Raw genomic sequence first — 57671 nt, forward strand, 5'->3', positions numbered from 1 at the left:
CTCCTTGCGGGAGAGGGGGCTTTTGCGACACCCTCCCTTGAGGGTTGGGAGTGATGGGGTGAAAACCAATAAACTATTATTTTATTTACCCTCATCCTAACCTTCTCCTTTATGCCCCGCGGGTGCGGCGGGAGAAGGGACTGATAGGCTTTGACGACAAACTCATCCATGCGGGACTGACGGCACCCCGGCGAATAAGGCGGTCCCGGAGCGAGGCATGACTTGCGGAATAATCAAGGCCGCTTAGTCGTGTGCGGCCGGATTTTCGGTGTTTTCCGCCGGTTGCTGGCCGGTGGCGGGTTGCGCCGGCACTTCGGGCTCATCGTTCTGATCGACCGCCTGATTGATACCTTCGGTAATCAGTTTCAACAAGGCGTTGGCGGCGGGGCTGGACAGATTTTTGCCTTGCTCGTCCTGCACGGTGACTTCGCTGGTTTGCGGTCCAAGCCCCCGCACGCTGATGCGGTATTCCTGTTCCCGGCTCGGATCGTCGCCGAACAGAAAATTGAATTCGTCCCAGATGCTTTCGTCCTTGACCTGAACCGCGTCCGGATCGTATTTGACGTAAAAATAGCCTTTGTCGATATTGCGCTCGACGATCTCGACTTTTTTCCGGGTCAAAGCCCGGCCCACCATGCGGGTCGCCGGCATCTTGGCTTGATCGATTTGCAAACTGCTGGCGCCGGCCGGCGCCGAGGCCTCGGTTTGCGCTTCGGCGTTGGTCTCGGCGGCTGCGGGTTCGGACGGCTCTGTTTTGCTTGCGCCAACGCCATGGTTATCCGGACGGTCTTGCGCGACATCGGCCTCCGCGCCGGTTTCCGGATTGGCCGCGGCGGATGCGGAAACCGGGCCGGCTTCGTCGGCCGATGCCGCGGGTTCAGCCGTGGCCACGCGCTCCAAGCCCTTGTTTTTCAGGTCGTCGGGAATGATCAATTCCGGAATTTCCGAGGTGAATTGATAATCCCTCTCCTTGTCGGGAAACCAGCTCTTGATGGTGCCGCAGGCCGAAAGTCCGCACAGGATCAAACCGCCGGCCATCCCGCGCTGCATGCTGTTTTTATTCATGGTTACAAAACGCCGGCTTGCTGCATGGCGGCGCGGACCGGCGGGACGCAGTCTTCGCTCAACCAAGTCAAAGGCAGGCGGATGCCCTTACCCATCAGGCCCATTTCCGCCACCGCCCATTTCACCGGAATCGGATTCGATTGAATAAACAGGCTGTCGTGCAAGCCGGCCAATTTGGCATCCAAGGCCTCGGCGCTCGCCCGGTCGCCGCGCAAGGCGGCGGCCAGCATCTCGCGCAGCAAGCGCGGTGCCACGTTACCCGTTACCGTGATACTGCCGTTACCGCCCAACAGGCAAAATTCCAGGCTGCTGGCGTCGTCGCCGGTATACAAGGCGAAATCGTCACCGGTCAGCGCGCGAATTTGCCGGACCCGCTCCAGTTTGCCGGTGGCTTCCTTGACGCCGACGATATTACGAATGCGGGACAGGCGGCCGACGGTTTCCGGCAACAAGTCGCAGCCGGTTCTGCCGGGAACGTTGTATAGAATCTGCGGAATATCCACCGCCTCGGCCACGGCTTTATAATGCCGGTACAAGCCTTCCTGAGTCGGTTTGTTGTAATACGGCGTCACCAGCAAACAGGCATCGGCGCCGGCCTGCTTGGCGCGCTGGGTCAGGCGTATCGCTTCGCGGGTGCAATTGGCGCCGGTCCCGGCAATCACAGGCATGCGGCCGGCCACGTAATCGACCACCGTTTTGATGGCTTGGCAATGTTCGTCTTCGTCCAAGGTGGCCGATTCGCCGGTGGTGCCCACCGCGACCAGCGCATCCGTACCTTGCTCGACATGAAACTCCACCAACTTTTTCAGACTCACGTTGTCCACCGCGCCGTCTTCAGTCATCGGGGTTACCAGAGCAACGATACTACCTTGAATCATGCACATCTCTCGTCAAAATTTTTCCAAAAACAGCGGCCATTATAACAAGCTCACCGGTAAAACCCAGCGCGTTATATCCGGCTTGCCGGCCGGCGGTCTCAGGGGATGCGGTCCGAAACGGCATGCCCCATGCTTTTACGCACAAACCAGCCGTAGTAGAGGGCGTAGGCCACCAGAAACACTAGATAGCCCGACCATAAAATATCCGAAACGAAATGGCCTCCCGCCGTCATGCGGGTAAATCCCATGGTCCAGGCCAAGGCCAGCGTCAGCACGAAATACAGCACCTTATGATTTTGCGACAAAAAATACAGCACAAAAAAACCGTATCCAACCGAACAATGTCCGCAGACAAAGGATTTGTCCGGTGTCCGGCCCAATTTCAGCGGCGGCACATAAACGTACTGGCCACCGAACTGCTCGATGTGTACCGGTCTCGGCCGGCCCCAATGATCCTTGACGATCAGATTGACCAGCAAGCCCGGCCCGATTGCAATCACTAGCAGGATGTACAGCGCCCTTCTGCGAAAGCGCCGGGTAAAACTGTGAAAATGGCCGCTGACAAATACCGTCAGGGCCGACAACCCGGCAATTACCGTGAACGGAAAAGCGTAGTCGTAAAGCACCTTCAACAGGCCCCAATGTTGATACGGCCAATCGGCCAGCGCATGCCCGGGATGATAAAAAAGCGCGGCCAGCCGCATGTCCAGATCGGTCAGCCAAAACAGCAAGGTCGTGAAAGCAGCCAGCGACAGTAATACCGCCAATTCGGTCCTGGCTCTTCTGATGGTTTGATGCGGCATGTCACTCCTTGTTGAAAGCCAAGCGGGCCGGCTCCGGCCACGCTGTCAGATTTTCGCCCAGGTAAATATAATAAGGCGAAGCGGGTTTATTGGGATTGGCCACTTGCGCAACGAAACGAAAGCGGACGAAGGCATCCTTCAGAGCTTGCGGCAAGGTGTCTTCCGGCCTTTCGCCGACTATGAAGGCATTTTTGCCGATATATCGTTCCGGCCCCGGCCATACTTCGTACTGGCTCATGATCAGGCCGGATTCTTCATAACGGTAAACTTGCGGGTGGTCCGGCAGATAAAAACCCAGCTGGCTGGCCAGATAGCGGTGCCCCAGGGCCACGATAAACGTATCGCTAAGCCTCCCTGGCTGGGCGCTCAATCGTTCGTTGTGCACGCTGACGGCCAGTTCCCGCCAGCTTTCGAAGCGTTTGGTCGGATCCCAGGCCGTGCCCTTCAGAGCAGACACTTGCAGCAGCAGTGGCAGCACATAGGTCATGCCCACCAACATAAAGCCGAAACCCAAGGCAAATTTAACGGTTTTCCGCCAGGCACCCACCGCCCAACGGCCGGCCAGCAAAATCAATCCGCTGAAATAAAACGGCATGGGCCAATTGCCCTGGACTTTTTGCAGCAAACTCAACAGCAGGACAGCCAGCAACAGCAGCGGCCCCATCAGCCATAAAAACCGTTGTTCCGCATCGAGACGCCTGAAACCCCAGGCATCGCGCAAACCGGTCCATATCACTAACAAGCAGATCACGGGCGACAGCAGCAACAGCTGGTACAGCATGAAGTCGCGCGCATGACTGAAATGCCGGCCCAGATCGGCGGCCCGATCCGAACCGAAATGCCCCTTGCTATGGCCGAACATGACCCAGTCATGCTGTTGGTTCCACCACAAAATGGGCGCGGCGGCCAACACCATGGGCAGCAAATACAACCAATATTGGCGCTTTAAACAATGTCGGCGCGACGGGTCGCCGGCCAAAAACACCAGCAGCAGAATCGGCAGGGCGATAGCCGCCTGCTTGCTCAACAAGGCGGCGGCGCTGGCGCAACCCGCCCACAACCAGGCGCGCGCATCGCCATCGAACAAGGCCCGGCGCAAATAATACAAGGCCATGATCCAGAAGCAATACAGGGGCGGATCGATGGTCATCAAAAAATTCGCCAGCACGTTGATAGGCGTGGCCAGCATCAGCAACAAAGCCATGGCTGCGGCGCGGGCGCCGTAAAATGCCTTGGCCGTGGCATGAAAATAAGCCAGAAACACCGTCCCCAACACCAGCGTGGGCAAGCGCACCACGGCCGTATAGTCGCCGAACAACCAGGTGGCAATGCCTATCAACCAAGCCACCATGGGCGGCTTGCTGTAATAACACCAATCCGGCCGCCGCGACCAGTCCCAGTAGTAACTTTCGTCGCCGATCAGGTTCAAATCGCTGCCGAACAGGAAGCCGCCGCGCAACAGCAACAGCGCAAGCAACACGATAAACAGATGGCCATCGACCCAGCGCAAGATTCTTTCCAACATATCGGCGCTACTCCAGTTTTTCCAGATATTGCAACTGCAATTGCACGGCGCGTTGCCCGCGATATTCGTTGACATCCAGCTTGTATACCGCCTTGACCTTGCGGCAACCCAGCCACAGCTCCGGCTTGTCGGCAAAAAAAGCGATGGCGTCGATCAACAGACTGCTGAAAGGCAGCTTCAACACGAACTTCAGGTGCTGCCTGCCGACGACCCGGCATTGATAGACATCGAATACCCCGTCGAAGGCCGGCTCCGGAAAGGCCTGCCCCCAAATAGCGGCCTGCTGTAGCTGTTCGGCGAATGCCAGTGTTAGATGCCCTGGGTCCAGTTGACCGTCCGACCAGGCTTTTTGCTCCAGATCGACCTGCGTCAATCGGGCGGCCACCGCATCGGCGAACAACAAGGCAAAATGCGGATAATCGTGCAGTTTGATCGTCAAGCCGGCCGCCATGGCATGACCGCCGAACTTGCTCAACAATTGCGGGTGGCCGGCGGCAATATCGCTCAGCACGTCGCGGATGTGCACGCCATTGATGGAACGGGCCGAGCCTTTCAGTTCGCCGTTTTCCGCCGGCGCGAAGGCAATCACCGGCCGATGCAATCTGTCCTTGATCCGCGAAGCCAGGATGCCGATGACGCCCTGGTGCCAGTTGGCATCGTACAAACACACGCCCGCCGGCACATGCTGTTCGTCCAGCGCCTTCATGTCCGCCAGCAAGGCCATGGCCTCGTTTTTCATTTGGCCCTCGACCTCCTTTCTGTCCTGATTCAGGGCGTCGAGTTGCGCGGCAATCTCTTTCGCCAAATCGGCGTCCGTAGTCAGCAGGCATTGGATACCCAGGGACATATCGTCCATGCGTCCGGCGGCATTCAAGCGCGGCGCAATGGCAAAGCCCAAATCGGCGGCGTGGATATTGGCTAGCTGGCGGCCGGAAATTTCCGCCAGGGCTTTGATGCCGCATTGGCATTGTCCCGAGCGTATACGCAACAAGCCCTGATGCACCAAAACCCGGTTGACGTGATCCAACGCCACCACATCGGCCACCGTACCCAGCGCCACGTAATCGAGCAATTGCGCCAGATTGGGTTCCGCCAATCCGTTCTTTTCGAACCAATGCAGCTCCCGCAACCGTATCCTTAAGGCCATCAACACATAAAACATCACCCCCACCCCGGCGATATTGCCGCTGGGAAATTTGTCTTCCGGCAAATTGGGATTGACGATGGCATCGGCGGCGGGCAATTCATGGCCGGGCAAATGATGATCGGTAATCAGCACCGCCATGCCGGCGGCCTTGGCGGCCTTGACGCCTTCGATGCTGGAAATGCCGTTATCCACGGTCAGGATGATATCGGGACGCTGCTGCTTGACCAGTTCGACGATTTCCGGCGTCAGACCGTAACCGTATTCGAAGCGGTTGGGCACCACGAAATTCAGATTCCGCATCCCCAGCAAGGCCAGCCCCTTGATGGCCAGCGCGCAACTAGTGGCGCCGTCGGCGTCGAAATCGGCCACCACCGTCAAGGCTTTTTGCTGTTGCAGCGCGCCGATCAAGTGTTCCACCATGCCCTGCATGCCGCTCAATAGCCAGGGCGAAGGCAATTTGGCCAGAGAGCGCTCGAGTTCGTCCGCTTGCCGTATGCCCCGGCTGGCGAAAATACGCTGCAAAACCGGATCCAAATCGCCCAGCTGGACTGCTCCAGACAATTGCGGCCGTTGCGCTATAACTTTTTTAACGCCTTGCAGATACATATCGGGCTATAAAAAAGCCGGCAACCGCCGGCTTTGAAATCGTCATTCCGTTAATTACATATTATCCAGAATGGCTTTTTTGACCGCATCCAAGGTGGCTTCTATGGTCACCGGATGGGCGTCCCGGCATTGGCTGATGGCGATGTCCGGGTCCTTGATGCCGTTGCCGGTCAGGGTGCAGACGATGCGGCTGCCCTCGGGAATCTTGCCGCTGCCTATATCCTGCAGGGCGCCGGCCAGAGAAGTCGCCGAAGCCGGTTCGCAGAATACGCCTTCGTATTGCGACAGCATTTTTTGCGCCGCCAGAATTTGCTGGTCGGTTTGCGAATCGAACCAGCCGCCGGACTCCCGTTGCGCCTTCCAGGCCAGATCCCAGGATTGCGGATGGCCGATGCGAATGGCGGTGGCCACGGTCTCCGGATGATCGATCATTTTACCGGCCACGAACGGCGCCGCGCCGGCGGCCTGATAACCGCACATGACGGGGCGCGTGGCGGCCACGGCCGGCAACCCCGGCTGGTCTTGCGCGTATTCGGTGTAGCCCATCCAGTAGGCGGAAATGTTGCCGGCGTTGCCGACCGGCAAACAGTGATAATCCGGCGCCCCGCCCAGCTCGTCTATGATTTCGAAGGCGGCGGTTTTCTGCCCTTGCAGGCGGAACGGATTGATGGAATTGACGATGGCAACCGGCGCATGGTCGGCAATTTGCTTGACGATATTCATGCCGGCATCGAAATTGCCGTTGATCTGAATGATTTGCGCGCCGTACATCAGGGTTTGCGCCAATTTTCCCAAGGCGATCTTGCCTTCCGGGATCAACACGAAGGCCTTGATGCCGGCGCGCACCGCATAGGCGGCGGCCGAGGCCGAGGTGTTACCGGTCGAGGCGCAGATTATGGCTCGACTGCCCTCTTCCACCGCCTTGGTGACCGCCATGGTCATGCCGCGGTCCTTGAAGGATCCGGTTGGGTTCAGGCCCTCGAATTTGACGAAAATCTCCACATCCTTACCGATCAGGCGCGGAATGTTCTCCAGTCGGATCAGCGGAGTATTGCCTTCGCATAGGCTGATCAAGCGGGTGTCGGCGGATACCGGCAGACGGTTGCGGTAGCGTTCGATGAGTCCGGTGTAACGTTGTTGTGTTGCCATTTATTATCCTAAAGTTTCCAGGCGAATGCGGGCGACCTTGCCGGTGACGGTTGCCAAGGCCTCGATTTCGGCCATCGCCGCGTTCATTTCTTTTTCCAGGGTCTGCTGCGTCAGCATGATGATGGGCACCGATGATTCGCCGGCCGGCGGCTCTTTCTGAATCAGCGCTTCAATGCTGATTTGATGCGCGGCCAGAATGCGAGTCACATCGGCCAGCACGCCGGGCTTGTCTTCGGCGGTCAGGCGCAGGTAATAAGCAGTGTGGATATCGTCGGCGGGCAATACCGGCGTATCGACCAGTGCATTGGCCTGAAAAGCCAGATGCGGCACGCGGTTTTCCGGGTCGCTGGTCATGGCCCGCACCACATCCACCAGATCGGCCACCACGGCGGAAGCAGTGGGCTCGGCGCCGGCGCCGGCGCCGTAATAAAGCGTCGGCCCCACCGCATCGCCGCATACCAGCACCGCATTCATGACGCCGTCGACATTGGCGATCAAGCGGCGCTTAGGGATCAGGGTCGGATGCACGCGCAGTTCGATACCGGTGTCGGTCTTGCGGGCGATACCCAGGTTTTTGATCCGATAGCCCAGCGCTTCGGCGTATTCGACATCCAGGCGGGTAATGTTGGTGATGCCCTCGGTGAAGACCTTGTCGAACTGCAGCGGAATGCCGAAGGCAATCGAGGCCAGTATGGTCAGTTTGTGGCCGGCGTCTATGCCTTCCACGTCGAACGTGGGGTCGGCTTCGGCATAACCAAGGGCTTGCGCCTCTTTTAATACCTCATCGAAATCGCGACCCTTGTCGCGCATCTCGGTGAGAATGAAATTGCCTGTACCGTTGATGATGCCGGCCAGCCATTTGATGCGGTTGCCGCTCAAACCTTCGCGAATGGCTTTGATGATGGGGATGCCGCCGGCCACCGCCGCCTCGAACATCACCATGACGCCCTTGCGGCTGGCTTCGGCGAAAATCTCGTTGCCGTGCAGGGCAATCAAGGCCTTGTTGGCGGTCACTACGTGCTTGCCGTTGGCAATCGCGGTCATCACCAGCTGTTTGGCCAAGTCATAACCGCCGATCAGTTCCACCACCACGTCGATCTCGGGATCGTTGACGATTTCAAACGGATCGGCCGTCAATGCCATGCCTTGGGTGTCGCAAATGCGCGGTTGAGTCAGATGCCGCGCGGAGGCCCGGCTGACCAGGATTTCCCGCCCGGCCCGGCGGGCGATTTCCTCGGCATTCCTTTTCAGTACGTTGACGGTGCCGCCGCCGACGGTTCCCAATCCTAAAACCCCAACTTTTACCGGCTTCAAACCCGACTCCTAGCGCTAAAACAAAAATGCGCGCAATTATACAACGTTGTCTTTCTTCAGCATATTACGGATACTGCGCAAGGCCTGCCGGGTTCTGTGCTCGTTTTCGATCAGGCTGAAGCGGATATGATCGTCGCCGTGCTGGCCGAAACCGATACCCGGCGACACCGCCACCTTGGCGTCGATAATCAACTTTTTGGCGAATTCGATGGAGCCCATTTCCCGATAGGCCGCCGGAATCTTGGCCCAGACAAACATGGTGGCCCTGGGTTTTTCCACATGCCAGCCCATGGCGTTCAGGCCGTCGCACAGCACGTCACGTCTGGCCTTGTACATGTCGCAAATTTCCTTGACGCAATCCTGCGGGCCTTCCAGCGCGGTAATCGCCGCCACCTGTATCGGCGTAAAGGTACCGTAATCCATGTAGGATTTGATGCGGGTCAAGGCGGCCACCAAGGTCGGATTGCCGCACATGAATCCCACTCGCCAACCCGGCATGTTATAACTTTTGGACAAGGAGAAAAATTCGACAGCGATGTCCTTGGCGCCTTCCACCTGCAGGATGGACGGTGCCACGTAGCCGTCGAACACGATGTCGGCGTAGGCAATATCGTGGACGATCCAGATATTGTGTTCCTTGCAGATCGCCACTACTTTCTCGAAGAAATCCAGCTCCACGCATTGGCAGGTTGGATTACCGGGAAAGTTCAGAATCAGCATCTTCGGCTTGGGCCAACATTCGGCGATGCCTTTCTGCAATTCTTCAAAAAAGTCGGTGCCGGGCGTCAAGGGCACATGGCGAATATCCGCGCCGGCAATCACCACGCCGTAGGGATGAATCGGATAGGCCGGGTTAGGCACCAATACCACGTCACCCGGACCCAAGGTCGCCAGCGCCAGATGCGACAGGCCTTCCTTAGAGCCGATGGTGACGATGGCTTCGCTGTTAAAATCCAGATCGACGTCGAAACGGTTTTTATACCAACTGCAAATCGCCTTGCGCAAGCGAGGTATGCCCTTGGAAACCGAATAGCGGTGAGTGTCGTCGCGTTGCGCCACTTCCAGCATCTTGTCGAGAATATGCTTGGGAGTCGGCTGATCGGGATTGCCCATGCCGAAATCGATCACGTCCTCACCCTCGGCTCGCGCCTTGGCTTTCAGCTCATTGACGATGTTGAATACATAAGGCGGGAGGCGGCTGATACGGTGAAATTCTTCCATTAATGACTCTTGGGACTCGGGATTGAAGACGACTTACAAGAAAGCCGGCTAAGGTACTGTTGTTATTGGTGGTTGTCAATTTGAACGGCGGGATGGAGGCGCCGTGGCTTGCGCCTCCGCCAACCCGCAATCTCAAGCAAACGGGCTTTCCAGCACGATGGTTTCGTTACGGTCGGGACCGGTGGACAAAATGCTGACCTTGACGCCGACCAGTTCCTCGATGCGGGCGATATAAGCTCGGGCATTGTCCGGCAAACGGTCGAATTCGGTAATGCCGGCCGTGGTGCCCGACCAACCCGGCAGTTCTTCTATCACCGCTTCGCAGGCCTCGTATCGATCCGCGCCCAAGGGGGCGGTTTCGGTGATTTTGCCATCGATTTTATATGCCGTGCAGATGCCGATTTTATCCAAGCCGTCGAGCACATCCAGCTTGGTCAGACAGATGCCGCTCAAACTGTTCAACAAGGCCGACTTGCGCATGGATACCGCATCGAACCAGCCGCAGCGGCGTTTACGTCCGGTGGTGGCGCCGAACTCGTGACCCTTAACGCCCAAATGTTCGCCGTAACTGTCGAACAATTCGGTCGGAAAAGGCCCGTTGCCGACCCGGGTGGAATAAGCCTTGGTGATGCCCAACACGTAATCGATGGCCAAGGGCCCTACCCCGGCGCCGGTGGCCGCGCCACCCGCCGTGGTATTTGACGAGGTGACATAGGGATAGGTACCGTGATCGATATCCAGCAACGCGCCTTGCGCGCCCTCGAACAGGATGTTGCTTCCTTGCTGCTGGAAAGCCGACAACTCTTCGCCCACATCGGTCAACATGGGCTTGATCGATTCGCCCAGCTCCAGGGTTTTCCGCAAAATTGTCTCGTAATCCACCGGCTGGGCATGGTAATAATTCACCAGCATGAAGTTGTGATATTCGACCAATTCCTTCAAACGCTTGGCGAATTCCTCGCTATTCAACAAATCGCCGGCCCGCAAGCCGCGTCTGGCCACTTTGTCTTCATAAGCGGGGCCGATGCCGCGACCGGTGGTACCGATGGCTTTATCGCCGCGGGCCTTCTCCCGCGCCTGATCGATAGCCACGTGTACCGGCAATATCAGAGCGCAGGCTTCGCTGATTTTCAGCCGGTTCCTGACCGGCACGCCGGAATTTTCCAGAATGGCGATTTCCTTCAGCAAGGCTTCCGGACACAACACCACGCCGTTACCTATCATGCATTGCACGCCTTCGCGTAATACGCCCGACGGAATCAGATGCAATACGGTTTTTTCGCCGTTGATGACCAAGGTATGGCCGGCGTTATGGCCGCCCTGAAACCGCACCACGGCGGCGGCTTGTTCGGTCAATAAATCGACCAGTTTGCCCTTACCTTCGTCACCCCATTGCGTGCCGATGACAACTACATTTTTTCCCATAGCTTTTCCAATCTAAAATAAATTCTTTTTACCCGCGCGGCCCGGCGGAATGATCGGCCAAGGGCTTGATCACCCATTGCCTATCGTTTTTTTCCAGCACGGCGGAACAACCCATCTCCGCCGCCGTCCCCTGCTGACCGGGCAGTTGTTGTACCACCCGGCTGCCGGTCGCGCGCAAATCCCGAATGACTTGCGACAAATCGCTGTCGTCCAAGGCTGGCGCGAACACGGTTTGTCGAGCCGTATCGACAGCGCCATCGAATAAGGACGCCAATACTTTCAAATCCGCGCTGAACCCGGTAGCCGGACGGGCGCGGCCGAACACCGCGCCGATATTGTCGTAACGGCCGCCGCGGGCAATCTCCCTGCCCACGGTGGGCACGAAAGCCGCAAACACCATGCCGGTGTGGTAATGATAACCGCGCAATTCGGCCAGATCGAAACTGACGGTCAGGGCCGGGTAATCCCGTTGCAATTTGCCGGCGATGCTTTGCAAATCGCTCAGCGCGGCGCTAATCACTGGGTTGCCGACAGCCAAAATACCGGCCGCCGTAGCTAGGACTTCCACCCCGCCGTTCAATTTAGGCAAGGCATTGAAAATCGCCTTGAACTGTTCCGGCATGGCAAATTGATCCACCCATTCGGCAAGCTCGGTCCTGGCCTTGCGTTGCAGGATATCGAACAACTCGGCTTCTTGCCGCTGGTTCAGGCCGGCTTGCTCGACCAAGGCGCGGTAGATGCCCACATGCCCCATGTCCAGATGCACGTTTTGCACCCCGCTGATGGCCAGCATCTCCAGCATCAGCCTTATCACTTCATAATCGCTTTCTATCCCGGCATGACCATAGAGTTCGGCACCGATCTGCATCGGGCTGCGGGTTTTTTCCAGCGGATCGCCCACGGTATGCAGTGTGGTACCGGCATAGCAAAGCCGGGTCGGCCATTCGTGCTTGAGGTTGTGCGCATCCATGCGCGCCACTTGCGGCGTCATGTCCGCCCGCACACCCAGCATCTCGCCGCTCAACTGATCGGTCAATTTGAAGGTTTGCAAATCCAGATCGTGCCCCGAGCCGGTCAGCAGCGAATCCAGATAATCCACGAAAGGCGGTATGACCAGTTGGTAGCCCCAGCAATCGAACGTATCCAGCAAGTTGCGTCTCAGGCCTTCCAGGCGCGCCGCCTGCTCCGGCAATATTTCCGTGATACCTTCCGGCAACAACCAGGAGTCTTTTTTTTGCATTTTCTTAGTCCCAATCGCAGAAAACGCCCCACTAAGCGGAGCGTTTTCTGCCGCATTACACAATGATGAATCTTATTTTTGGTGCTTGAAGAATTTGAAGAAATCCGAATCGGGTTCCAATACCATGATGTTGCCGGATTTGCCCAGACTCTGTCTGTAGGCAATCATGCTGCGGTAAAAGGCATAGAAATCCTGGTCTTCGCCGTAAGCCTTGGCAAAAATATCGGCGGCCTGGGCATCGCCCTCACCGCGCAAGACCTCGGAATCCCGATAAGCATTCGCCAGAATGATTTCGCGCTGCTTGTCGGCATCCGCCCGGATGCGTTCGGCCGCTTCCGAACCTTGCGAACGGAATTCGCGCGCAACCCTGGCCCGCTCGGCCTCCATGCGTTGATAAACGGAACTGCTGACTTCATTGGGCAGGTCGATACGCTTGACCTGTACATCGACGATGTTGATACCCAATTTCAGGGCATGCGGCGATACGTTGGTAATCAGGGTTTCCCGAATGGCGCTACGGTCGGTAGACACCAGCTGCTTGATTTCGCGCTTGCTGAATTCGCTTCTGAAAGAATCCTTGATGATTTGATCCAGCCGGATATTGGCTTGACCGACATCGCCGCCCACGGAGGTGTAAAAGGTCTTGACATCGGCTATGCGCCATTTAACGAACGAATCGACGATGACATTCTTCTTTTCCGCGGTCAGGAATCGCTCGGGCGTCGCATCCATGGTCAGGATGCGGGCATCGAACTTCTTCACATTGTTGATTAAGGGAATTTTGAAATGAATTCCGGGCTTGAAATCCACGGCGACAATTTCGCCCAACTGAAACTTGATGGCCCGCTCGGTTTCGGTCACCGTAAATATCGACATTGACAGCACTACGATCAGCGCGCCTACCGCAACGACAATTTTATTCCCCATCTTAGCGTCCTCTCACATCGCGCTCGCGGGCCGAAGCACGCACGTCGCTTTTTATCTCTCTGACCGGAGACGATACCACCGGCGCCGATTCGTGACTGACGGGAGCGGCAACCGCTTCCTCGACCGATCGGTTGGTCATTTTGTCCAATGGCAGGTACATGATGTTGTTACCGCCCTTGACGTCCACCAACACATTGTTGGAACGTCCCAACACGGATTCCATGGATTCGATGTACATGCGCTGTTTGGTGACGGCCGGGGCTTTTTTATATTCGACCATCAATTGCGAGAAGCGGCTGACATCACCCGTTGCCTCGGCGATGACCTTGACCTTGTAACCTTCCGACTCCTGCACGATACGCGATGCGGCACCCCTGGCTTTCGGCACCACATCGTTGGCGTAGGCCTCGGCTTCGTTGATCAGGCGTTGTTTGTCTTCGCGCGCGCGGATGGCGTCTTCGAACGCCCCCTGCACCTGCTCCGGAGGCTGAGCATCCTGCAGATTGACACTGGTGACCAAAATACCGGCCTTGTATGCATCCATGACGGCTTGAATTTCTGATTTGATCGCCTGCACGATTTCGCTACGACCTTCGGTCAACACGAAGTCCATGTTGCTGGCACCGATCACGCCGCGCTGGACACTTTCGGTAACCTGCTTAAGAGTGGAGTTGGGATCCAGTACATTGAAGGCGTAATCCTTGGCGTCCTTGACCTGATACTGCACGGCCAGCCGCACATCGACGATATTTTCGTCCTTGGTCAGCATCATGGCTTCCTTGGGCACGGAACCCATGGCTTGGCCGCTACCGGAGCGATACCCCACCTCTATGAAGCGTTGTTGCTCGACGTTGATCACTTGCACCTGTTCGATGGGAGCGGGAATATGCCAATTCAGGCCGGGATTGGTGGTTTCGACAAAAGCGCCGAAGCGAGTCACAACCCCGCGCGTGCCTTCGTCAACGGTGTATAGCCCGCTAAGACCCCATAATACGACCACACCGGCGCCGATATAGGCCAAACCCTTCATCGCGGAGCCGTCGGAACCGCCGCCACCGGAACGGCCACCGAAAATGCCGCCCAGTTTGTCCTGCAAAGAGCGAATCACTTCGTCCAGATCGGGTGGACTGTTTTGATTGTTACGACCACTCCAGGGGTCATTTTTATCACCACCGGGTTCATTCCAAGACATACCAAACACTCCAATTGGATTGTAAACTTTAATTTTTGTCGAACGACTGAAAACTACCTTGATTTTTCAGCAACGCAAAGGTCGATATTCTATAGCAATTTCAAAAATACCGGGGAACTAACTGGGCCTTGACCTCGCCAGCCGGCACGGCTACAGCACTTCCTCGACTCTGATATCCTTGAGCAGACCAAGATTTTTTTTATCGATTTCAATGGTCAATTCGCAATCGCCCTGGTCGTTGACGGTTTCATCGATGAATCGCACCATGCCGAACCATTTGGCTTTGATCCCGGCCTGACTGGCGGGCAGAAAACATTTTCTGATGATTTTGCCGCCGGCAAAAAACATGCACAAGGCCTGTTGCAGCAAATCGAGGCCCGCGCCGGTTTGAGCGGAAATCCAGACATTCACCGGCATGCCCCGGTCGTCGTAATCGATATGCGGCAGCACGCCATCCAGCAAATCGATTTTATTGAATACGCGCAATTGCGGAATTTTACCGGCCTCTATATCGTCCAGCACCTGATTGACCTGAAAAATGGTGTCGTCCCGGTCTTCCGCGTGAGCATCGATCACATGCAATAACAGGTCGGCTTCACTGGCTTCCTGTAAAGTGGAGCGAAACGCGGCGATCAGTTCATGCGGCAAATGCCGGATAAAACCCACCGTATCCGCCAACACCACTTCCCCGCCCTGGCCCAGAGGCAGGTTTCGCAAGGTCGGATCCAGCGTGGCAAACAGTTGATCCGCCGCGTAAATGTCGGCGCCGGTCAGGCTGTTGAATAAGGTTGACTTGCCGGCATTGGTATAACCCACCAACGACACGGTTGGAACTTCGGCTTTTTTACGCTTGCCGCGTCCCTGGTGCCGCTGCTTTTGCACTTTTTCCAACCGCTGCTGAATTTGCTTGATCCGCACCGCCAGCAGACGTCTGTCGGTTTCCAATTGGGTTTCGCCGGGTCCGCGCAAACCGATACCGCCCTTTTGCCGCTCCAAGTGGGTCCAGCCGCGAATCAAGCGGGTAGACAGGTGCTTAAGTTGCGCCAATTCGACCTGCAACTTACCTTCGAAGCTTTGGGCGCGCTGGGCAAAAATATCCAAAATCAGACCGTTTCTATCCACCACCCGCACTTCCAGGGCTTTTTCCAGATTGCGCTCCTGGCTGGGAGACAGCGGATGGTTGACGATAACAATGTCCGCTTGCTGTTCAACGACAACGGTTTTGATTTCATCCAGCTTGCCCTTGCCGACAAAATATTTCGGGTCGGGCTTGTGCCGGCTGCCGGTCACGACATGAATGGGCTGCGCGCCCGCAGATTTGGTCAGTTCTTTCAGCTCGTCGAGGTCTTCCTGCCCGACTTGCAAATTCAGGTGGACGAGAACCGCCCGTTCACCCGCATCGGGACGTTCAAACAAACAAAAACCTCTTAAGTTTCATCAGCGGCATCGGCATCGCGATGCATGTTGACATTCTTGCTGGGAACGATAGTGGAAATGGCGTGCTTATAAACCATCTGATTGACGGTATTTTTCAGCATCACCACATATTGATCGAACGAATCGACCCGGCCTTGCAGCTTGATACCGTTGACCAAAAAAATCGACACAGGCGTATGCTCTTTTCTCAGGGCATTCAAAAAACTATCCTGCAAATTTTGTGCTTTCGACATCCTCTTTCTCCTTATTATTGTTCAGGCTGCGGCTATACATTACCTGCTAAACCTGTTGATTTCAACACACTATCACCGGGGCCAATCCCCGCACTGTAAATCTGAGTTGGGGCGCGGCAAAATAATTCAAGCGCGGGCGGGTTTTTAAGGCAATTTTGCTTAATGCCGCCTAAATGCCACCCTTGGCATCCTCTCGAACCCCGGAGGCCCGCGCCGCAATCACGAAGCACGGACCACGGAGATAAAGCCGCGACCCGTTCAGCCGATTTTTTTGTACTTGATACGACGCGGATTATCGGCATCGGTTCCCAAGCGGCGATGCCTGTCTTCTTCGTAATCGGCATAATTGCCCTCGAACCAGACCACTTCACTGTCGCCTTCAAAAGCCAGAATATGCGTGGCAATCCTGTCCAGAAACCAGCGGTCATGCGAGATCACCACCGCGCAGCCGGGGAAGGCCAACAAGGCTTCTTCCAGTGCCCGCAAGGTTTCGACGTCCAGGTCGTTGGTCGGTTCGTCCAGCAACAATACGTTGCCGCCGCTTTTCAACAATTTGGCCAGATGCACCCGATTGCGCTCGCCGCCGGACAATTCGCCGATGCGCTTTTGCTGATCGGCGCCCTTAAAATTGAAGCGGCCCAGATAGGCCCGTGACGGGGTTTCGTATTTACCCACCGTGATCACATCCAAACCATCCGAGACTTCCTCCCAAACGGTTTTGTTGTTATCCATGTCGTCGCGCAGCTGGTCGACATAAGCCAGTTGCACGGTCTGACCGATGGTGATCTGCCCCGAATCCGGTTTCTCAAATCCCGCCATCATGCGGAACAAGGTGGTTTTACCGGCCCCGTTCGGGCCGATAATGCCAACGATACCGCCAGGCGGCAGTTTGAAGCTGAGATTGTTGATCAACAAACGCTCGCCGAAACCCTTGCTGATAGTATCGGCTTCGATAGCCACATCGCCGAGCCGCGGTCCGGGCGGAATATATATTTCCTGAGTCTCGTTGCGTTTTTGTACTTCAACCGACGACAGCTCTTCGAAGCGGGCCAGACGGGCCTTGCTTTTGGCGTGCCGGCCCTTGGGATTGGAACGCACCCACTCCAATTCGGCCTTCATGGCTTTTTGGCGGGAAGACTCCTGCTTCTCCTCCAACTCCAGGCGTTTTTCCTTTTGCTCCAACCAGGAAGAATAATTACCTTCCCACGGAATGCCCATGCCGCGATCCAGCTCCAGAATCCAGCCGGCCACGTTGTCGAGGAAATACCTGTCGTGCGTCACGGCAACCACGGTGCCGGTGTAATCGTGCAGGAAGCGCTCCAGCCAGGCCACCGATTCGGCGTCCAGATGGTTGGTCGGCTCGTCCAGCAGCAACATATCGGGTTTGGACAGCAACAAGCGGCATAAAGCCACCCGCCGCTTCTCGCCGCCGGACAGTTTGGTGACGTCGGCATCCCAATCCGGCAAACGCAAGGCATCGGCGGCAATTTCCAGTGTGCGATCCAGATTGTGTCCGTCACAGGCATTGATAATATCTTCCAGCTTGGCCTGTTCGGCGGCCAGTTTGTCGAAATCCGCGTCCGGATCGGCATAAGCGGCATATACCGCGTCGAGTTGCGCCAGCGCGTCCTTTATGGGCTGCACGGCCTCTTCTATATTGCCTCGCACGGTTTTATTAGGATCGAGTTGCGGCTCCTGCGGCAAATAACCGATGTTGATGCCTTTTAACGGAATTGCCTCGCCTTCAATTTCCTTATCGACCCCGGCCATGATACGCAGCAGCGTGGATTTACCCGAGCCGTTCAAACCCAACACGCCTATTTTGGCGCCGGGGAAAAACGATAGGGAAATGTCTTTAAGAATGTATTTCTTGGGCGGCACGATCTTGCCGACCCGGTTCATCGAAAATATGTATTGCGCCATTGGTTTTCGGTTTAAAGAAAATAAACTCGCATTATACCGCGCTGCCGCAAAATTCAAGGCCGCATTTTTAGCGCAGTCCATTGAAGCCGCGGAACTTGGCCTTCATCCCCTCGCGTAAAAACCCAATAGGCTTTGCAATTGTTTTGAACGACTCATAAAGCATCGATACGAACCGCCAAGGCTTGTCACGGTTTACCGACAACCCCGGCGCGGTAACAGATAACGGCAAAAAAAGTTTGACCGTCGTCAATATTTCACCAGAAGCCGGCTTTTAATCAAACCGAAAATTAGGAAAAAGCGGCTTTTTGGTTTAAGTTGGAGTCGACATCGATAACTTCGGGAGCAGTGTCATGAAAGCTGAAATATTCCGCCCGTTCAAAACCGCCGGTCTGGTCTTGGCCAACGCCGCGCAAGGTTTTGTATCGCCCCTTCGATGTCTGTGCTTTTGTAGCCGCGGCTCCAAAACCGTCATCCTTGGCATGGAACCCAGGCAGCTCAGATATTTGCTCAACACCTCCCTAATTCTGTTGTTTGCCTTGCTGCACGCCGCCGACGGCATCATCACTTATTTCGGTCTCAAGTTTAACTACGCGGCGGAAGCCAACCCGGTGCTGCTGTTTTTCGCCAGCACCATGGGCTTGGGCTTGTCGATTTTCGCCCTCAAACTGTTGTGCATGGAATTCATCGCCGTGGTTTATTTCGCCCGGCGCAATATCGGCAGTTGCTGGGGCACGGCTACTTTATTCAGCGCCGACGCCTTTTACAGCTGGGTAGTCAGTAACAATGTGCTGCTGGTGCTCGGCACCTGAACACACAGTTGTAAGGCTACGCGCTCGCGTCCCGAGATTCGCGGGGGCATAATGACGCCACCATGCCCTCGCAGAACCATTTTCCACTCCCGGCCGGAACACCGATCGATATTCATTGCCATCGGTATCGCGCCGGCGGCGGTCTGCAAATCTTGAGCCTGGATACGCACGAACTGCTTCACTCCCGCAATCAAAATCCAATAGAGTGCATTCCCGACGACTGTTATTTCAGCCTGGGCATACACCCCTGGTTTATAGACCGCCAGGACATGGAAACCGCTTGCAAAACCCTGGATGCCCTTCAACACCATCCCCAACTGCTGGCGTTCGGCGAATGCGGCCTGGATAAGTGCATAGCGACGCCCATGGTTAGGCAAATCCAACTATTCAGCCGCCAGCTCGAACTGGCCGAGCGCATCGGCAAGCCGGTCATCATCCACTGCGTAAGGGCTCATGCCGAACTATTGCAGCTAAAAAAAAGCATTTCGCCCAGCCAAGCCTGGATCCTGCATGGCTTCAGCGGCAAACCCGCGTTGGCCGCGCAACTGATAGAACACGGCTGTTACTTGTCGTTCGGCAAAGCCTTGCTGCAAAGCGACGCACGGGTACAGCAAACCTTAGTCAGCGTACCCATCGAGCGGCTTTTTTTGGAAACCGACGCGGCAGACGCGTCTATTGAGACAATCCATGCCGCCGCGGCTACAATACGCAGCCTTGACCCCGCGGATTTGTGCCGACAAATCCATCGTAACTTTTTAAGCGTGTTTCTCGATGACTGATTTAAGCTGGCTTTCCCGCACCGAACTACTGATTGGCGACAGCAAACTCGAACGCCTGCAAAAATCCCACGTGCTGGTGGTCGGCATGGGCGGAGTGGGTTCGTTCGCGGCCGAATTCATTTGCCGGGCCGGTATCGGCCAGATGACCATCGTCGACGGCGACGTGGTGGAAAACAGCAACCGCAACCGCCAGTTGCCGGCCCTGGCGACCACGATAGGCCAATCCAAGGCCGACGTGATGGGCGAACGCTTGTTGGCCATCAATCCGGATTTGCGATTGAGCGTAAAGCACGAATTCATCACCCCGGACAGCGCCGCCGAACTGCTTCAAACGAATTACGATTACGTCATCGACGCCATCGACAGCCTGACGCCGAAAATTCATTTGATCCGCGCCGCCAAGGCCCGCAAACTAAAAATCATCAGCTCCATGGGCGCCGGCGGCAAACTGGATCCGACCCATCTGAAAGTAGTGGATATCTCCAAGACTTATAACTGCCCGTTTGCCCAATTCATTCGTATCCGGCTGCGCAAGCACGGCATCAGCCGAGGCGTCAAGGTAGTGTTTTCGCCGGAAGTCGTCAACAAGGATTCCTTGATGTATACCGACGGCAGCAATTACAAAAAATCAGCCTACGGCACCATTTCCTATTTGCCGGCCGCATTCGGCGGGGTCTGCGCCTCGGTGGTGGTGCGCAATTTAATCCACGAAGCCGCTCACGCGGAACCCAAACCCGCCCAACATGACTGACTATAAACCCGAACATACCAATATGACGCTTTTGGCCAGCGGCAAAAGCAGCCGCCTGCAAGCCATGCGTCAAAAAAGCATGCATTCCCCGGCCGCCGCCGCGAATGTCACCGTATCCGGCCCCACGCCGGCCGAAGAAGCCACGAATCCGCACTGGCTATTGGCTCGACAGTTGATAGACCGGCGCCTAGCGGAAATATTGGCGGCTTTTCCGCCCGGCAGGCAGCGCAGTCTTTTTAAAATCCGCTACGGCCTCGATCCCGACCATCTCAAGCAACAGCCCATTCGACACATCGCCAAGTTGCTTAAAATTCAACACCCCTTGTTTACCGATCCGCGCGGCGATCAAAAGGAGGCACTGGAACTGACTTATAATCACCCAGCCTGACCGATCCATTTCGCGACACAGCCAACCGCTTGCCGCCTCAACTCCAGCAAACCATGATTTACACCATAGAACCGAACCGGGATTACCGCGATTTTACCCAAGCCACCCAAGACGGCAAACCCGATCAGGCGATCAGGGCCGACGCCACCCGCCATTACGACGAATGTTACCGCGACTACCTGTTTGCCTGGTGCAATAGCGATAATCTGGCCTTGCATTACGGGTACTGGGACCAAGCCGGCCCATACCGGCAACATCAGGCTTTATTGAACAAGAACCAGATTTTATACGACAAAGCCGGCATCAGGCCCGAAGATAACGTCCTGGACGCCGGCTGCGGAATCGGCGGTAGCAGCATCTGGATGGCCAAACGCCACGGCAACCGGGTTACCGGCATTACCATCAGTGCCCGGCAAGCCGATTACGCCCGTCAGCACGCCGATAGACACGGTGTAGCGGATTCAACCCGCTTTGAAGTGGCGGATTTCTGCCTAACGCCGTTTACCGAGGCTTCCTTCGACGTTGTGTGGGCCTTGGAAAGCTCTTGCCACGCCTTGAACAAGGCCGATTTTTTGCGCGAAGCGTGGCGGGTCTTGAAACCCGGCGGACGCATCGTGGTCTGCGACGGGTTTTTACTGCAGCGCGAGTTCAATGCGCGGCAATGGCAAGCGGTGCTGACCTGTTTAAACGGCTGGGCCGTTCCCAACTTGTGTTCGCGGGATGAATTCAGCCAATTATTGAATCAACAAGGGTTTGCCGAGATTGATTGCCACGATATTACCGCCCAAACCCTGCCCTCTGCCGATTACATGTATAAAGTGGCCAAGCGCCTGCAACCGCTGCAAAAAATCAGTCAATGGCTGGGCCTGCGCACGCCGGCCCAAACCGCCAACTACTTGGTCGGTTTGGCTCAACACCAGTTGTTCAGTGAAAATCTGACCGAATACTTGATATTTACCGCTCAAAAACCCGGCTAATCGGCCATGCCGACCGTACCACCGCCCCTCTGGGTTTGCCGAAAGCCGACTTGCGCTTGGCCGGCATGCTGATAGGCTATTTCCTGGCCGATAATCGCCTTCCCCGCAGAGTGCTTCGGATACAACAGGACGAACTGGAGGCGGAAGTGATGGTGTTACTGGCGGACGAGGAAACCCTGACAGTACCGTGCAATCCTCAAGGCGTTGCCGATATGGGTATGAATCCCGGACAAGACTTGTGGGTTATTTTTAACAGCAATTCCCCCTATGTTGGGCCTTAAAAACTGATTGGACCTTTCTATCTCCAGCATAAGCCGACTGGCCGGCGCCATAAATCCGGCCCTACTTGCCTACCTGGTCGGCACGGTTGGTATTTTGCTCGAATGGCGCTCTTATTATTTACCGAGCGGCAAGGAGTTTCGCCGCTGGTCGGCCATGGGCGCATTGTTATGGGCATTGCAGTATATGTTGCTGGGAGCCTGGACGGCCGGATTGAACATGGCTGTTACGGCGTTCAGAACGGTGCTGTCCGGCCTGCAACCGGAAAGTTTTTTCAAACACGCTTCGGTTGCCGGCTTTATATCGATTTTTTCCGCTTTAACTTACATGTCCTGGCAGGGTTACATTTCCCTGCTGCCGGCCTTTGCCGTCATCAACACCACCCTGGCCCTGTACTATCTAAACAATCGCAACATGCGCATCGCCCTATTGGCATCCAGCATGGCCTGGATAATCAACGACATATATTGGCAGGCCTGGACAGCCTTGCTCGCCGAAAGCGTGGCGATAGGCATCAATATTCGCACCATCCGCAAAATACTGTTAAATCAATAAACGAAAATTTTTGCCAATTTGGCTGTTATTAACGCGGCAAGGAAAATTATTTCCCCAAAACCGCATAATAAAATTGACAATGGCATTAATGAGCCTAGAATGGCCCCAGCTAGAAATTAAGTGTTACCAGTGTTTACCGATTCGAAGTCTCTTCAGTAGTTTTTTCGTCCTGTTTTTCATTTCGTAATTCCCGCATTTACCAGCTATATCCGCCTTTACTAAAGGCTCAATTACACTCTATATAGGACTCTTTTCATGTCTACTGCAATGACTACCGGTATCGTTAAATGGTTTAACGCTGACAAAGGCTTTGGCTTTATTGAACAAAAACAAGGCCCCGATGTTTTCGTACATTTCAGAAACATCCTGTCCGCCGGTAATGGCTACAAAACCCTGGACGAAGGCCAACACGTTCAATTCAAACTGGGCCGCGGCCCTAAAGGCCCGCAAGCCGAAGAAGTAACCACCATCTAATTTGATGAAAAGTTAGCCGCAATCCTGATACGTTCAGGGTTGCGGCTATTTTTTTGCCCGATGACCCGCCCGGGCCTTCACATCTTCCGGTTAGTGTTTCAAGCCACTTAGCACGCCATCCAGACAGCAACGAATCCTTCTCCAGAGATCATTCACCGCCACGGCTTGCGGATTTAGGGATGCACGATTATTGCGCATGGCAGCGGGAATAAGATTGGTTTTGCATGGATAGTGCCATTCGGCGTAGAGTATTCACAACACCAACCATCCAATCTGCCTATTATCATGCTTAAACATATACATCTTTTATTTGTCGCCCTTGCTGCCATCGGCTTTATCGGCCGGGTTGCCATGGCCCAATATCAACCGGAAATGCTACAACGAAGATGGATCAAGTTGTCGCCGCACATCTTGGCCGGCCTGTTACTGTTAAGCGGCATAGGCTTGGTTTTTCAGGGCGACTGGCTGGCCAATAGCTACGCCTGGATTGTGGCCAAATTAATCTTGATGTTTGTCTTCATCGGACTGGGCCTGATGACCATGCGCGAACAAGGCGAAAAACGCTGGATAGCCTTTGCCGCTGCATTGTTTTGCCTGTTTTATATCGTCAAGGTGGCTTTCGCCAAGCAAGTCTTCTTCTTTCTTTAACATCATTTTCAATCAGGGAGCGCCGGTATTTGCCCGGCACTCCCAATCACTGTCCTAGAACATCGCCGCTTTTCGCCGAAGTAAAACCCATTACGCAAAGACGGCATCTCTACTGCCCTCCTGTCAATCCATGACAAGAATGTCAGCTGGATGCTCAACCCGTCCCCCATCCCCCCTTGGTTATATTTCTGTAAGAATTTGTTTCGTAAGATTGATTTCCCGCATGGCACCGGCATTGCTTCGCAGCTTCCGTTTTAGTGCCGCAACTGTAGTTTCGCATTCGCCGCCTAAATCAATATTTATTACCAGGGGCAATTCATGCAGAAAAATCAAACTTATTACGACACATTAAAAGTAACTCGCGACGCACCCACCGCGGTAATTCAAGCTGCGTTTAAAGCCTTGATGCAACTAAATCATCCGGAAAATTTCACTGGCAGAGAGGATGAATCGGTATTGATTGCCATACAGCTGCGGGAAGCATACGACGTATTGAGTACCTCCGAAACCCGCGAGCAGTATGACCGTTGGCTGGATAAAGAAGCCGGCAAGTCTAATGCCGCAACCGACACCGATAGCCAAGATTACGTAAAATCGGCAAACCGAATAGCCGCGTGAAAGGAGTGTAATTTCAAAGCAGCTCACCCAAACGGCAGCGGACAGGATTGGAATCGCTCATACCCCAAGCGGTAACGCCGTCTTATCCACCACCCGCCGCAACACGAAACTGGAATGCACCCCACTGACACCCGCAATGCCGGTGATGCGTTTCAGCAGCAATTCCTGGTAGGCGTCCAAGTCCTTGACCGCCACCTTGAGCTGGTAGTCGGCGGCCTGGCCGGTGATCAGCAGGCATTCCATCACTTCCGGAATCCCGGCAATGGCCGCCTCGAAGGCGCTGAAACGTTCTGGTGTGTGTTGGTCCATCGAAATATGGATCAAGGCCATCAGTGTCAGACCCAAGGCTTTGGCGTCCAGTAGCGCCCGGTAGCCGACGATCAGGCCGCCCTCCTCCAACGCCCGCACCCGCCGCAGGCAAGGCGACGGCGACAGGCCGATGCGGTCGGCCAGTTCCTGGTTGCTGATACGGCCGTCGGCTTGCAGGATGTTCAAGATTTGAATGTCGTATCTATCCAGTTCCATAAAATATCCCTTATTCTCATAGCAAAACAATTTAACAACGTATTTCTATATACATTGGCAATATTCTATCAATGATTGGCATTTTAGATGGCATAAACGCAATCGCCTAGCGGACGGTTTGGCTTATCTTATCGGCACCCCATTTACCGAGAGCAGCTAGCCATGTTGACCGACCCTTCCCGCAAATACCGCCCATTCCCGCCGATTGCGCTTGCCGACCGGCAATGGCCCAATCGCACTATCGAAAAACCGCCGATCTGGATGAGCACCGATTTGCGCGACGGCAACCAAGCCTTGTTCGAACCGATGAACGCCGAACGCAAACTGCGCCTGTTCCGCACCTTGTGCGGCATTGGTTTCAAGGAAATCGAAGTGGCGTTTCCGTCGGCCTCGCAAACCGATTTCAATTTCGTGCGCCGCTTGATAGACGAGGCCTTGATACCCGACGACGTGACCATCGAAGTGCTCAGCCACGCCCGCGAGCCGTTGTTGTGCCGCACTGTAGAAGCCGTATACGGCGCACATTCGGCCATCGTCCATATCGTCAACGCGACCTCCCCAGCGTTTCGGGACCTGGTATTGGGCATGAGCCGGGACGAAGTATTGGCAATGGCCGTCGATGCGGTGCGGCTGGTCAAACAATTGACCGCCGACCAGCCGGACACCCAATGGCGCTTGCAATACAGCCTGGAAACCTTCACCGCCACCGAACCGGATTTTGCCGTGGAGGTGTGCGATGCGGTCAGCGCCGCCTGGGGCGCGACGCCGGACAATAAGATCATCTTGAATTTGCCGTCGTCGGTGGAAACGGCGACGCCGAACGTCTACGCCGACCAGATCGAATGGATGCATCGCCATATCGCCCGCCGCGACAGCGTCATTCTCAGTGTACATCCGCACAACGACCGCGGCACGGCGGTAGCCGCCGCCGAACTGGCGTTGATGGCCGGCGCCGAGCGCGTCGAGGGTTGCTTGTTCGGCAACGGCGAACGTACCGGTAACGTGGATTTAGTGACCCTGGCGTTGAATCTGTATACCCAGGGGGTGGCGCCGGGCTTGGATTTTTCCGACATCAACGCAGTGGTGCGCGACTTCGAGGCGTGTACCGGTTTGACAGTGCCGCCGCGCCAACCCTATGCCGGCGAGTTGGTGTTCACCGCGTTTTCCGGATCGCACCAAGACGCCATCAAGAAAGGCTTTGCCGCGCGGCAGCCTGATAGCGTCTGGAATGTGCCCTATCTGCCGTTCGATCCGGCTGATGTCGGCCGTGGTTACGACGCGGTGATCCGCATCAACAGCCAGTCCGGCAAGGGCGGTATCGCCCATTTATTGGCAAGTCATTACGGCGTCGTGTTGCCGCGCCGTTTGCAGGTGGAGTTTTCGCAAGTGGTGCAAGGCCATGCCGACCGCCAGGGCGGCGAAATCGGCGCGGAACAGTTATGGCAGTTATTTGCCCAGACTTACCTTGATGTGGCAAAGCCGTTGCGTTACCTCGGCCATCAATTGTTCGAGCATGCGCAAGGCCAAGGCATACAACTGGAAATCGAATGGAACGGAGAACCGCACGCTTTAACCGGCGTGGGTAACGGCCCGATAGCCGCGGCCGTCCTGGCTTTACGTTCATTCGGCCAGTTCACGGTGAACAGTTACGAGGAACGCTCGGTCGGCAGTGGCGGCGATGCCCAGGCCTGCGCCTTTGTCGAACTCACGGCTGCGAACGGCCAAACCGCCTATGGCGTCGGCATGGACGGCAACATCGTCAGCGCATCGATCAAGGCGCTGATCAGCGGCTGCAATCGCTTAGCCGACGCTAGCGGCTGGCAACGCCGCGCTTGAAAACGGCTTATTCATTAACCCAACCCTATTTATGACGGCTGCTCTGTTCGGTCTGAGCGTGTCGAAGCCAGATGGGGAGCGCCCTTCGGCGAGCTCACGGCGAACGGCATTAAAGGGCTGGGTTAATAAAGCAATGCCGTTAAGTTAAGCGTCTTCCCCCTTTGAAAAAGGGGGATCGAGGGGGATTTATTCGAACAAATCTCCCCCAGCCCCTCTTTTTCAAAGAGGGGAGCGGATGAAGATTTAGCTTAACTAAACGACATTGGTTAATAAAGCAGCCGCAAACCCTACCAAAAGCAACAGGAGACAACCTTGAATACTTACCGCTGGAACGCCCAGAAATATGCCCAAAACTCGCAAGCCCAACAGCAATGGGCTAAAGAACTGATAGCACTGTTGCAGCTAAGCGGCCACGAAACCGTACTGGACTTGGGCTGCGGCGACGGCAAAGTCACGGCGGAAATCGCCCAAATCGTCGACCGAGGCACGGTGGTCGGCATCGATAACTCGGCAGCGATGATAGCGCTGGCCCAAGGCCGATACCCGGACCAGCAACATCCCAACCTGTCGTTCCGGGTCATGGATGCCGGGAATTTGAGCTTTACCGAGTGTTTTGACGTGGTTTTCTCCAACGCTGTATTGCACTGGGTCAAGCAGCATCAACCGGTGATCGACGGTTTATACCGCAGCTTGAAAACCGGCGGCAAAATCCTGCTGCGCATGGGCGGCAAAGGCGATGCCGCCGGCATACGGGTTGCGATTGACCGGGTCAAGGACTCGGAGCCATGGTCGCGGTATTTTATCGATTTCGAGTTTCCGTATACCTTTCCAGCGGTCGATGAATACCGGGTGATGCTGGAATCCACCGGCTTTACCGTCAAACGGCTCGAACTCGTCGCCAAGGATATGCCCCATGACGGACGGGATGGTCTGGCGAGCTGGATTCGAACCACCTGGCTGCCTTACACACAACGGCTTCCGGAAGACCTTAGAGAATCGTTTATCGAAGCGGTTTGTTCGAGTTATCTGGATCAAGTGCCTTTAAGCGCGGATGGCAAAGCCCATGTGGCGATGGTCTTGCTGGAGGCTGAGGCGGTGAAATTGGCAAAACGTTAACCCTAGTAGACCAGACGAAAAGAAAAATCTGATGGCAACAACCCAACCATAAGCGAATGTAGGTGCGGTGAGTTTACGCAGCGCACCAATCGCGAACGATGCGCTTCACGCTGTTCGGCATATCCTACGGCCCAAACATGCTAAAGCAATTTGACTGCTAACAACAATTCGTCTTTGCTAACTGACGGTGCATTTAGTATTTGCTCAACACGATTTGTATTCTTTCTGACTGGATGCACAATTTGATTAAAGATTCTTACAAATCCATGTTTTTCCATAAGGTTTAATACCGGTGGAATATAGTCCGCTACATCATTTTTAGTTATCCCTCGACTGAATGCCAGAATTTTACGCCCAGCGCCGGATTGACGATAAAGTTTTCTAAGTATCGTCAATAACGCTTTTACCTGTGGCTCTAAATCCGATTGGAGGACAGCACTGGTAGTACCCATATTATCAAATTCAACCACCTCACACGACTTCTCAAATAACTTTTCTGGCAACCCCATTTCATTTGCAACGCCTCCAATTCTGTTAATGATGCAGTTTCGAAAAGTAATATCAAAATCAACGCTTAGTGCCCCAACTGACACTTCGTCAATCAGGCAGTTTAAGAAGGTAACTTTACGAAAGTTACAATCTTCTAAATCTAGCCTTTGAAATAAAGCTGATTCAATAACTACTCCGTAACAATCTAAAACATGCTCTTCCTCCTTTGCCATTTCTGCAGAAACAGCAAAGCAATCTGCAATGAGTTGCAAATTAGCAGGCGTTTTTGCTTCATTAGATAACCGTTCAACGATTGAAAAAGGAGTAGAGCTTGTAGCACCATTTCGCCTTAGTAAATATGACGCCATACTTACGGACTTGGATGAAATTGCTGATAGAGGTGCGGGCCCTATATTTGAGTATTGTCCCCAAATAACTCGTGCAAGGGCTCCACCTTGTAATGCGGCTAACATATCCTGATCCACAAATGATCTGGAACCCGCTTCTTGGTCACGCTGAGTTAACCCTGGCAGTCTCTGCAATTGAGCCAATACACCTTCACCAGCAGATTGCTCCGTCTCAATGTTATAAGTAGTTGCTAAGTCATTCCCAGTAATTGGCCCATTTCCAGATGGAAGAGATCTAACAAAAAAAGCAAGCCGCTCCATTACGCACCTTAAAACTTGAGCATCCATTACCGATCGCTCCAGATCTGATTCTCGATGAGCAATTTTTGAAATAAATGCGTCCCACGCATACCCATATCCTTCTGAAGAATCTATATCAAGTATTTCATTCAAAAGATTATTTTGGATTAAGTATGAAAGAATCAAAGGTTTTCGTGGCAGCCAGTCTGGCAAAGGGTGTTCAATTCCATTCTTATTTAAAAATAAATTTGCGCCATCTTCTGTAAACTCATCCAATCTAACTAATTTATAATTATCTCCCGTAATTCCCAATGCATGTTTTAATTCCGACATGTTGTCAAAATAATGATCTCTACCGCATATTAATGCGCCTAACCCTGTAGGTAGTTTTGTCAAAAAATCCCTAACCCCTGTTAGTGCCATTCGTCTTCCTTCTTTCATGAAATTAATATCATCCTTCCTTACAATGGCTTGAGAGGCCACTTCATCAAAACCATCCAACAACAAACAAGCGACACCCGCTCGCCAAGCAATAACTAAATCTTCCTTCGGAGTAAAACCAATGGATCTGGCATGACGCTCAAGTATCTCATCGAAGTATTCTTGCCCCCAATGTTCACGTAGGTTTAAGCAAATCGGTACTAATGAATGATCGGAAGTTCGATATTTTGACGCGATAATTCTGAATATCTCTCTAGTTGTTAAGCTCTTGCCTGCACCAAATGGTGCAACCAATATTACAACGTAGCCTTCTTCGATTAGGTGACATACCTCTTTTATATCAGTAGGAGTATGTCGCTCCTCAATATGACTTCTTTTTTTTCCATTAACCATTACAGATTCGACAATCACCATTGGCAAAGTAGCATAGGCGTCATCGCTTATTGTGATTGAGTTATCTGATGGATTTCGAGCAGAGCCGAATGAAGCAACTTCTCGCTTTGACAGATACGATCTACCGTCAAAAAAACGTTGTTTAAACTGCTCAAGAGTTAAAACAGTTACATTACTTTTTCTGGCATGTTCGATATGTTCAGCATCAAGTTGCTTAGATGTAATTAGCCACTTGGAAACTGCTAATGCTGTTTTACGCTCGATGGTTTCTGCGGCATTCAACTTTTTTGTATCACTCTTCGCCTTCTCAAGTTTAGTGCTCGTTGTTACCATAATGAGATGAGTAACGTCCCTTAGCCTTGCGATGCCGTCAAGTTCACGTACAACAGGATCATTTGGATAATGACTTGGCTGACACGAGCCGGATTCTAATCCCCAAACAGCCTCAGCAATCCATCTAACTTCAGCTTCAAATTGCATATTTACTTTATAGGTTCCCATAGGACTCAGTTATACATATTAAAAAAGATAAAGGGCCGTAGGCTGGGTAAAGCAACGCGAAACCCAGCGAATGCTTTGAAATAACCCAACTCCTTCGTATTCAAAATGTTTTATGAAACTTATCAGTTTTCGGCTGGGTTTCATTATCATTCAACCCAGCTTGCGTAGCTCCGATTAGCGGTAGCGTAATCGGAGGAATGTTGACTTCGAAACGTGCGATTTCGCATGCTTTTATGCCCTTTCGGGCAAATCGCACATTTTAAAGGACAGCTTATTTGCCACTTGTTGTCCATGCAAATCAAATCTTGTTAGCGGCTCGGTTGGATTTACTCAATCACCAACCACCACTGTCCCGTAGTTGCGCCATTCTACGCGATTCGGGTTTTACGTTCACACGCGTCCGCATTGGCGGCGATAAAGTTCAAAGCCCTCAATACGGCGTCCCATCCTTGTGGGAAAACCGAAAGCTGTTATCGACAAACGCCGCTTGCAAGTCGTCGTCCGGGTAGACGACTTGGTCACCCGCGCTGCGGTCGCCGATTTCCAGATAGACGACGTCACTCTCCGATTCGTTGACCAGCCGATGGGCATCGCCGCTGCCGGCTTTAAAGCCGGCGCACATGCCGGGCGACAAGGGCGTGGGGCCGGCGTCGGTGTACAGGGTAGGACAACCTTGCAAGATGTAGATAAACTCGTCCTGCTGGCTATGCGCGTGGCGCAACGCGGAAATCGCGCCGGGCTCTAGCTTGGTCAGATTGACGCCGAAGTTTTGCAAGCCGAACAAATCGCCCAGCGCCCGTTTTTCCCGGCCTTGCAGCCGGTCGCCATGCAAGTCCAAAATGGCTTGCGGATACAGGGATTTTCTTGCCCGCGGCGGCACTTGATCCGCTACGGCGGCAATGGGGACGGCTGAGTCAGTCATTGGAAATGATCCTAAGAGAGTTAAAAATGCTGGCGGTTTACTCCCTCTCCCGCTGGAGAGGGCCGGGGTGAGGAGGCTTAGAGGCAAAATGCATTGTTCTATTTCTCCTCACCCTACCCTCTCCAACAGGAGAGGGGTTTTGTGCTTCGCGCTGAATAGTTACAAAAATACAAGATTAGTCGACAAACGGCGCGCAGATAAAATCGATGGCGCCGTAGTCGCAACCGCATTGGCTCAGCAACGCGGTGATTTGGCCGCGATGGTGGGTTTTATGGATCAACAAGGTGGTCAACATGGTCGCGACACTCAAATCCTTGTCCTGCCCGGTGGACAAGCTGCGAAAGGCGATGCGCCATTGTAAATCGTCGGTTTGCAAGCCTTGAATCCAATCCAGCAAAGCCTGGTCGCAATCGGTTTGCGCCGCCCGTAGTTCGGCGAAATCGGCGTAAAGTTCCAAATCCAAGCGTTGGTATGGCAGCGGTTGACATTGCAAGCGGGCCAGCCAGACGCGGTCGCCCAGCAGCAAATGGTTCCAGGTGCCGTGGATGGAATGAAAAAATACGCCGCGATCTCGTTTACGTTCGTCGTCCGTCAAGCTGGCGCAGGCGACGTACAAACGCTGGTTGACCCACTGGCTGTAACGCGCCTGCAACTGCAAATTTTCCAATAAATTCATCTCTCGCCTCCGCACTCTTGGTCTATGGTCCGCCGAAAGGCCTGTTGCAAGCCTTGGAACACCGGCCCTGGGCAACAAGGCACTGCTCGGCAGTCGATACTGGCGACCGGAATCAGTTCTGCACCGGTGCCGGTCAAGAAACATTCGTCGGCGGCGTACAGGTCGTACACGCCCAACGGCTGTTCGCTGGTTTCGATGCCGTTATCCCGCGCCAACTGTAGCACCAATTCACGGGTGATACCTTCCAACGCACCTTCGCTACATGGCGGCGTTAGCAAGCGGCCGTTGCGGACGATGAACACATTGTCGGCGCTGCCTTCGGCCACCCGGCCTTGGGCGTTGAGCAGTAGCGCTTCGTCGGCGCCGGCATGGTTGGCTTCGATTTTGGCCAGAATGTGGTTCAAATAATTCAGGCTTTTGATGCGCGGATCCAGGCCGTCGGCCGGCAAGCGGCGCACCGACGATACGATCAGCCGCGCCCCGGCCTGTTGACCGATGTCTATCATCGTCAATTGGTCGGCGATGGCGATGACATTGGGCTGCGAACAACTTTTGGGATTCAAGCCCAGCGCTCCGGCACCGCGTGTCACCATCAGCCGGATATAGCCGTCGTCGTCGGCAAAGGCATCAATTAGCCGTTCAATGACCGCCGTTAATTCGTCGCTGGAGAGTGGTATTTCCAGCGCAATCGCCCGCGCAGACAACTGCAGTCGCTGTAAGTGCCGTTGCAGCCGAAAAGCCCGGCGCCGGTAAAAGCGTATGCCCTCGAACACGCCGTCGCCGTAGAGAAGGCCGTGGTCGTTGACCGGAATAAGCGCTTGTTCGGTGGGTAGCAATCGGCCGTTCAGCCAACATAGTGAAGTGGATTTCATCGTCTTGCCCTGTTTGATTGGAGACGCTACTTTAGACTATGATGCGGCGATCTATACAGATGCAAATTCTGTAAATTATATCGATACAATTTTGACTGCTGATAAATTGTATCGATAGTCAAACACCGAAACTGTATTGCTCGCTGCCATGACCCTACGCTACGAAAACCTCGCCGAACATTTGCTCACCGCCATCTCGCAGAATCTGTATCGGCCGGGAGAACGCCTGCCCAGCGTGCGTCAGCTCAGCCAGCAACATCAGGTCAGCACCGCGACGGCGGTCAGCGCATTGCGGCTTTTGGAGGATCAAGGCCATCTCGAAGCCAGACAGCGCTCGGGTTATTACGTCAGACCGCGGCCGCGCAGTCCGCTACAGGAACCGGCGATTTCGGCGCCCCCGCGCGAACCGACGCTGGTGACGGGTCAGGAATGGGTGTTGCGTCTGGTCAAGGCCGCCAACGATCCGAAAATCGTGCAATTGGGCGCGGCGGTGCCGACGGCCTCGTTTTTGCCGACGCAAAAAATGGCTCAACTGTCGGCCAACGTGGCCCGCCGTTACAGCCAACGCATTGCCAATTACGAGTTTCCGCCGGGCGCACCGGAATTGCGCCGGCAAATCGCCCGCCGCATGTCGGAACAGGGTTGTCCGGTCAATGCCAACGACATTCTGATCACCAACGGCTGCCAGGAAGCGATGACGCTGGCTTTAAAAGCGGTTACCCGGCCGGGCGACATCGTCGCGGTCGAATCGCCGACCTTTTACGGACTGCTGCAAGTCATCGAATCGTTGTCGTTGCGCGCGATCGAAATCCCGACCCATCCGCGCGACGGCATCGCGCTGGACGCGCTGCAACTGGCCTGCGAGCAATGGCCGATCAAGGCTTGTATCGCGGTGCCCAACTACAGCAATCCCTTGGGCTATTGCATGAGCGACGAACGCAAGCGCGCGCTGGTGGCGTTGGTCAACCGCCACCGGATCGCGCTGATCGAAGACGACATCTACGGCGACCTGGGTTTCGGCCCGCAACGGCCGTCGATGGCGAAAAGCTGGGACAGCGAGGGCCGGGTGCTGTATTGCTCGTCGTTTTCCAAATCGCTGTGTCCCGGTTTCCGGGTGGGTTGGCTGGTGGCCGGGCCGCACTTGGAACAAACCGAATATCTGAAATACGTCGGTAATCTGGCGACGCCGACCCACGCGCAATTGACGATTGCGGAAATGCTGGCCAAGGGCGGCTACGAACGCCATCTGCGCCAGGCGCGCAACCAATACCGGCAAGCGGTGGAGCGAATGACGGCGGCCATCGGCGCTTATTTTCCGCCCGGCACCCGCGTTACCCAGCCGGAGGGCGGCTTCGTGATCTGGGTGGAACTGCCGGAAACTGTCGATGCGACGGCGCTGAGCCGGCGGGCGTTGCAGCAAGGTATCAGCATCGCGCCCGGCCCGATGTTCTCGGCGACGCAAAAATACCGCAATTTCATCCGCCTGAATTGCGCGGTGGATTGGGACGAGCGGGTCAATCAGGCCTTGGTCAAATTGGGGCAGATGGTCGGCAAGCGATGACCCGGCTGGTCTTTCCCGAATGGGTTGCAACGATTCCAGCTAACGATAGACACTAACAGCCAAACCAACAGCCCCGCTCAATCCCCGGCAAACTCGGCAATCTTCAGCCGATACGGCGAATCGGATTGCTCCAATGCCCGCCAAACTTCAAACGCCCGTGGTTTGTCGCCGGTTTGATACAGGCTCAGACCGTAATAAAACACCACTCTGTCGTTGTGGCTGTCGTTACGATACAGAAACTGCATATGCTCCAAAGCGGCCGGATTTTGATCTTGCGCCAACAACAGCACGGCCAAATCCAACCGCGCGCTGCCCGCATCGGGATAAAAGTTCAGCAAGGTTTTAAAGCAGTCCAGCGCTGCCGGAATATCTCCCAGGCTCATATGAACATAGCCCAAATGCCGCAAGGCGCTGTAATTGGCGGCGTCCAGCGACAGCGCCTTTTGCAGGCATTCCCGGGCGGAGCCGTAATCCTGGCGCAGGAACAGGCTGACGCCCAACTGAGCCCAGGCATCGGCATAACCGGGATTGATTTCCAGCGCTTGCCGATACCAATCGATGGCTTCCGGGTGGCGGTTTTGCATGGCGATGGCGCCGGCCAGCGAGGTGATGACGCGGGCATCGTATTGGGCGTTGCGATAGGCTTGCCGCCAAGCATTTTCCGCGCCGACGATATCGCCCATGTTCAAGCGCAGGCGACCCAGATTATCCCAAACCTGGGCATTGCCAGGATCCAGATTGGCGGCCTTGAGCAATAGGTCCAGGCCGTCCTGCACCGAGCCGGTCATCGCCAGCACCTGGCCCAGGTTGCCGAGAAAATTGGCATTTTTCGGCGCCAGTTCCACGGCCAGTTGCAGGTGCTGCAAAGCCTCTTTCCAATGCCGTTGCTGCGCCAGCAAAAATCCCAGGTTGTTATGACTGGTGGCGTTGTCGGCATCGATTTCCAAGGCTTGCCGATAACAATCGGCGGCCTTGGATAACTTACCCTGCAAATGCAGTTGCGCCCCCTGGGCAATCAGCTCGATCAAACGACTGTTATGTTCATCCATCAGACTATCTTGGAAAGCAAACCGTGAACGATATCGCTCGGAGAAATATCCGGCACCTCGAATTTTACGTCGTCCAGCGAAATATCGAAGGCCTGACCTTCCGTATAGCGTACCGGCAAACTGATGCCGAAACGATAATCCGAACCGAACTGATAGGAGGCCAATTCCCAGCGTTGCTCGTACAAACTGGCGCCCAATGCCGTCACGGCTACGTAGCCTGAAACGTCGAAGGTAAAGCTGGGCTGCGCATGCACGGCCAGATCGGCCTTCAATGCCAAACCCTTGGTGGGCGTCCAATCGATATCGACCGCCGCTTCCGCCGCGCCGGTCACGCCCAGCGTCCCACCGATTTCCAGACCGCCGGTCGCACTGGCGCCGGTGATTCCGAGGCCGATACCGGCGCGCGCCGCCAAACGTAAACCGGCATCGGCGGGTACTTTCAGCGCCGCGCTACCGGTGATTTTGGTATCTTCCTCATGATCCGGATTATAGGTCAGGCCGATTTTCAGTTGTGTCAAGGCGCCAGGACCGATGCCCGCCTTGGCGCCCAGATTTCCCCCTACTTCGGCGACAACGCCGGGTATGATGGGAATCTGGGTGGCCACCCCGAACAGGCGCTTATCGATTTCCTTGCGCGGAAACACTTCCAGAGAGCTGGGCAGGCCCAATTCGCCCGATACCGTGATTTCGCCTTGCTCGTCCAGCGTCAAACCCACCGTGGCCTTGAGCCAGGGCGCCGCCTTGACATCCACCGTGCCGCTCCCCCAAACCGTTAACGGTTCGGCCTCGCCGCCGCCCTCGCCCAACAGGGCCTTGGCGTTTAAATCCACATTACCGGCCAGCATGCCGCGTTTGTAGTTGGCTTTGACCTTACCGGTCAACACCCCGTCCTGGTAATCCAGCTTGATTTTGGCGCTGGCATCCAGACCGCTCAGATCAGGCTCCAGTTCGCCGCCGCCGCCCAGTGTCCAGGCCTCCCCCTTACGGGCGGCGTTGACATTCAATTTGCCGGCCTTGATGCGCGGAATGCTGTCCGACAATACCGCCTCGCCGCCGAGACTGATGTTACCGGCCTCGTCGGCTTGCGCGGATAGGCTGGCGCCCTTGAAGCCGGGTACCGACAGTTCCGCATCGCCGCTAAAATCGATGGCTTTTTTCTGGTCGTCGTAAGCCAGTTTAAAACCGGCTTTTTTGACGCCCTTCAGCGCGCCCGGTTTCAAATTGAGATTACCGGCGGCCTTGAAGCCTTTGGCTGTGTCGTAATTCATGCTGCCGCTACCGCTGAACAGGTCTTTTTCGAACTGTAAATCCGCGCCCAAGTTAAAACCGTCCGCCCGGCCGGTTCCCGTCAATGAGCCCGTGGCCAGTTCACCGATATGAAAGTCAATGGCACCGCCGATCTCTATCCCGCTGCCCGTGCCGATACTCAAGCTCAATGAACTTTCATCGATCTGTATCGGCCCCTTGACGGAGATTTCCTCGGTCGAAAACGTCCGGCTCAAGATAATTTCACCGCCGACAATCCGCAAATCGATCCGTGCGTCGGCCAGTAACGGAATACCGTCGACCTTAAGCCTGCCACCGCCGGCCAAATCGCCGCCGGCATCCATTTCAGCGGAATCCAGTGTTATGGGACTGAGCAAGGAATGATTGAAACCGAATTTGAAGTTGGGCAGGATGGATGCCGGCACCACGGAAGCCAGTAACGGAGCGGAGGGATTTCCTTGCAATTTTAAGGCGCCGGGCACGGCTTTCTTACCTCCCCGGGTATTGACGTTTACATTGATCTCGCCGGAATTCTGGTCCCTATCGAAATGCCCGCCCACCACTTCCAGCCGCTTACCCCACGACCCGGTATTGCTGAATGTTCCATCCGGGTTCAACGGACTGACAAACATCACGCCGCCGCCGGGGCGCGGGAAAATTTTAAGCGTTTTATCGTCAAAAATTTTATCCAATTCCTTGCCCTTGGGAGCCTCCAATCCCTTTAACGTGCTGCCGTCCTCAATATCCTGCTTGTCCCACTTGATGGCCGGATTTCCCTTCATCGGCACATTGTAGGAAACGCCGGTAAATTTGACGTTGTATGCATTGAATATCTCATCGATGGCCGTTTTTACCGGACTTGGCGCTTTTCCAGCGCCACTGCCATCGCCGGCTGCTCCGGCGGCGGCATTCGCCGTACCGGTGTTGGCCGCCGAGGAAGGCTTCGGCAACTCCTTGCCAAGTATTGCCGGTGTTTCGCCATTCTCGGGAGCCTCGATAGGCAAAGCATTACGTACCCTCGCCTCCAGTGCCTTATCGATGCGGGATCCGGCGCTCCGGTTAACCGACGCATCCAGCAAGCGCATATTGGCGCTGCTATTCGTGCCGCCCAGTTGAATCTCGCGGATATGATCGACATCGAAATTATTCAATGCGCCGTTTTCATCCCACCAGGGTATCTTCAATTGCGGCACCATGTCCTGAATGCCGCCGATCAAATATCCACCTTCCGTGCCTTTTGCCTTAAGTGCATAGACTGAACTTTCCACACCGGGTTGTTCGGGTTTCCTTGCCGCTTTCGCCGTTACTTTGTTGGCGTCCGGAGCCTTCACTTCCGACATCCAAACCTGTCTTTGATTGTCCGGTCTGGGACTGATGCGTTTGCCTTTTTCAATAGTAACGGTGTCTCCGAAAGTATCTTTTAATCCCGGCTTGTCGGGCAAGGCCAACCCTTCTATAAGCAGTGTATCGCCATCCAGCTTGGCTTTGCCCTTGCCTTGCATCGCCGCGGTGGATTTCGGCTTGGCTTTTGCCGGCTCCCGCATCAACCGCCCCATGCCGCCACCCTGCTGCGCGACGTGGGTCAACTCGTGGGCCAACAATTTGCGTCCCTCCGCGCTGTCCGGCGCATACTCGCCGTCGGCGAAAAAGATGTCGTTGCCGACCGTAAAAGCCCGCGCATTCACGGCGGCCGCCAAGTCCGCCGCTTCAGCACCGGTATGGATGCGCACGGCGGATAAATCCGCTTGCAGCTCTTGCCGCATGTCGTTTGCGGCATTCTCCGCCAGCGGCTGGCCCTGGCCGCGCAGGTCGTTGATGCGTTGTTCGGTGCTCGGGTCGATTTGTTCGCTCACCTCAGCGGCTTGCGGCTGGTCACCGGCCGGTTTTTGGTCAAGTGCCTCATCGGCGCTTGCTATCGGCGTGGCGGCGGGTTTTCGCCGCAACGCCGGGTCGGGCGTTTTGTCCCCGGCCGCCGGTTTGAGCGACAAGCTTTGTTGCGGGTCGCCCACATCCTGGCCGGGCCGCAGCGTCGCCCTTTGCAGGCTGTCCCGTTCGGCGAAAGCTGGCGGCTTGGCGGCGCGAGCGACCCGTTCGGCAACCTGATCGGCCTGTTGTTCGTGGGCATCGCCGGGCTGGCTGACTTTCATTTTGGCTTGCATATAACCGGGCACCGTTTTGTCCGCCGCCCTTGCCAGCGGCTTTTGATCCGGCGCGGGATTGGCGGCTTTGTGCAGCGCTTGCGGTTTGCGTTTTACACGCGGCGCGTGTTCCATCATGCCCTCCTGAACCGTTCCAGTTGCGGCGGCAATTGCCGGCCCAGCTTTTGGTATTCCCAGGCCAGAGCCTGTAACACGGCGGCCCTGCCCAGGATATCCCCGTCAAGAACCGCCGCGTTCAGCACGGCATTGCGAATGTAACCGCCCGGCAACTCGCAATGTTGCGCCAACAGTTGCACAAAATCCTCGCCCGGGCCGCGGGCGCCGAAGTGGCTGTGCCACAGCCGGCGCCGCTGTTCGACATCCGGCAACGGAAACTCCAGCACCGCGTCCAGCCGCCGCATGAAGGCCTTATCGATGCGGGCCTGACTGTTGCTGGTCAGAATGATGATGCCGGGATGCTGCTCTATGCGGGTCAACAGAAAATTGGTCAGCATATTGGCGAAACGTTCGCCGACCTCGCCGCCGTCGCTGCGTTTACCGAACAATGCGTCTGCCTCGTCAAGCAACAGCACCACGTCGTGGTCGGCGGCCCGGTCCAGCATCAGACTGAGGTTTTTCTCGGTTTCGCCGATGTACTTGTTCATCACGGCGGCCAAGTCCAGCCGATACAAGGGCGCCGACAGGCTGGTGGCCAGATAGCTGGCCGCCAGGGTTTTGCCGGTGCCGCTCTCGCCGATGAACAAGGCCCGCACCCCCGGGTTTTCCATGGCATCGAAAGTGGGCCCCAGACCACAGCTCATGGATTCGCGGCGCCGGCAGCGCGCAGTCAAATGCCGCAGCTGCTGACTCAAGGCATCCGGCAAAATCAGCATATCGGCATCCACCCGCCGCTCCACCGGCTGGGCCAGCAGGCGCAGATGGTCGGCGCTTTGCGAAAAGCGGGCCTGCAGCAGATGTTTGTCTTGCAAGGTTTCCCGATTTTGCAGCGCCGCGAGTTGTGCCTGTTCCGCGACGGCGACAATGTCCGGAGCGGACAGCTGGGCGGTTTCGGCGATAGCGGCGCTATCGAAACCGGGCAACACGCTCAACCATAGGGCTTGCCTGTGCGGATGCGCCAGCGCGCCGACCGCCAGCTCGGCGACATCCGCCGCGTCGACGCTGCCGTCGCGGCCCAGGATCACCACCACGGGCACATCCCGCAACGCCTCCGGCAGCGTCAGACGTTCGCCCGGCCCGAGTTGCGGCTTGAGTATCGGCAGCCAGTGGCCGTAGCGCGCCAACAAACCCAGTTGCCTATCCCGATAAGCGACGGCATCGATAACAACGGCTCGCAAGCCCAGGTTTTGCGCCAGGCGACCGGCCAGAAGCAGACAGTTTTGCTGTTCGCCGCGCAGCAGCACGCCGCCAATGCGTTGTTGCGCCAGCAAGCGCGCCAAATGCTCGCTGCTTTGCAGCATTTCGGGCGCCAACAGCAGGGTCTTCGGCATGGCCAAGGGCCGGCAGCCGCTCCATTGCATGGCTTTGCCGTTCAGCAACTGCCAAAGTTGCGGCGCCATTTTCAGACGTTGCAAGGGCAAGGGCCCGTCCCCTTCCAATTGCAAAAATCCCTGTTTCAGCAGCACATGTTGAAATAAATCCACCGCCGTGTAATCGCGCCCGAATAGCGTCAGGCATAGCGCGGAAATCAGATGCAGCTCCGGCCGGGGTTGTTGCGGCTGCTGCAATAATTCGATCAGCAAGGCGGCCTGATGATGGCTTTCCACCACCCCGCACAAACTCAGCAGAAAAAAATCGGCGGCATTCAGGCTGAAATCGCGCGCCACCCGGCCCAAGTTACCGGACAGATGGGGCAGACAGGTGTCCAGACTCTCCACCAATTCCAGCCAACTGCGATCAGGCTGTTGCAAGATGCGTTGCAGTTGTTGGGTGACGTTCAATTCCCGCACCAATTCCGGCGTCTGCGGCATCCGCAGGTCGGCGAACATGGCCAGTGCCGTCAACACCAGATTTTCCGCCAATTCCTGCCCGGCCTTTATCATCATTCGTGGCGGCATGGTTTGCGTCATCGGAGCCTCTCAGATCAGCGGCAAGCCGCCATAGTGAAATTTGACCACCTTGCCCAGCCACGGCAGCCAACCCGGATCGATATCCAAACCCACCCGCCTCAGGTCCAGATTCACGCTGTCCAGCGCATAAAACACATCGACATGGCTGGCGTCCGCCTCCAGCAAGGCCGGCACGGCTAGGATATCCCGCCGGAACAGAGCCGCGCCGTAACGTTGCCTGCCCCATTGCAACAAATCCTGGATTTGCGGCATGGCCGGCAATTGCCGTAACCGGGCCGGCTCGGCGTAGCCGCAGAAATAGGCAAACAAATTTTCCAGTTCGGGCTCGACATCCCATTCCATGGCAAGCGCCAGTTGCCACAGCCAACCCCAGGCCGAGGGATAATCGCGGGTCGCGGGCTCGGACAGCAAGGCTTCCAGTACCTGGGGCAGATTCAGAAAGTTCAGCAGATAAAACATTCCGCCCTGTTGGGTGAACAGCCGGTTTGGCGCAACCCAAACCGCGTTCGCCAACGGCTCCGGCTGGTTTGCGGCTGGCGCGGCCGTTCCGGTCGGATCGGCCATGCTTGCAACTACGGCTCGCGCCGCAACGGGTAAAACCGCCGGGCCGCTCCCGGCCCGCATGCCGGCCGCCTGTTCGCCGGCCGATACCGCCGGAGCCTGAATGGCCGGGACTGCCGTTGGCGGCTGACCTCGGTTTGCCGGCGCATTATCTATAACAGCTTGCGATTCGGCGGCCAGCTGCAAGGCCTCGACGCGGGATCGGTCGTCGCCGGTTTCATGAATATCGGACTCAAGGTTTATCGCCGGACCGGCCGAGACAGCTTGCAGTTGCCGTAAAACGCCGAGATAGGGCGGCGCTAATTCAGCCGCCCGCTGTTTCAAGGGTTGCCATTGGCGTACTACCAGCAAGGCGGCCAATTCCAGCACGCCGGCGGGCCACCGCGCGCCGGCCAAGGCCGTTTGCCAGGGCGCAAACCAAGCCGGCGGCAAGTCGACGGGATGGGCATCGCCGCCGGCCGCCGCTGCCAATCGTTGCAGTTCGGGCCATGACGGAAAGACCGCTTCGCACAAGGCCCGCGCCTGGGTTTCGCTTAGTTGCCGGCAAAACCGGCGCAATTGCTCGCGCCGCGCCAAATGCGTAATCAGGGCCGGAATCAGGTAGCGATGTTGCCGCCAGCAGTTGCTCAAGCCGTCCGCCATCGGCATTTCGAACAGGCCTGCCCATTGCCGCCAATACCAGCGGTATCGGTTTTGCAGCAAATCGCGGCTCAAGCAGGCCAGCAACTCGGCATCATCGGCAAAATACACGGCCCACCAGCGGTCCGCATCGTCTCGCCAGCCCGACACGGCGGTCCGCCGCAGTTCCCGCGCCTGTTCGGCCAAACTGTAAGCCAGCCGGCCGGCCGATGTCAGCGCTTGCAAGCGCCGGATAAACAGATACTCCCTGTCCCGCAAATGCGGCCAGGCCGCCCGCTCCAGATCGTCCGCCAGCAGCCGGCGCTGGCTTTCGCGGCCCTTGAAATGCAGTCTATCGATATGAATCGCGTTCATCGGGGGACGATCCTGCCCATGGCCAGCTTGCCGCTGACGCTCAAACCTTCCCGCGCCGCTATCGGTTGGTAGACCTGCATCAGCGTGGCCACGGTACCGTTTTGGTCGTGATCGTCCACCCGCAGCACGCCCACCACCTGGCGCTGCGCATCCAACAATTGCAAAGTCTGACCCGGCGCGGCCACCCGGTTCAGATTCAAGCGCAGCAATTCGCCGGGCCGAAAAATGCCGGGCAGGGTTTTTAAATTGCCGTGCAATATCTGCTCGGGATCGTCCGACGCGGCTATCAAAACGCAGGCGCCCAGCAGATGGGTGACGGCGGCGCGGCTGTGGTCGCCGGCGGTTTCGGCCAACTGGCGGTAAAACCAGTGCACCAGTTCCACCAGGGTGCGCACCCGGCTGAAATCGGCGCTTTCGACTTCGGCCAGATTGGGCCAACGTTCGGGTTGCTCTATCGGCAACTGCCTGTCTTCCGCCAATTGCGCCCAACGGAAACGTATTGACGGCCGCACGCCGGCCAATTCCCGCAACAGACAGCCGGCGGCCCGCGTCAGCTGCGTTTGCAAGGCCTGGGCCTTGCCGCTCAACAGAGCGGGAGAACCGGTCAGGATGTCTTCCAGCGACAATAACGCGTGCGCGCCGCCGAATTGTTGCAGCAACGATGCCGATTGCGGCGGGCTCTTGCCGGCAAACACCGTCAACAGCTGGGTATTGACCTGCAATAATCCGCTCAGGCGATTGCCGACCGACTGAGTGCGGTTGACTTTACCGCTCAGGCGCTGCCGGCGTATATCCAGCAACTGGGTTTGCCGCGCGCGGCCGGGCAGCAGATGAGCATCGTTTTGTAAAACACGCCAGTCGGCCAGCGGAATATCCAGCAGCGTATCCATGAACGGCGCCAAGTCGTCCGGCAGCTCCGTATCGATATCCGAACAGCCCGGCACCGGATCGCCGGCGGATTGGCCGCGCAGGGGGCGGGCATCCGGCAACAGTCTGCCGGCGGCGGTTTCCCGCACTCTGACGTAATACAGGCCGCTGTAATTTTCCAGAATCGCCCGGCGTTTTTGAAAATCGGTTTCCACCCGCCGCCAGTCCTCGCTGACCAGCCGCTGCGCCAGCGCATAATCGCCGGCATCTTCCAGGCGGGTGCGATTCAAGGCATCCAGATGGCCGCGAGCTTGCGTAATCTCGGACGCCAGCCGCTGCTTGTCGTCGCGTAAATTCAGCAAGCGCTTCAAAACCGTGCGTTGCAGCAGCAGCAGGCGGCCCTGCAGATTGCCCACCACTTGGGTTTCCTTCAGCAGCAGCCGCCCGCTATGGAACAGTTTGGACGCATCATCGGTCAAGGCGCGGATATCTTCGTTACGGGCGGCAAAAATGTCCCGGTAACTTTTCAATTGGCCCTCCCGCATCTCGTCCTTGAACAACGGCGCGACATCCGCATCGTCCCGATACTTCTGTAAAAACGCCTGGGTTTTGGCCCGCAGGCTGGCATTGCTGTCGGCATCCTCCCGCCCCAGGTCGTCCTGCAGGGTTTTCAAGCTCAGGTTGAAGCGTTCCAGCACGCTGAACAAGCTGTCGATATGGGCGATGGACGCCTGTTGATCCGCTTGCGGCGCGCTAAACACTTCCTTGGTGGGCGGCTTATAGGTCAAATCGTATTTCAGCAGATTGCTGCTGAGCATGACCTCGTTATTCAAGGCCAGCTGAGTCTGAAACAGATTGCCCTGCAACTGCAATTCCTGGCTGACCGCCAGCGGCTGGCCTTGCACGGCCAGCATGGGCTGTAGCTGTACGCCGGCCGCCTGCTTGACCGCTTCCTGGTTAAACGAGACTTTGTTGGTCATGACGTTTTCCTCTCTGCCTGATCACGCGGGTGGGGTTTTGCTGGCGAACTTGATATCCGGCAGCCAGCGCGCCACCGCCAAACCGCTGCCGTCGCCGGGCAGGCCGCCCGCCAGACGGGAAAAAGACAGGCTGACGTGGTCGATTTGCTGGCGCTGGCTGCGCTGCATGTCGGCATACAGCGCCAGCAATTCGGCCAAATCGTCTATCAATTGCTCGGTGCGTTCGATTTGCAGACTGGCATCCAGATACTGTTTCAGCAGGCCGTCGGCCTCGCTGGCGGGCGGAGCGCTCCAATCGAAGGTTTCGCCGGCGGGCGGCGGCGGAACGGTCTCGGTGTAAGGCGCCGGCAACTGGGGATTGATGCCGTTGGCGGCGGTTTGCCAATCGCGGCTGGAAGCTATCAAGCGGCTGAAAAACAGCTCGGGCGTGATAGGCTGGCCCTCGGCTTCGGTATCGATCTTGTCCGGCACGCCGCCGAACAGGCGTTTGCCTTCGCTGGTTTGAAAATCCGCCGGCCGAAGATTGTTGAACAAGGCGTCGTACTGCACCACCCAGTCTTTCCAGCTGTCGTGCGCCTTTTGTGCGTAACGGTACAAATCCTGCTGCATTTGCCAATCCGGCAACGGCAAATCCAGCAGATCGGCGCGGTAATCGGCGTCGGGCACCGCCAACAGCAAGCGGATGCGGTCGCCGCCGACGTTTTCCAGGTCTATGGACATGCGCGGCAGTTCGCGGGCCACCAGACCTTGTACCTGGCTTTCCGCGATTGGCGCCATCTCCACCTGCAAATGCGGCGGAAACCAATGTGTTTTGGGCAAGCCGGCCACGTCTTCCAGAAACAAGGTCGGCAACACGCCGGCGGCCGGCAGATAAGCCAATTTAAAACTGTCGATCAGCGTTTGGCGGGCGGCGGCGTCCGCCAATTGCCAGCCGTCGAAATGCTGTTGGATGGTCTGAGTGGCATGCGACAAAAAGGTCCAGTAGTTGGCCTTGGCCTTGGCCGGAAAGCGCCCGGCCACCGCATCGAACCACAGCACCTGGTCGTTTTCCACCGCCAACATACCTATCGGCACCGCGCCGTCGGCTGCAAACCAGTCGCTGTCCAGGTGTTCGGCCAGCAGGCGGTTGACGGTCAAGTCGCGGTCGGCCTTGGCCGCCGCCACCGCCTCGTTGGCTTCCCAAACCGGTTGCAGCGTCAAGCGGGTGACGGTTTCGATGCGGGCGTCGCGCAGCAAATCCAGCTCGTCGCGCGCGCAAGCAGCGAACTGACCGCTTTTATCCACCGCTTCCAGTTCGCGTATCACGCATAAAAAATAAATGCCGTGTACCGCGCCGATAGGATTCAGCTGCCGGCCGCGCTTGTCCAGATACTCGGTTTGTTGCGTCCGCCAATATTGATCCAGCGGAAATATCATGTTGACGATTTTACCGTCGCCGCCCACCGCCAGTCCCGGACGCACCCGAAAAAGCCAGTCGCTGGTTTCGCTGTCCTCCAAGGGCACTACGCCGGCGGCCACTTCGAAACCGTGGATAATGCCCGGCGCGTGCCCGCACAGCAAGGGCGCCAGACGCTGCTCGGTATAGCTTTGCAGGATGTCGAACTCGCGCTCGCCCATGCTTCGGCCGGCAAACAGATTCAGGCGCAGCCGGCCCTGCTGTTGCAAGGGATCGGCGGCCAAGCCGTTGCCGGGCGCGGCTTGGTGTAAACGTATGCTGCGATTGGTCATGGCTCACCTCCCCAAAAATTCCGCGCTAAGTTTCCAAACCTGCAGGGTATCGTCTTTCAGGCCTAGATCGGGGCCGGCATTGACGATGTATTCATGGGCCGGTTTGTCGGCTTGCAGGGTTTCCAACAGGTTCAGCAACAGTTTTTCCAAGGAACCGGCTTCCAGGCTTTGCAACAAACTCGGCCAGAAGGCCCGGTCGTAGACGCTGTCCAGCAAAGCCAGCACCCGGCCGGTCAACTCTCGTAGTTTGGGTTGATTGGCGATGTTGTCCAGATATTTTCGCGCCGCCTCAATGGCGTTGCCGTCGCGCAGACCGCGAGCCTCGATGCGGGCCGCCAAACCGTCGCCGGTTTGCCCGCCGCTGTTCAGCAATGCATCGTACTCGACCTTGAGACGGGCGTATTCCTGCTGGGCCGATTTCAATTGTTGCCGGCTGGTCTGCAGTTGAGTCTGGAAGCTGTCCCTGGCCTGTTCGGCCTGTAACAGGCGCTGGTTGAGTTGTTCCAGCTCGCTGCTGTCCGGCGGCAAGGCTTCCGGCAACTGAAAGCCGCGCGCCAGTACCACGGTGCTGACATGATTTTCGGCAATGCGGGCCGGACGCCGCAGATAACGCAATTGACCGTCGGCCACCCGCTCCCAGACGTTGCGCCAATAATTGGGCTGGGCGGTATCGGCCGGCGGTCGCCGCAAGGGCCGCGCGGTCAGATTCAAGGGCAGCAAGCCGGGCAACAAGCGGGCGGACAAGGCGAAGGGTTCCTCGGCCGCTGTTGCGGTCGGCGCTTCCAGGCGGCGGGCGTAAAAATTGAAATCGGCATCCGCCAACGGCGCCAGTATCATGATCTCAACATCCGTGTCCCGGCTCAGATCGATCGCTTGTTCCAGCATGGCTTCGGCTTCCAGCACCGGCAAATCTTCCTTGCGTACCGGCACGATGCTGACCTTGAAGCTTTCCGGAAAATAGCGCTGCAGCGCCGCTTCCGGATCCACGGCCTGTTTGGGCAGGGAGCCGACCGGCGGCAACCATTGAAAAAACTGCCCGGCAGCGAAGGCCGCCGGCAAGGACGACCAATTGCGCGCGCTCAATACCTCGGCCAGCAGTTCCTCGTAATGGGCGGCCAGCAATTGCTGCGGGACGTTGTCTTGCAACTGAATGCCGGCGGGCCGGTACAGCAGCGAGCGGTCCAGCCATTGGCCGATGTTTTTGTCGATGGCCAGCAAGCCCAGCGCGACCGCGTCGTCCGGAATTTCCGGCAAGGGCTGCAATTGCGGCAGGAATTTGGCCGCCAAGGCCGCCCGGCTGCTCAATGCGCCGCCGGACGGATAATTCTCCCGCAACGGCAGCAGAGCCAGTTCCACGCCTTCTTCGTAACTGTTGATGCGCGGCTGGGTTTTTTGGCCGATGTCTTCCGGATAGGTTTCGGCGATACCGACGCCTTTTTCGGTGTATTGCAAGATCAAGGCATACAAGCCGCGATTGAAATAGCGTAGTGGCGGCTGATTGATGACGGCGATGTCGGCCCGCTCGGTCAAATCGATAGTCAAACCGTTGACCGCTTCCAGCACCCTGCCCGAAGCAGCGATGGCCAAACCGGCGCTGACCGTGATTTTTTGCGCAGCGCTCAATTCGGCCCGCAAACCCTTCACTACCCCGCTGCCCAACACCCGGCCGGTTTGCCGCAGGCGCTCGTCCAGATATTGCTGGTCGCGGGTCAGGTCGGCGGCTTTCAACAAGCGGCCGTCGAAGTAGTTGCTGCGGGACAGAAACGGGTCGAGACTGCTTATGCGCAGGCCTCCCTCGCCGAGTTCCGGAACGGAGAAAGGCTGAAATCCCAGGCTGTGGCTCATGTCGCTCTCCTGACTTTACGGGGTTAAGGAACGGTGCAGGCTGATCAATTGCTCGGGGGTGGTCACGAAGGGCCTGAGCAGATTATTGATTTGTATCCTGCCCGGGTTGCTGACGACTTTACGGTCCGCATCCAGTTGAATGCGGATGCGAGCCAGCAAGGTTTGGGCGGCCAAGGTTTCCTTGGTCAGCATGTCCAGGGGGTTCTTACCGGCACCCAGGGCATGCAGCATGGCGGCGTTCAAATTCAACAGGCCGCCGTTATCGGCGTGAGCGGTCAAATAGGTTTGTTCCTCCGGATTCAGCGCGGCGGCCGGATCTTCGGGAGCCCGGCCATGCAGGTGACCAGCCCGCAAGGGCTCCAGATAGGCCGGCGGCCCCCAGGGCGCAAATACCGGGTCGTCTATCAGGGGTTTTTCCGCAATCAGGTCCAGCAGAATGCAATCCTTCAGGCGGCTGGGCCGCACCGGATCGGTACCGGCATTGAGCTTGGTTGCCATGACCGGTTGCAGCGCGCTGGGCTGTTCCTGGTAACGAAACACCACTTTCAGCCACAAACTGTTATCGCCGCCGTCGAAACCGCCGTTGGCCGCCTGCCAGATGCGGTTTTTATCGCAGTGCGCTTCCAGCCAGTCTTTCAGGTTGATGCAATAGGCTTCGTGCGAACTGACCTCGCGGCCCAGGCCATCGATACCGATGCCCGGCGACACCATCAGTTTGGTCTGAATATGCTGATCGGCATTTTCCGCTTCTTCGGCCTCCAGGCTCACCACCAGTCCGGACAAGGTACCGTAACCGTGCAGCCAATATTGATGCCGCACCAGCCGCCGGCGGTGGTAATCCTGTTCGCTGCTGGTGGCTTCGACCCCAAGCAGCATGCCGGGCTCGAACACTACCCGTTTCAAGGCTTGTTCGAACTGGCCGTCGCCGATCAGGCTTTGGTCTTGCATTGCGGTCATGTCAGTCTCCTGAGTTTTCGGTTTCGGGTGCGGTCGCCAGTTCCGGCGCCAAGGCAATGGGGTTTTGCAACAAGCCGTCGCGGCCCAGACGGATGCGATCCAAAATCAGCTTTTTCCAGGCCGGCGTGCGTTGCAGATAACTGTCGATTTGCAGCAACGGCGACAAACCCGGCACGAAGGCATAATCGCTGGTCCTGACGGCCCATTGCAGATGGGCGGGCAATTGCCGCCGCAGGATCTGTTCCACGCCGTTCCGTTGCTCGGCGGCCGGGCCGTGCAATATCACGCTCAGCCGGTGGCTGTAACGGTCGAAAAACTCGGCGACGACGCGCCGGTCGTCGGCACTGTCCCGGATCAGGTCAGGCGCCAGCAAGGCCAGGAATTCCCGCGCGTTGTCGGCGCTTAATATCAGACTGTCGCCGACGATGCTGTTGCCGCTTTGGCCGGTGCCCAGGGTCAAGGGATGTCGGTCGTCGCTCAAATCCAGCCCCAAAATGGTGGCCAGCGTGCGGCGCAGGCGAAAATGCTCCACCGGAATCACTTGGCCGCGGCTGACGCCGCCGTCGGTGGCGATGTCCAACGCCAGACACAGGCCGGCCATGGTACCGCGCTGGCGTTGCAACTGGCCGCTGAAACTCAGCCAGTCGCGTTGGCGCCGCATCGGCCAATGTTCGGGCAATTCCACGCCCAACATGCCGGCCAGGGTCTGCAATTGCTCGGCCGGCGCGGATTGCGGGTCGATCAGCATTTCGCCGGCGCCGATGCGGTCTTCGATGGGCGTCAACTGGCCCTCGAAGGCAGCCAGCAGGCGTTCGCGAAAATCGGCGCCGTTGGCCGGACGCAAATCTCCTTCCAGCGGCCGTTCCTGTTGCTGAAAATGGCGCGGCAAATAGTGTTGCTGCCAGGAAAAACGCGGCATATGGACGCGGATGGCATGAATGGCCGGCGTATGCCGGCCGTCGCCATCCATTTGCAGTTTCAGTTGTAAAAAGCGGCCGCGCAATTCCCGGCAGGCGCCGGACCGGCGCTGCAACAGAATCTGATACAAGCCCTGGTAAGGCTGTTGCGGAGTTTTCCAGCCGGCGTAAAACGGTAATTCCGAGGCTTGCGGCAGCCACAGGGGTTCGGGCTGCAATTGCCATTCGGCGGCGGATTTGCCGTCGGTTTCATCGTAGGCGCGGGCATACAGGCGCAAGCCGCAACCGGCAGGAATACAGGCTTCCAGATACAAACGGTGCCAGAGCAAATCCGGCGTGCCGGCATCCAGCGGTTTATCCAGTATGCAGACGCCGTTGCGCGGAAAGCGGGCCTGCGGCAACGGCAGCAGCGGCATGGGGCCTTGGGCGGATTGATAGCGGGTTTTACCGTCCAGGCCCACCATGAAACGCGGCGACTCCAACGACAGCATCCGGTAACGTTCGCCGTCCAGGCGCGCCGTGCCTTGCCGGCTGTCCAGTATCACCACCGGACAATCCCATTGCCCTTGGCCGGTCTGCGGCGGCTTGGGCACCAGCAAGGCCAGCCGCCGCGGCGCCACCGCCGAACAATCGACGGCAAACGGCAACTCCTCCGGCAACGCCACCTCCAGCAGCGGCTGATCGGCATCGTCGCTCAAGGCCCGGATCAACAAATGCTGCCGATAAGCCCCCGCCGTTTGCCGGTAAACCAACAGATACAAATAGTCGGCGTCTACGCACATCGCCAGCAGGCCGTCGTAAAACTCGGCGTCCCGGCGCCATTGCTGTTGCAGGGCCTGCGGGTTGGCGCTGAGCGGATAAAATCCCAAGGCCGGCGGATGATAGGGTTGCGGCAAAGGCTCGCCTTGCGCCATGGCAATGGCGGCTTGCGGATTGCCGTCGGCATCGGTATATCGGCCCGCCAGCCAGACCCGCCGCCGGCTATCCACGCACAGCCGCTCCGGAACAAAATCCAGCGCGCAACGCTGTTGCCAGCGGCGTTGCAAATCCATTGCGACCAGCGCGTTTTCGGCGCCGGAAGCCGCCAGAGCCACGAGACTGCCGCCGCCAACATGCAAATCCACGAACCGGCTGAAATCCGGCGCCAGCACCGGCGCCAAGCTCAATTGGTCTATGGTTTGGGCATCCGGGTTGTCGCTACTGGCCCGCACATCCCGCCACTGGCTGCTTTGCCAATCCGCCTTGACCTGAAAGCGCTTGCCGTCCGCGCCGATGGCGCCGATCTGGCCGTGCTTGTCCATCACCCGCGCCGGTGCGTTGGTCCAGGCCGACAGGGCCTGTTCCGGCGTGGGCCGCGGAAAAAAATGCGCCTGCTGCTGTTCCAGTCTGAAGGCCTGCTGGCGGCCGTCCCAGACGAACTTCAACGAGCGGCTGGTAAAGTCGCCGGCCGTTTTGAGCACTAAAAACGAGCTGCGGTTGCTGTCCATGGTCTTAACAAATGTCCGGAATCACGGGAGTCGGAATCCAGTCATTGATGGCTTCCCGTTCGCCGGCGCCGCTGACGATATTCGGCGCTTGCGGCGCTTCGCCGGGGCTGTCGGCTTGCGGCTTGATGCCGACCAGCTCCGGCAATTGCCAAGCTTGCAAAGCCAGACTTTGGCCCTCGCTCAGGGTCAACCACTGGCCGCCGTTGTTACGCGCATACAGCAATAATCCGCCCACGGCCCGCACGCCGGCCACCCGGCCGGCCACGGTGCGCAATTCGTTGACGTCCACGGCCTGGCCCAGGGGCCAACCCCGGCCGTTGCGGCCGCCGGGCGCCAGCGGCCACAAAAAATTCAGCAGGCTTTGTTCCACGGCCCGATAAACCTGCTGGCGGGTTTGCGGGTCTTGCTCGCGCAGCGGCACCGCCAGCGCCACTTGCACATATTCGGGGCTCAACACATACAGCTCGGTACCCAACAGGCAGCGTTCGCTCAAATAGGCATACACGTCTTTCAACAGGCCTACGCTGGTGCGCGGAAAAGCGCCGATAGCTTGCTCGGCCGGCGGCAGCACGAATACGCTGACCACGCCGGGCACCTCGAAACGGGCGGTAGCCAGACTGGAACCCGGCAAAAAGCCGCTCAGCAGTTCGGCTTTCGCCACCGGATTGACCGGATTGTCCAGGGCCAGCCGGGTGAAATCGTCGCGGGTCACGGCCCGGTTGCGGTGGCTTAAAAACGCGGCGATGCGCTGCTCCATTTGGCTGACCGTTTCGGCGTCGATGCCGCCGGCGGTCGGAAAATCCTGCCGCACCTGTAAGCCGGCGGCGGCATTTTCCAAGACACTCAGGCTGCCGGCCGGCAGATTGCCGGCCGCGCCGCCGCCGTGCCGGTAGTACGCGGCACGAACCCGTTTGCCGCGGCCCGGCAGTTTGCCGCGAAAACCGTCGCCGAAACGCAACCAGCCTTCCGCCGCGTCCAGCGTGTAGACTTTATCCTCCGCGCCGGCGGCGCCGAAATGCTCGACCCGCCGCCACGGAACATATTGGCCGTTTTCTTCCACGTCTATTTGCGCGGATTCGGCGTCGATGTTCTGTTGCGGAAAGGCCAAAAGTTGATCCGGCTGGCCGGTCGCCAAACCCAGCATCACATCGCGTTCCACGCCCTGCCCTATCACGTCCACCGCATTGACGGCCAGATAGCCGAGAACCAGATCGGGTTGTTCCGGACAGCGCAGCCGCAGCCAGAACAGCATTTGCTCCGGCTTGGTAACGCCGGGCTGCTCCGGCGGGCTGTTGCGCAAGCCGGCGTTTGCCGGATCGTCCGGCAGAAACGGCTGCAACAGCGAGGTATCCTTCGGCAAGCGCAGCCTGACCACGCCCGGCCGGCGGGCACCGTTGGAACTGTCGGCCAATTGTTCCAGCGGCAGATAATCGAAATCGCTGACGCCTGTTTGCCGCCAGGCCAGCTCCCATAACAAATTACGCGGCAAGGGCTGGCTTTCCCGTTCGGCAAGCAAATCGTCGGCCGGGGCGATGCCGATGTTCAAGGTAATGCCGGCCAGATTTTTCACCAGCTCGGTTTTTTGGGCGACCAGCGGTAACGGCAGGCTAAAACCCAGGTACAAGGCCTGATCCACGGTAGCGGCCAAATCCATGCTATCCCGGCCCGGCAGCAAGTGGCGGGGCCGGAATGGTATCGCGGCATTGCCTGCCGGCGACGTCAATTGCAATTGTTCCGCCGTGACGCCGAACTCGGCCAATTGGGCGGCACTGACGGTTTCCTTGCAGACCACGTCCAGCAGCAGCGGCGTGGGTTGCAAGTCGCCGACCGTACTGAAGCTTTCCGCGCCGGCCGGCAAGCGGCTTTCGGCCGGAATGACGGCGGCCGGATTGGCGCCGCGCTTGCGAGTGGCGTCTATGCAAACCAGTCCCCTGGCCGGCAGCGCCGGCCGGCGGGGTATTTGCAGCAGATTCAGGAAGGCCTGGCGCTGCCGTTCCGGAATCAGGTTGGCGCGATACAGTATGGTTTCGGTCAACCAGGCGAAGACATCCACCAGGGCGTGTACCGGGTCGCCCGGCACGATTTGGGTCAGCTCCGGCAAGCTGTGCAACAGGCGCGCCTTGGCTTCTTCCACCAATTCATCGAAACGACGGTCGTCGAGATTGATCATGGGTTTCATAGTCACCTGCGTATCCACGCTGCCGTGTTGAAAGTTTTCATGCGCCGCTAGCCAATTGCAAGGCAAAATCCACCTGCCCGGCCGCGCCGTTTTGGCGGACCCGGTAATGGATGCTGACATTGACGTAGCTGATTTGCCCCGGATCGGGCAGTACCTGCACGCTGGTCAGTTCCACCCTCGGCTCCCAACGGCTCACCCCGCGCGCCACCGCATCCTTGATCAGATTGCGGGTGGTTTCGTTATTGGGCTGGTGGATATAGTTGGACAAACCGGCGCCGAAATCGGGCCGCATCAAGCGCTCGCCCGGCCGGGTGGCCAAAATGTTCCAGATCACCTGACGGATGCTGGGATTGTCTTCGGCAAATCGCAAGCGGCCGTTATCCAGTTCGATTTCCAGCGGCCAGCTGATCAAGGGCGAGAGTCGGCTGTTCATTTGGGTTTGGGTATCAAAGTAATGGCGTACGGCAGCCATTGGAAAAACAGATTCAGCAGATTCAGCACTATCATCAGCAACAGCATCGCGCAGATGGTAATCACCGGCAGGCTGAAACTGACGATCCATTCCAGGCCGAAACTATTGCCGGGTTTTTCGCTGGGAGGCATCTCCATGCCGATAGTTTTCAGCTTCTCCGCCAGATCCTTGGGGGCCACGAAGGTGGCGCCCTTGGCCAAGCCGCGTTTCAGATCGGACAACTTGGGCATTTGAATGGCTTGCGGCCGGCTGGCTTCCGGATCGAACGGCGCCGCCACCCGAAACGGTTCGCTGTTGCCGCCCCAGACGATCTGTTCGCAACCATGCGAATCCAAGTAACGCACAAACGGTTTCAGATAATAAATGTCGTTTTGATTTTGCTGATAGCGCGGAATTTGCAGGCTGTCCACATAATCCCGGGTCAGGGCCGTCGAACGCTCGAACAGCAGCTCCCGCAAGCGCATGGCTTGCGCCTCGTCGAAAAACAGCTGCCAATCTCCGGCTACATTGACGAATAAATCGGCCACATCCTGGTCGCTACTGGCCTTGGTCAATAATGCAGCCTTGTTGGTATCGAAGTAATTTTGCAGGCTTTGCAGTTTAAAATTGCCGCTATCGGACAAGTAACTTTGCAAGGCATGCAGGCTGACATCCGCCGCGACTATGCTGGCTTGCAAAGCAGAGAGTGCCGCGTGCGCGGTCGGATTGGGCAGAATGCTTTTGGCCAATGTCGATACGCCGGCCAGCCATTGCAGCGCTTGCGCGGCATCGGCCGTCAGGCGCGCCGGGGTCAAATCGTCCGCCTCGGCAAATTCCGGATACGGCAACAGCGGCAAGCGGCCTCGAGCGGCTGTCAAGGCCGCGAGCGTGTCGGCGCCGAACGGCGCCAACGCATCGGCCAGCTCGAGGCAGCGTTGTCCGACCAGGGCCAGGGCTTGCCGGCATTGCTGATAACGGTTGCGCTGCGGCAAGCGGTAAAAATGCAGGCCGACGAAAAAGGCGTTCAGCGCCGAATTGGCGCCGATGCCGGCGTCCAGCAATTGGTAGCGGCTCACCAGCTGATTGACCAGTTCGATCAAGGCCGGTTTGGCCACGCCGTCGCGCAGCACATGGCCATCGCCGCGTTTCCAGAGCGCGGCTTGGTTGGCCGGCAAATCCCGGCGCCCAAACGGCCACGGCAAGCCGTCGACGAAATAGTCGGCGGCGACGCGCTTCTCCAGCAGTTCATTGGCTACCGAGCCCGACAAAGGTAGATAACCGTACAGCAGGGTGTGTTTGCGCTGCCTGCCGTCGGCCGCGGTGGCGGTGATCAATTGGGCATGCAAGGGATAGGTTTCCTCGCCGCTGGGCAAAGGCTCCGGTAGGCGCGGGCGAATCAGACCTTGCCGGCGCAATTGCCGCGCCCGGTCCGGATCGTCGTCCGCCGTATCGCCGCTTTGCCAGCCCCGGGCCGCGCCGTTGCTTTGCAGCCAACGGCCGCCGTCGCGCCGGCGCACCACGAATCCGGCCGAAGCGATGTTTTGCGGATTGAAGGGCGGATTGCCGAAGCTGTCGCAGGCCACTTCGCAACTGACCATGTAAAACGTTCTATGCACCGGCAAGCGCAACCAAGGCAGGCTTTTGTCGTCGGCGAAACGGTCTTCGAAACGCCAGGCCTGCGCCCGATTGCCTTGCAGCGTGCCTTGCCGCATGGCCTGTAAATGGCGGGTGACGAAATCCTCGTCCAGGTAACGGTGTATCAGCGTGCCGTCTTCCCGGTCGGCATAATAAGGCGCCCGCAGCACGGGCTTATGTAGCGCTACCATATATTCCCCGCTCCCGGCGTATAACTGCTGGAAACCACCGCATTGCTGATCAGGGTGTCGCATTTGACCACCCCGGAAAATTTGCTCATGCCGGCCTCCACTTCCACCATGCCGGCCGAGACTTTCACCTGGGCCGCCGATATGCTGACCTTGGCCGAGGCGTTGATTTTGATTTCGGCGTTGCTGAACTCGATGCTTTCCGAGCCTTTTGCTATCAACACCTTGCCGCCTTCGGCTTCGCTGATCTCCAGGTGGTAGCCGCTGCTGGTTTTGATATCGATCTTCGCATCCGCGCTATCGTCGAATTTAAGTTGCGAGCCGGACGGGGTGCGGATGCAATACACGTCCTCCGCTTCGCGGGCTGCTTGCGGCTGGCTGTCGCCGCCCGACCACAGAGCGCCCATCACCACCGCCACTTCCGGACTGATAAAGGCCAACACCACCTTTTCGTCGATTTTGGGCAACAGGCTGACGCCGTAATCCGGGCCGGCGCTGTTGGTCAATACGGCCGCCCACAATTCCATGTCGCCGACCGCCAGCCGTACCTTGATCCGGCCCCGGTTGTCCGGATCCCGATTATCCAGCACGGTGGCCAGATGCAAAGTCTGCAAGGCACCGAAAGCGTGACCCAGGGTATTCATATCAGGCACTCCAGTCGGCGCGGTTGAGTTTTAAAAAACTGCGAAAACCCAGTGCGCTATCGAAACGGTGGCCGCAGTGGACGATTTGATAACGACCGCGCAAGCGCTCGGAAACGTCGGTCAGTTCGACTTCCCGGCCCGCCGCGAACTCCACGTTGCCGGTGCAGACCGCCTCGCCGGCCAGAAAGGCCTTGGCCCGGCTACGAAACGCCGCCGAGGCCCACTTGTCGGCTTCGGCCTGGGTTTTGGCGAAGGGATGCGGAAAATAGGCCTCGCCCGGCCAGCCCAAACGATTCAGCAGGTCGCGGGCCGAAGTCGCCGAGGCCGGCGGTTGCAGGGCGGTGCCCTGGGCGGAAGCGGTTTGGTCGGCGGCCAGATCGAAACCCGCCACCTTGGCCTCTGTCGGCTGGCCGTTCAGATCGGCGATGATGCGCAAATATTCCATGCCGTCCTGCGGGCTCAAGCGCGGCGGATTGCTGTCGGCCTGTTCCGCCTTGATGCGCAATTGGCCTTGTTGCCAGCGCGCGGCAATGTCGTAGGGCGCCAGCAAGCGCTGCATGAAGGCCAGATTGCTTTCGTTGAACTGATGCCAGTCGCCGGTCTGCGACGATACCTGGATATCGGCCGCCAAACCGGCATCGTCCGCCAGGGTTCGCAACACCTGGTCCAGGCTTTGCTCATCGAAACGGCGGCTATGCCGTTGCCGGGCCAGTAAGTGCATTTTGTCTTCCACCAGCAACAGTATTTGCGGAGCGCCGTCGCCGTAGCGTTCTTCTATCGCGGTGACGTCGCCGCTGAACAACGCCGGCTGGTCTTGTTCGCCCATCATGATCTCAATCGCGGCGCCGTGACCGATGTGCTGGAACACGAAACCCGGCGTTTCGGAGTCGTCCAGCCTGCCCCAGTTGATCAAGCGAATTTCGGCGTGCGCGCGGCCGGACAGCGGCTGCTGTATCGCCACATCCTTGACCGCTTCGGCCATGGCGGCGGAATCGCCGCCGTCGACGCGAAAACGCGGCCGGGCATTGATGACGGCCGCGGCCACCATCAATCCACCAACAGGCGGGCCTGCCGCTCGCGCAGGATTTGCAACTGCCGCAGCAATTGTTCTTCCTGCTCGTTGGCGGCGGCGAACAGCGGATTTTCGCTGGCTTCGCCGGCGTCGGCTTGCTCGACTTCCGCTATCACTTCGTTGATAAAAACCGGCACTTTATGCTCCTATGTCTTTGTTTAAAACGCGCCGGGTATACGCGTACCCAACTTGTACGATTGGCCGTAACTGAATCCGCCGCCGCTGCCCGAGCCGCTCTCGGCGGAGCTGGGCGGCATCACCACCCCCTGTTGGTCGCTATGGCGC

At 57.3% G+C, this 57671-nt stretch carries 50 protein-coding genes (1 of these 50 running past the window's edge); 13 read left to right on the forward strand and 37 right to left on the reverse strand.

What is annotated here, in order from left to right; translation table 11 throughout:
* Positions 1-243: 243 nt before the first annotated feature.
* From bamC to NP590_RS06180, 16 genes are all read right to left on the reverse strand, one after another.
* A complete protein-coding gene (bamC, locus tag NP590_RS06105; protein ID WP_256601391.1) occupies positions 244-1065 on the reverse strand; it encodes an NlpB/DapX family lipoprotein in 822 nt (273 codons plus the stop codon).
* Positions 1066-1067: 2 nt separating this feature from the next.
* On the reverse strand, positions 1068-1943 hold the full coding sequence (gene dapA, locus NP590_RS06110) for a 4-hydroxy-tetrahydrodipicolinate synthase (RefSeq protein ID WP_256601392.1): 876 nt from the start codon (positions 1941-1943) through the stop codon (positions 1068-1070).
* Between the two features lie 98 nt (positions 1944-2041).
* Entirely contained in the window at positions 2042-2746 is a 705-nt protein-coding gene (locus tag NP590_RS06115; RefSeq protein WP_256601394.1) for a phosphatase PAP2 family protein, read from the reverse strand.
* Position 2747: 1 nt separating this feature from the next.
* The gene (locus NP590_RS06120) at positions 2748-4271 is read right to left on the reverse strand and encodes a glycosyltransferase family 39 protein (RefSeq protein WP_256601396.1); all 1524 of its coding nucleotides are present in this window, start codon (positions 4269-4271) and stop codon (positions 2748-2750) included.
* 7 nt (positions 4272-4278) lie between these two features.
* Entirely contained in the window at positions 4279-6024 is a 1746-nt protein-coding gene (recJ, locus tag NP590_RS06125) for a single-stranded-DNA-specific exonuclease RecJ (protein WP_256601397.1), read from the reverse strand.
* A 54-nt stretch (positions 6025-6078) separates the two neighbouring features.
* Complete coding sequence (thrC, locus tag NP590_RS06130) at positions 6079-7173, reverse strand: threonine synthase (RefSeq protein WP_256601398.1); 1095 nt, start codon at positions 7171-7173, stop codon at positions 6079-6081.
* 3 nt (positions 7174-7176) lie between these two features.
* Positions 7177-8487, reverse strand: coding sequence for a homoserine dehydrogenase (locus NP590_RS06135; RefSeq protein WP_256601399.1), 1311 nt, complete (start codon positions 8485-8487; stop codon positions 7177-7179).
* 36 nt (positions 8488-8523) lie between these two features.
* Positions 8524-9708, reverse strand: coding sequence for an alanine transaminase (alaC, locus tag NP590_RS06140; protein WP_256601400.1), 1185 nt, complete (start codon positions 9706-9708; stop codon positions 8524-8526).
* A gap of 132 nt (positions 9709-9840) precedes the next feature.
* Complete coding sequence (locus NP590_RS06145; RefSeq protein WP_256601401.1) at positions 9841-11133, reverse strand: adenylosuccinate synthase; 1293 nt, start codon at positions 11131-11133, stop codon at positions 9841-9843.
* A 28-nt stretch (positions 11134-11161) separates the two neighbouring features.
* Positions 11162-12373 (reverse strand): ATP phosphoribosyltransferase regulatory subunit, encoded by a 1212-nt coding sequence (locus NP590_RS06150; protein ID WP_256601402.1) that lies wholly within the window; start codon positions 12371-12373, stop codon positions 11162-11164.
* Positions 12374-12445: 72 nt separating this feature from the next.
* A complete protein-coding gene (gene hflC, locus NP590_RS06155) occupies positions 12446-13300 on the reverse strand; it encodes a protease modulator HflC (protein WP_256601403.1) in 855 nt (284 codons plus the stop codon).
* A gap of 1 nt (position 13301) precedes the next feature.
* Positions 13302-14492 carry an FtsH protease activity modulator HflK gene (hflK, locus tag NP590_RS06160; protein ID WP_256601405.1) on the reverse strand — a complete coding sequence of 397 codons (1191 nt, stop codon included), beginning with the start codon at positions 14490-14492 and terminating at the stop codon, positions 13302-13304.
* A 150-nt stretch (positions 14493-14642) separates the two neighbouring features.
* Positions 14643-15908 carry a ribosome rescue GTPase HflX gene (gene hflX / locus NP590_RS06165; RefSeq protein ID WP_256601407.1) on the reverse strand — a complete coding sequence of 422 codons (1266 nt, stop codon included), beginning with the start codon at positions 15906-15908 and terminating at the stop codon, positions 14643-14645.
* A gap of 11 nt (positions 15909-15919) precedes the next feature.
* Positions 15920-16162, reverse strand: a complete 243-nt coding sequence (gene hfq / locus NP590_RS06170) for an RNA chaperone Hfq (RefSeq protein WP_256601408.1) — start codon at positions 16160-16162, stop codon at positions 15920-15922.
* Between the two features lie 258 nt (positions 16163-16420).
* Positions 16421-18085 (reverse strand): energy-dependent translational throttle protein EttA, encoded by a 1665-nt coding sequence (gene ettA / locus NP590_RS06175; protein ID WP_256601411.1) that lies wholly within the window; start codon positions 18083-18085, stop codon positions 16421-16423.
* A 67-nt stretch (positions 18086-18152) separates the two neighbouring features.
* Positions 18153-18335: a hypothetical protein gene (locus tag NP590_RS06180; RefSeq protein ID WP_256601414.1), complete on the reverse strand. Its 183-nt coding sequence runs from the start codon at positions 18333-18335 to the stop codon at positions 18153-18155.
* 100 nt (positions 18336-18435) lie between these two features.
* On the opposite strand from NP590_RS06180, the gene NP590_RS06185 reads away from it, so the two are divergent.
* The 10 genes from NP590_RS06185 to NP590_RS06230 all read left to right on the forward strand — a co-directional run bounded on the left by NP590_RS06185 (position 18436) and on the right by NP590_RS06230 (position 24363).
* Positions 18436-18894: a DUF5658 family protein gene (locus tag NP590_RS06185; RefSeq protein WP_256601415.1), complete on the forward strand. Its 459-nt coding sequence runs from the start codon at positions 18436-18438 to the stop codon at positions 18892-18894.
* A gap of 62 nt (positions 18895-18956) precedes the next feature.
* Positions 18957-19673, forward strand: a complete 717-nt coding sequence (locus NP590_RS06190) for a TatD family hydrolase (RefSeq protein ID WP_256601417.1) — start codon at positions 18957-18959, stop codon at positions 19671-19673.
* Complete coding sequence (locus tag NP590_RS06195) at positions 19666-20424, forward strand: tRNA threonylcarbamoyladenosine dehydratase (RefSeq protein WP_256601419.1); 759 nt, start codon at positions 19666-19668, stop codon at positions 20422-20424. The genes NP590_RS06190 and NP590_RS06195 overlap by 8 nt, the downstream gene beginning before the upstream one ends.
* Positions 20417-20812 carry a hypothetical protein gene (locus NP590_RS06200; RefSeq protein WP_256601420.1) on the forward strand — a complete coding sequence of 132 codons (396 nt, stop codon included), beginning with the start codon at positions 20417-20419 and terminating at the stop codon, positions 20810-20812. Before NP590_RS06195 ends, NP590_RS06200 begins: the two co-directional genes overlap by 8 nt.
* Before the next feature lie 29 nt (positions 20813-20841).
* Positions 20842-21789: a class I SAM-dependent methyltransferase gene (locus NP590_RS06205; RefSeq protein WP_256601421.1), complete on the forward strand. Its 948-nt coding sequence runs from the start codon at positions 20842-20844 to the stop codon at positions 21787-21789.
* Positions 21790-21824: 35 nt separating this feature from the next.
* Complete coding sequence (locus NP590_RS06210; protein ID WP_256601422.1) at positions 21825-22070, forward strand: TOBE domain-containing protein; 246 nt, start codon at positions 21825-21827, stop codon at positions 22068-22070.
* A 7-nt stretch (positions 22071-22077) separates the two neighbouring features.
* Positions 22078-22623 (forward strand): YgjV family protein, encoded by a 546-nt coding sequence (locus tag NP590_RS06215; protein ID WP_256601423.1) that lies wholly within the window; start codon positions 22078-22080, stop codon positions 22621-22623.
* A 255-nt stretch (positions 22624-22878) separates the two neighbouring features.
* Positions 22879-23097, forward strand: coding sequence for a cold-shock protein (locus NP590_RS06220; RefSeq protein ID WP_305888619.1), 219 nt, complete (start codon positions 22879-22881; stop codon positions 23095-23097).
* Between the two features lie 285 nt (positions 23098-23382).
* On the forward strand, positions 23383-23745 hold the full coding sequence (locus tag NP590_RS06225) for a SirB2 family protein (protein ID WP_256601424.1): 363 nt from the start codon (positions 23383-23385) through the stop codon (positions 23743-23745).
* A gap of 318 nt (positions 23746-24063) precedes the next feature.
* Complete coding sequence (locus NP590_RS06230; protein WP_256601425.1) at positions 24064-24363, forward strand: J domain-containing protein; 300 nt, start codon at positions 24064-24066, stop codon at positions 24361-24363.
* 57 nt (positions 24364-24420) lie between these two features.
* Here NP590_RS06230 and NP590_RS06235 read toward each other — a convergent pair whose 3' ends face one another.
* Positions 24421-24888: an Lrp/AsnC family transcriptional regulator gene (locus NP590_RS06235; protein ID WP_256601427.1), complete on the reverse strand. Its 468-nt coding sequence runs from the start codon at positions 24886-24888 to the stop codon at positions 24421-24423.
* Between the two features lie 162 nt (positions 24889-25050).
* Here NP590_RS06235 and leuA point away from each other — a divergent pair, with 162 nt between their 5' ends.
* Positions 25051-26724 (forward strand): 2-isopropylmalate synthase, encoded by a 1674-nt coding sequence (gene leuA, locus NP590_RS06240; protein ID WP_256601428.1) that lies wholly within the window; start codon positions 25051-25053, stop codon positions 26722-26724.
* Between the two features lie 312 nt (positions 26725-27036).
* Positions 27037-27840 (forward strand): class I SAM-dependent methyltransferase, encoded by an 804-nt coding sequence (locus NP590_RS06245; RefSeq protein ID WP_256601429.1) that lies wholly within the window; start codon positions 27037-27039, stop codon positions 27838-27840.
* Between the two features lie 140 nt (positions 27841-27980).
* On the opposite strand, the gene NP590_RS06250 is transcribed toward NP590_RS06245, so the two are convergent.
* The 4 genes from NP590_RS06250 to ilvE all read right to left on the reverse strand — a co-directional run bounded on the left by NP590_RS06250 (position 27981) and on the right by ilvE (position 32781).
* Positions 27981-30311 carry an NACHT domain-containing protein gene (locus NP590_RS06250; RefSeq protein ID WP_256601432.1) on the reverse strand — a complete coding sequence of 777 codons (2331 nt, stop codon included), beginning with the start codon at positions 30309-30311 and terminating at the stop codon, positions 27981-27983.
* Positions 30312-30741: 430 nt separating this feature from the next.
* Positions 30742-31233, reverse strand: a complete 492-nt coding sequence (locus tag NP590_RS06255; RefSeq protein ID WP_256601433.1) for a cupin domain-containing protein — start codon at positions 31231-31233, stop codon at positions 30742-30744.
* Between the two features lie 175 nt (positions 31234-31408).
* The gene (locus NP590_RS06260) at positions 31409-31909 is read right to left on the reverse strand and encodes a DinB family protein (protein WP_256601434.1); all 501 of its coding nucleotides are present in this window, start codon (positions 31907-31909) and stop codon (positions 31409-31411) included.
* Entirely contained in the window at positions 31906-32781 is an 876-nt protein-coding gene (ilvE, locus tag NP590_RS06265) for a branched-chain-amino-acid transaminase (protein WP_256601435.1), read from the reverse strand. The genes NP590_RS06260 and ilvE overlap by 4 nt, the downstream gene beginning before the upstream one ends.
* A 148-nt stretch (positions 32782-32929) precedes the next feature.
* Here ilvE and NP590_RS06270 point away from each other — a divergent pair, with 148 nt between their 5' ends.
* Positions 32930-34342: an aminotransferase-like domain-containing protein gene (locus tag NP590_RS06270; RefSeq protein ID WP_256601436.1), complete on the forward strand. Its 1413-nt coding sequence runs from the start codon at positions 32930-32932 to the stop codon at positions 34340-34342.
* A 77-nt stretch (positions 34343-34419) separates the two neighbouring features.
* On the opposite strand, the gene NP590_RS06275 is transcribed toward NP590_RS06270, so the two are convergent.
* The 16 genes in view from NP590_RS06275 to NP590_RS06350 are tightly spaced (at most 37 nt apart) and all read right to left on the reverse strand, a layout consistent with a single transcriptional unit that may run on beyond the window.
* Positions 34420-35391, reverse strand: coding sequence for a tetratricopeptide repeat protein (locus NP590_RS06275; RefSeq protein WP_256601437.1), 972 nt, complete (start codon positions 35389-35391; stop codon positions 34420-34422).
* Positions 35391-38930 (reverse strand): eCIS core domain-containing protein, encoded by a 3540-nt coding sequence (locus tag NP590_RS06280; RefSeq protein WP_256601438.1) that lies wholly within the window; start codon positions 38928-38930, stop codon positions 35391-35393. The genes NP590_RS06275 and NP590_RS06280 overlap by 1 nt, the downstream gene beginning before the upstream one ends.
* Complete coding sequence (locus NP590_RS06285; RefSeq protein WP_256601439.1) at positions 38930-40882, reverse strand: ATP-binding protein; 1953 nt, start codon at positions 40880-40882, stop codon at positions 38930-38932. Before NP590_RS06285 ends, NP590_RS06280 begins: the two co-directional genes overlap by 1 nt.
* Before the next feature lie 9 nt (positions 40883-40891).
* Positions 40892-42436, reverse strand: a complete 1545-nt coding sequence (locus NP590_RS06290; protein WP_256601440.1) for a hypothetical protein — start codon at positions 42434-42436, stop codon at positions 40892-40894.
* Complete coding sequence (locus NP590_RS06295) at positions 42433-44283, reverse strand: hypothetical protein (RefSeq protein ID WP_256601441.1); 1851 nt, start codon at positions 44281-44283, stop codon at positions 42433-42435. Before NP590_RS06295 ends, NP590_RS06290 begins: the two co-directional genes overlap by 4 nt.
* Positions 44284-44304: 21 nt before the next feature.
* Positions 44305-46011, reverse strand: coding sequence for a hypothetical protein (locus NP590_RS06300; RefSeq protein ID WP_256601442.1), 1707 nt, complete (start codon positions 46009-46011; stop codon positions 44305-44307).
* A gap of 3 nt (positions 46012-46014) precedes the next feature.
* A complete protein-coding gene (locus NP590_RS06305) occupies positions 46015-47856 on the reverse strand; it encodes a hypothetical protein (protein WP_256601443.1) in 1842 nt (613 codons plus the stop codon).
* 15 nt (positions 47857-47871) lie between these two features.
* The gene (locus tag NP590_RS06310) at positions 47872-48813 is read right to left on the reverse strand and encodes a hypothetical protein (protein ID WP_256601444.1); all 942 of its coding nucleotides are present in this window, start codon (positions 48811-48813) and stop codon (positions 47872-47874) included.
* Between the two features lies 1 nt (position 48814).
* On the reverse strand, positions 48815-51217 hold the full coding sequence (locus NP590_RS06315) for a phage tail protein (RefSeq protein ID WP_256601445.1): 2403 nt from the start codon (positions 51215-51217) through the stop codon (positions 48815-48817).
* A 4-nt stretch (positions 51218-51221) separates the two neighbouring features.
* Complete coding sequence (locus tag NP590_RS06320) at positions 51222-53396, reverse strand: putative baseplate assembly protein (protein ID WP_256601446.1); 2175 nt, start codon at positions 53394-53396, stop codon at positions 51222-51224.
* Between the two features lie 37 nt (positions 53397-53433).
* A complete protein-coding gene (locus tag NP590_RS06325) occupies positions 53434-53829 on the reverse strand; it encodes a GPW/gp25 family protein (protein ID WP_256601447.1) in 396 nt (131 codons plus the stop codon).
* A complete protein-coding gene (locus tag NP590_RS06330) occupies positions 53826-55673 on the reverse strand; it encodes a hypothetical protein (protein ID WP_256601448.1) in 1848 nt (615 codons plus the stop codon). The genes NP590_RS06325 and NP590_RS06330 overlap by 4 nt, the downstream gene beginning before the upstream one ends.
* Positions 55667-56314, reverse strand: a complete 648-nt coding sequence (locus NP590_RS06335; protein ID WP_256601449.1) for a phage baseplate assembly protein V — start codon at positions 56312-56314, stop codon at positions 55667-55669. The genes NP590_RS06330 and NP590_RS06335 overlap by 7 nt, the downstream gene beginning before the upstream one ends.
* 1 nt (position 56315) lies before the next feature.
* The gene (locus NP590_RS06340; protein ID WP_256601450.1) at positions 56316-57362 is read right to left on the reverse strand and encodes a phage late control D family protein; all 1047 of its coding nucleotides are present in this window, start codon (positions 57360-57362) and stop codon (positions 56316-56318) included.
* Positions 57362-57523 (reverse strand): hypothetical protein, encoded by a 162-nt coding sequence (locus NP590_RS06345; protein ID WP_256601451.1) that lies wholly within the window; start codon positions 57521-57523, stop codon positions 57362-57364. The genes NP590_RS06340 and NP590_RS06345 overlap by 1 nt, the downstream gene beginning before the upstream one ends.
* A 21-nt stretch (positions 57524-57544) precedes the next feature.
* Positions 57545-57671 carry the end of a CIS tube protein gene (locus NP590_RS06350; protein WP_256601452.1) on the reverse strand. It continues 659 nt past the right edge of the window, so 127 of the gene's 786 nt are visible here — the last part of the coding sequence; the start codon falls outside the window, past its right edge; it ends in the stop codon at positions 57545-57547.

Source organism: Methylomonas subterranea (assembly GCF_024505185.1).
Taxonomy (GTDB): Bacteria; Pseudomonadota; Gammaproteobacteria; order Methylococcales; family Methylomonadaceae; genus Methylomonas; species Methylomonas subterranea.

Bases quoted from the DNA above. Each gene is read 5' to 3' on its own strand.
- NP590_RS06195 (WP_256601419.1), top strand. From the start codon at position 19,666: ATGACTGATTTAAGCTGGCTTTCCCGCACCGAACTACTGATTGGCGAC.
- NP590_RS06275 (WP_256601437.1), bottom strand. From the start codon at position 35,391: ATGGATGAACATAACAGTCGTTTGATCGAGCTGATTGCCCAGGGGGCG.
- NP590_RS06145 (WP_256601401.1), bottom strand. From the start codon at position 11,133: ATGGGAAAAAATGTAGTTGTCATCGGCACGCAATGGGGTGACGAAGGT.
- thrC (WP_256601398.1), bottom strand. From the start codon at position 7,173: ATGGCAACACAACAACGTTACACCGGACTCATCGAACGCTACCGCAAC.
- NP590_RS06230 (WP_256601425.1), top strand. From the start codon at position 24,064: ATGCAGAAAAATCAAACTTATTACGACACATTAAAAGTAACTCGCGAC.
- NP590_RS06115 (WP_256601394.1), bottom strand. From the start codon at position 2,746: ATGCCGCATCAAACCATCAGAAGAGCCAGGACCGAATTGGCGGTATTA.
- leuA (WP_256601428.1), top strand. From the start codon at position 25,051: ATGTTGACCGACCCTTCCCGCAAATACCGCCCATTCCCGCCGATTGCG.
- NP590_RS06315 (WP_256601445.1), bottom strand. From the start codon at position 51,217: ATGGACAGCAACCGCAGCTCGTTTTTAGTGCTCAAAACGGCCGGCGAC.
- NP590_RS06325 (WP_256601447.1), bottom strand. From the start codon at position 53,829: ATGAACAGCCGACTCTCGCCCTTGATCAGCTGGCCGCTGGAAATCGAA.
- NP590_RS06255 (WP_256601433.1), bottom strand. From the start codon at position 31,233: ATGACTGACTCAGCCGTCCCCATTGCCGCCGTAGCGGATCAAGTGCCG.
- NP590_RS06270 (WP_256601436.1), top strand. From the start codon at position 32,930: ATGACCCTACGCTACGAAAACCTCGCCGAACATTTGCTCACCGCCATC.
- NP590_RS06335 (WP_256601449.1), bottom strand. From the start codon at position 56,314: ATGAATACCCTGGGTCACGCTTTCGGTGCCTTGCAGACTTTGCATCTG.
- NP590_RS06330 (WP_256601448.1), bottom strand. From the start codon at position 55,673: ATGGTAGCGCTACATAAGCCCGTGCTGCGGGCGCCTTATTATGCCGAC.
- NP590_RS06310 (WP_256601444.1), bottom strand. From the start codon at position 48,813: ATGACCGCAATGCAAGACCAAAGCCTGATCGGCGACGGCCAGTTCGAA.
- hflC (WP_256601403.1), bottom strand. From the start codon at position 13,300: ATGGGGAATAAAATTGTCGTTGCGGTAGGCGCGCTGATCGTAGTGCTG.
- NP590_RS06190 (WP_256601417.1), top strand. From the start codon at position 18,957: ATGCCCTCGCAGAACCATTTTCCACTCCCGGCCGGAACACCGATCGAT.
- bamC (WP_256601391.1), bottom strand. From the start codon at position 1,065: ATGAATAAAAACAGCATGCAGCGCGGGATGGCCGGCGGTTTGATCCTG.
- NP590_RS06120 (WP_256601396.1), bottom strand. From the start codon at position 4,271: ATGTTGGAAAGAATCTTGCGCTGGGTCGATGGCCATCTGTTTATCGTG.
- hfq (WP_256601408.1), bottom strand. From the start codon at position 16,162: ATGTCGAAAGCACAAAATTTGCAGGATAGTTTTTTGAATGCCCTGAGA.
- NP590_RS06285 (WP_256601439.1), bottom strand. From the start codon at position 40,882: ATGACGCAAACCATGCCGCCACGAATGATGATAAAGGCCGGGCAGGAA.
- dapA (WP_256601392.1), bottom strand. From the start codon at position 1,943: ATGATTCAAGGTAGTATCGTTGCTCTGGTAACCCCGATGACTGAAGAC.
- NP590_RS06260 (WP_256601434.1), bottom strand. From the start codon at position 31,909: ATGAATTTATTGGAAAATTTGCAGTTGCAGGCGCGTTACAGCCAGTGG.
- NP590_RS06300 (WP_256601442.1), bottom strand. From the start codon at position 46,011: ATGACCAATCGCAGCATACGTTTACACCAAGCCGCGCCCGGCAACGGC.
- ilvE (WP_256601435.1), bottom strand. From the start codon at position 32,781: ATGAAATCCACTTCACTATGTTGGCTGAACGGCCGATTGCTACCCACC.
- hflK (WP_256601405.1), bottom strand. From the start codon at position 14,492: ATGTCTTGGAATGAACCCGGTGGTGATAAAAATGACCCCTGGAGTGGT.
- NP590_RS06320 (WP_256601446.1), bottom strand. From the start codon at position 53,396: ATGAAACCCATGATCAATCTCGACGACCGTCGTTTCGATGAATTGGTG.
- NP590_RS06225 (WP_256601424.1), top strand. From the start codon at position 23,383: ATGCTTAAACATATACATCTTTTATTTGTCGCCCTTGCTGCCATCGGC.
- ettA (WP_256601411.1), bottom strand. From the start codon at position 18,085: ATGGCGCAATACATATTTTCGATGAACCGGGTCGGCAAGATCGTGCCG.
- NP590_RS06340 (WP_256601450.1), bottom strand. From the start codon at position 57,362: ATGGTGGCCGCGGCCGTCATCAATGCCCGGCCGCGTTTTCGCGTCGAC.
- NP590_RS06305 (WP_256601443.1), bottom strand. From the start codon at position 47,856: ATGAGCCACAGCCTGGGATTTCAGCCTTTCTCCGTTCCGGAACTCGGC.
- NP590_RS06280 (WP_256601438.1), bottom strand. From the start codon at position 38,930: ATGGAACACGCGCCGCGTGTAAAACGCAAACCGCAAGCGCTGCACAAA.
- NP590_RS06200 (WP_256601420.1), top strand. From the start codon at position 20,417: ATGACTGACTATAAACCCGAACATACCAATATGACGCTTTTGGCCAGC.
- NP590_RS06150 (WP_256601402.1), bottom strand. From the start codon at position 12,373: ATGCAAAAAAAAGACTCCTGGTTGTTGCCGGAAGGTATCACGGAAATA.
- NP590_RS06290 (WP_256601440.1), bottom strand. From the start codon at position 42,436: ATGAACGCGATTCATATCGATAGACTGCATTTCAAGGGCCGCGAAAGC.
- NP590_RS06220 (WP_305888619.1), top strand. From the start codon at position 22,879: ATGTCTACTGCAATGACTACCGGTATCGTTAAATGGTTTAACGCTGAC.
- alaC (WP_256601400.1), bottom strand. From the start codon at position 9,708: ATGGAAGAATTTCACCGTATCAGCCGCCTCCCGCCTTATGTATTCAAC.
- recJ (WP_256601397.1), bottom strand. From the start codon at position 6,024: ATGTATCTGCAAGGCGTTAAAAAAGTTATAGCGCAACGGCCGCAATTG.
- NP590_RS06185 (WP_256601415.1), top strand. From the start codon at position 18,436: ATGAAAGCTGAAATATTCCGCCCGTTCAAAACCGCCGGTCTGGTCTTG.
- NP590_RS06295 (WP_256601441.1), bottom strand. From the start codon at position 44,283: ATGACCAACAAAGTCTCGTTTAACCAGGAAGCGGTCAAGCAGGCGGCC.
- NP590_RS06250 (WP_256601432.1), bottom strand. From the start codon at position 30,311: ATGGGAACCTATAAAGTAAATATGCAATTTGAAGCTGAAGTTAGATGG.
- NP590_RS06235 (WP_256601427.1), bottom strand. From the start codon at position 24,888: ATGGAACTGGATAGATACGACATTCAAATCTTGAACATCCTGCAAGCC.